This is a genomic window from Streptomyces sp. NPDC001941, assembly GCF_040296945.1.
GTDB lineage: Bacteria > Actinomycetota > Actinomycetes > Streptomycetales > Streptomycetaceae > Streptomyces.
The window spans coordinates 57672-114306 of record NZ_JBEOYE010000011.1 but is presented as its reverse complement, the minus strand read 5'-3'; the positions used below and the strand labels follow the sequence as shown (position 1 = coordinate 114306).

General features: G+C 73.8%; 55 protein-coding genes (2 of these 55 only partly in view). 35 read left to right on the top strand and 20 right to left on the bottom strand.

The features are described from left to right. Positions 1-224: the beginning of a hypothetical protein gene (locus ABT160_RS11625; protein ID WP_351646459.1), read on the bottom strand. The gene continues 457 nt to the left of window position 1, outside the view; only the first 224 of its 681 coding nucleotides appear in the window; it begins with the start codon at positions 222-224; the stop codon falls past the left edge of the window. Between the two features lie 66 nt (positions 225-290). After that, positions 291-1616: a DUF2252 domain-containing protein gene (locus tag ABT160_RS11620; RefSeq protein ID WP_351646458.1), complete on the bottom strand. Its 1326-nt coding sequence runs from the start codon at positions 1614-1616 to the stop codon at positions 291-293. A 180-nt stretch (positions 1617-1796) separates the two neighbouring features. Between ABT160_RS11620 and dnaE the strand changes: the two genes are divergently transcribed. After that, entirely contained in the window at positions 1797-5339 is a 3543-nt protein-coding gene (gene dnaE, locus ABT160_RS11615; RefSeq protein ID WP_351646456.1) for a DNA polymerase III subunit alpha, read from the top strand. An 87-nt stretch (positions 5340-5426) separates the two neighbouring features. Here the strand turns inward: dnaE and ABT160_RS11610 are convergent, their stop codons facing one another. After that, positions 5427-5594: a hypothetical protein gene (locus ABT160_RS11610; protein ID WP_351646454.1), complete on the bottom strand. Its 168-nt coding sequence runs from the start codon at positions 5592-5594 to the stop codon at positions 5427-5429. 225 nt (positions 5595-5819) lie between these two features. Here ABT160_RS11610 and ABT160_RS11605 point away from each other — a divergent pair, with 225 nt between their 5' ends. The 4 genes from ABT160_RS11605 to ABT160_RS11590 are packed head-to-tail and all read left to right on the top strand — an operon-like array spanning position 5820 to position 9600. Continuing rightward, positions 5820-7094 carry an NYN domain-containing protein gene (locus ABT160_RS11605; protein WP_351646452.1) on the top strand — a complete coding sequence of 425 codons (1275 nt, stop codon included), beginning with the start codon at positions 5820-5822 and terminating at the stop codon, positions 7092-7094. Between the two features lie 37 nt (positions 7095-7131). Then, positions 7132-8106: an ABC transporter ATP-binding protein gene (locus tag ABT160_RS11600; protein WP_351646516.1), complete on the top strand. Its 975-nt coding sequence runs from the start codon at positions 7132-7134 to the stop codon at positions 8104-8106. Beyond that, positions 8103-8924, top strand: a complete 822-nt coding sequence (locus ABT160_RS11595; RefSeq protein ID WP_502984202.1) for an ABC transporter permease — start codon at positions 8103-8105, stop codon at positions 8922-8924. Before ABT160_RS11600 ends, ABT160_RS11595 begins: the two co-directional genes overlap by 4 nt. A gap of 34 nt (positions 8925-8958) precedes the next feature. Beyond that, a complete protein-coding gene (locus tag ABT160_RS11590) occupies positions 8959-9600 on the top strand; it encodes a DUF2567 domain-containing protein (protein WP_351646451.1) in 642 nt (213 codons plus the stop codon). A gap of 231 nt (positions 9601-9831) precedes the next feature. Here the strand turns inward: ABT160_RS11590 and ABT160_RS47135 are convergent, their stop codons facing one another. The 5 genes from ABT160_RS47135 to ABT160_RS11570 form a co-directional block, all read right to left on the bottom strand. Next, positions 9832-9906: a 50S ribosomal protein bL37 gene (locus ABT160_RS47135; protein WP_420895160.1), complete on the bottom strand. Its 75-nt coding sequence runs from the start codon at positions 9904-9906 to the stop codon at positions 9832-9834. A 74-nt stretch (positions 9907-9980) separates the two neighbouring features. Next, positions 9981-10478, bottom strand: coding sequence for a Cys-tRNA(Pro) deacylase (ybaK, locus tag ABT160_RS11585; RefSeq protein ID WP_351646449.1), 498 nt, complete (start codon positions 10476-10478; stop codon positions 9981-9983). 29 nt (positions 10479-10507) lie between these two features. Beyond that, positions 10508-11248 carry an LON peptidase substrate-binding domain-containing protein gene (locus ABT160_RS11580; protein WP_351646447.1) on the bottom strand — a complete coding sequence of 247 codons (741 nt, stop codon included), beginning with the start codon at positions 11246-11248 and terminating at the stop codon, positions 10508-10510. Positions 11249-11253: 5 nt separating this feature from the next. Beyond that, complete coding sequence (locus ABT160_RS11575) at positions 11254-12282, bottom strand: hypothetical protein (protein ID WP_351646445.1); 1029 nt, start codon at positions 12280-12282, stop codon at positions 11254-11256. Positions 12283-12394: 112 nt separating this feature from the next. Continuing rightward, the gene (locus ABT160_RS11570; RefSeq protein ID WP_351646443.1) at positions 12395-13996 is read right to left on the bottom strand and encodes an oxidoreductase; all 1602 of its coding nucleotides are present in this window, start codon (positions 13994-13996) and stop codon (positions 12395-12397) included. A 227-nt stretch (positions 13997-14223) separates the two neighbouring features. Between ABT160_RS11570 and hisD the strand changes: the two genes are divergently transcribed. The 9 genes from hisD to ABT160_RS11525 all read left to right on the top strand — a co-directional run bounded on the left by hisD (position 14224) and on the right by ABT160_RS11525 (position 21287). Then, the gene (gene hisD / locus ABT160_RS11565; RefSeq protein WP_351646442.1) at positions 14224-15546 is read left to right on the top strand and encodes a histidinol dehydrogenase; all 1323 of its coding nucleotides are present in this window, start codon (positions 14224-14226) and stop codon (positions 15544-15546) included. Then, positions 15543-16652 carry a histidinol-phosphate transaminase gene (locus tag ABT160_RS11560; protein WP_351646440.1) on the top strand — a complete coding sequence of 370 codons (1110 nt, stop codon included), beginning with the start codon at positions 15543-15545 and terminating at the stop codon, positions 16650-16652. The genes hisD and ABT160_RS11560 overlap by 4 nt, the downstream gene beginning before the upstream one ends. Continuing rightward, complete coding sequence (gene hisB, locus ABT160_RS11555) at positions 16649-17242, top strand: imidazoleglycerol-phosphate dehydratase HisB (RefSeq protein WP_351646438.1); 594 nt, start codon at positions 16649-16651, stop codon at positions 17240-17242. Before ABT160_RS11560 ends, hisB begins: the two co-directional genes overlap by 4 nt. Next, positions 17239-17403 (top strand): CG2302 family histidine operon protein, encoded by a 165-nt coding sequence (locus ABT160_RS11550; RefSeq protein WP_351646436.1) that lies wholly within the window; start codon positions 17239-17241, stop codon positions 17401-17403. The genes hisB and ABT160_RS11550 overlap by 4 nt, the downstream gene beginning before the upstream one ends. Then, entirely contained in the window at positions 17400-18038 is a 639-nt protein-coding gene (gene hisH / locus ABT160_RS11545) for an imidazole glycerol phosphate synthase subunit HisH (protein WP_351646435.1), read from the top strand. Before ABT160_RS11550 ends, hisH begins: the two co-directional genes overlap by 4 nt. Then, a complete protein-coding gene (gene priA, locus ABT160_RS11540) occupies positions 18038-18769 on the top strand; it encodes a bifunctional 1-(5-phosphoribosyl)-5-((5-phosphoribosylamino)methylideneamino)imidazole-4-carboxamide isomerase/phosphoribosylanthranilate isomerase PriA (RefSeq protein ID WP_351646433.1) in 732 nt (243 codons plus the stop codon). Before hisH ends, priA begins: the two co-directional genes overlap by 1 nt. Continuing rightward, positions 18766-19155: a RidA family protein gene (locus ABT160_RS11535; RefSeq protein ID WP_351646431.1), complete on the top strand. Its 390-nt coding sequence runs from the start codon at positions 18766-18768 to the stop codon at positions 19153-19155. The genes priA and ABT160_RS11535 overlap by 4 nt, the downstream gene beginning before the upstream one ends. Further along, positions 19152-19907 carry an imidazole glycerol phosphate synthase subunit HisF gene (hisF, locus tag ABT160_RS11530; protein ID WP_351646430.1) on the top strand — a complete coding sequence of 252 codons (756 nt, stop codon included), beginning with the start codon at positions 19152-19154 and terminating at the stop codon, positions 19905-19907. The genes ABT160_RS11535 and hisF overlap by 4 nt, the downstream gene beginning before the upstream one ends. Before the next feature lie 165 nt (positions 19908-20072). Then, entirely contained in the window at positions 20073-21287 is a 1215-nt protein-coding gene (locus ABT160_RS11525) for a cytochrome P450 family protein (RefSeq protein WP_351646428.1), read from the top strand. A gap of 148 nt (positions 21288-21435) precedes the next feature. Here ABT160_RS11525 and ABT160_RS11520 read toward each other — a convergent pair whose 3' ends face one another. Next, positions 21436-22068, bottom strand: a complete 633-nt coding sequence (locus ABT160_RS11520; protein WP_351646426.1) for a TIGR03085 family metal-binding protein — start codon at positions 22066-22068, stop codon at positions 21436-21438. 84 nt (positions 22069-22152) lie between these two features. Here ABT160_RS11520 and hisI point away from each other — a divergent pair, with 84 nt between their 5' ends. The 11 genes from hisI (at position 22153) to lgt (ending at position 30998) form a co-directional block, all read left to right on the top strand. Continuing rightward, a complete protein-coding gene (gene hisI, locus ABT160_RS11515) occupies positions 22153-22524 on the top strand; it encodes a phosphoribosyl-AMP cyclohydrolase (RefSeq protein WP_351646424.1) in 372 nt (123 codons plus the stop codon). 11 nt (positions 22525-22535) lie between these two features. Then, positions 22536-24020 carry an anthranilate synthase component I gene (locus ABT160_RS11510; protein WP_351646423.1) on the top strand — a complete coding sequence of 495 codons (1485 nt, stop codon included), beginning with the start codon at positions 22536-22538 and terminating at the stop codon, positions 24018-24020. A gap of 17 nt (positions 24021-24037) precedes the next feature. Next, positions 24038-24694, top strand: coding sequence for a TIGR02234 family membrane protein (locus ABT160_RS11505; protein WP_351646422.1), 657 nt, complete (start codon positions 24038-24040; stop codon positions 24692-24694). A 191-nt stretch (positions 24695-24885) separates the two neighbouring features. Next, positions 24886-25140 carry an HGxxPAAW family protein gene (locus ABT160_RS11500; RefSeq protein ID WP_351646420.1) on the top strand — a complete coding sequence of 85 codons (255 nt, stop codon included), beginning with the start codon at positions 24886-24888 and terminating at the stop codon, positions 25138-25140. An 84-nt stretch (positions 25141-25224) separates the two neighbouring features. Beyond that, the gene (locus ABT160_RS11495) at positions 25225-25674 is read left to right on the top strand and encodes a DUF2752 domain-containing protein (protein ID WP_351646419.1); all 450 of its coding nucleotides are present in this window, start codon (positions 25225-25227) and stop codon (positions 25672-25674) included. 130 nt (positions 25675-25804) lie between these two features. Beyond that, on the top strand, positions 25805-26614 hold the full coding sequence (gene trpC, locus ABT160_RS11490) for an indole-3-glycerol phosphate synthase TrpC (RefSeq protein ID WP_351646418.1): 810 nt from the start codon (positions 25805-25807) through the stop codon (positions 26612-26614). Positions 26615-26623: 9 nt separating this feature from the next. After that, entirely contained in the window at positions 26624-26863 is a 240-nt protein-coding gene (gene trpM, locus ABT160_RS11485) for a tryptophan biosynthesis modulator TrpM (protein WP_351646417.1), read from the top strand. 105 nt (positions 26864-26968) lie between these two features. After that, positions 26969-28213: a tryptophan synthase subunit beta gene (gene trpB / locus ABT160_RS11480; RefSeq protein ID WP_351646416.1), complete on the top strand. Its 1245-nt coding sequence runs from the start codon at positions 26969-26971 to the stop codon at positions 28211-28213. After that, entirely contained in the window at positions 28210-29025 is an 816-nt protein-coding gene (gene trpA / locus ABT160_RS11475; RefSeq protein ID WP_351646414.1) for a tryptophan synthase subunit alpha, read from the top strand. The genes trpB and trpA overlap by 4 nt, the downstream gene beginning before the upstream one ends. Positions 29026-29108: 83 nt before the next feature. After that, positions 29109-29930 carry a DsbA family protein gene (locus ABT160_RS11470; protein WP_351646412.1) on the top strand — a complete coding sequence of 274 codons (822 nt, stop codon included), beginning with the start codon at positions 29109-29111 and terminating at the stop codon, positions 29928-29930. Positions 29931-30005: 75 nt separating this feature from the next. Then, on the top strand, positions 30006-30998 hold the full coding sequence (gene lgt / locus ABT160_RS11465; RefSeq protein WP_351646410.1) for a prolipoprotein diacylglyceryl transferase: 993 nt from the start codon (positions 30006-30008) through the stop codon (positions 30996-30998). 131 nt (positions 30999-31129) lie between these two features. On the opposite strand, the gene ABT160_RS11460 is transcribed toward lgt, so the two are convergent. From ABT160_RS11460 to ABT160_RS11430, 7 genes are read right to left on the bottom strand one after another with little or no spacing between them, the layout of a single operon-like run. Then, entirely contained in the window at positions 31130-31933 is an 804-nt protein-coding gene (locus ABT160_RS11460) for an HpcH/HpaI aldolase/citrate lyase family protein (protein ID WP_351646409.1), read from the bottom strand. Continuing rightward, the gene (locus ABT160_RS11455; RefSeq protein WP_351646407.1) at positions 31930-33159 is read right to left on the bottom strand and encodes a CaiB/BaiF CoA transferase family protein; all 1230 of its coding nucleotides are present in this window, start codon (positions 33157-33159) and stop codon (positions 31930-31932) included. The genes ABT160_RS11460 and ABT160_RS11455 overlap by 4 nt, the downstream gene beginning before the upstream one ends. After that, a complete protein-coding gene (gene rbsK, locus ABT160_RS11450) occupies positions 33156-34055 on the bottom strand; it encodes a ribokinase (protein WP_351646405.1) in 900 nt (299 codons plus the stop codon). The genes ABT160_RS11455 and rbsK overlap by 4 nt, the downstream gene beginning before the upstream one ends. Further along, positions 34052-35419: an ADP-ribosylglycohydrolase family protein gene (locus ABT160_RS11445; RefSeq protein WP_502984205.1), complete on the bottom strand. Its 1368-nt coding sequence runs from the start codon at positions 35417-35419 to the stop codon at positions 34052-34054. The genes rbsK and ABT160_RS11445 overlap by 4 nt, the downstream gene beginning before the upstream one ends. Then, a complete protein-coding gene (locus tag ABT160_RS11440) occupies positions 35416-36564 on the bottom strand; it encodes an ADP-ribosylglycohydrolase family protein (RefSeq protein WP_351646401.1) in 1149 nt (382 codons plus the stop codon). Before ABT160_RS11440 ends, ABT160_RS11445 begins: the two co-directional genes overlap by 4 nt. Then, entirely contained in the window at positions 36503-37858 is a 1356-nt protein-coding gene (locus tag ABT160_RS11435; RefSeq protein WP_502984204.1) for an ADP-ribosylglycohydrolase family protein, read from the bottom strand. Before ABT160_RS11435 ends, ABT160_RS11440 begins: the two co-directional genes overlap by 62 nt. Before the next feature lie 20 nt (positions 37859-37878). Next, positions 37879-38937, bottom strand: a complete 1059-nt coding sequence (locus ABT160_RS11430; protein WP_351646399.1) for an ADP-ribosylglycohydrolase family protein — start codon at positions 38935-38937, stop codon at positions 37879-37881. A 278-nt stretch (positions 38938-39215) separates the two neighbouring features. Here ABT160_RS11430 and ABT160_RS11425 point away from each other — a divergent pair, with 278 nt between their 5' ends. The 7 genes from ABT160_RS11425 to ABT160_RS11395 all read left to right on the top strand — a co-directional run bounded on the left by ABT160_RS11425 (position 39216) and on the right by ABT160_RS11395 (position 50020). Then, entirely contained in the window at positions 39216-39944 is a 729-nt protein-coding gene (locus ABT160_RS11425; protein ID WP_351646397.1) for a VIT1/CCC1 transporter family protein, read from the top strand. 384 nt (positions 39945-40328) lie between these two features. Continuing rightward, a complete protein-coding gene (gene gltB, locus ABT160_RS11420; RefSeq protein WP_351646396.1) occupies positions 40329-44894 on the top strand; it encodes a glutamate synthase large subunit in 4566 nt (1521 codons plus the stop codon). Then, positions 44887-46347 carry a glutamate synthase subunit beta gene (locus ABT160_RS11415; RefSeq protein WP_351646394.1) on the top strand — a complete coding sequence of 487 codons (1461 nt, stop codon included), beginning with the start codon at positions 44887-44889 and terminating at the stop codon, positions 46345-46347. Before gltB ends, ABT160_RS11415 begins: the two co-directional genes overlap by 8 nt. Before the next feature lie 185 nt (positions 46348-46532). After that, on the top strand, positions 46533-46784 hold the full coding sequence (locus ABT160_RS11410; protein ID WP_351646392.1) for a hypothetical protein: 252 nt from the start codon (positions 46533-46535) through the stop codon (positions 46782-46784). Next, positions 46781-47890, top strand: coding sequence for a hypothetical protein (locus ABT160_RS11405; RefSeq protein ID WP_351646390.1), 1110 nt, complete (start codon positions 46781-46783; stop codon positions 47888-47890). Before ABT160_RS11410 ends, ABT160_RS11405 begins: the two co-directional genes overlap by 4 nt. 70 nt (positions 47891-47960) lie before the next feature. Then, a complete protein-coding gene (locus ABT160_RS11400; RefSeq protein WP_351646388.1) occupies positions 47961-48680 on the top strand; it encodes a vWA domain-containing protein in 720 nt (239 codons plus the stop codon). Positions 48681-48811: 131 nt separating this feature from the next. Continuing rightward, a complete protein-coding gene (locus tag ABT160_RS11395; protein ID WP_351646386.1) occupies positions 48812-50020 on the top strand; it encodes a hypothetical protein in 1209 nt (402 codons plus the stop codon). Here ABT160_RS11395 and ABT160_RS11390 read toward each other — a convergent pair. Together ABT160_RS11390 and ABT160_RS11385 are read right to left on the bottom strand one after the other, a co-directional pair. Further along, positions 50010-50972 carry an acyl-CoA dehydrogenase family protein gene (locus ABT160_RS11390; protein WP_351646384.1) on the bottom strand — a complete coding sequence of 321 codons (963 nt, stop codon included), beginning with the start codon at positions 50970-50972 and terminating at the stop codon, positions 50010-50012. The two genes, ABT160_RS11395 and ABT160_RS11390, sit on opposite strands and share 11 nt — an antisense overlap. Continuing rightward, positions 50972-52111, bottom strand: coding sequence for an acyl-CoA dehydrogenase family protein (locus tag ABT160_RS11385; RefSeq protein WP_351646382.1), 1140 nt, complete (start codon positions 52109-52111; stop codon positions 50972-50974). The genes ABT160_RS11390 and ABT160_RS11385 overlap by 1 nt, the downstream gene beginning before the upstream one ends. Before the next feature lie 93 nt (positions 52112-52204). Between ABT160_RS11385 and ABT160_RS11380 the strand changes: the two genes are divergently transcribed. Genes ABT160_RS11380 through ABT160_RS11370 form a run of 3 tightly spaced genes read left to right on the top strand, consistent with a single transcriptional unit; the run spans position 52205 to position 54840 of the window. Further along, positions 52205-52993, top strand: coding sequence for an SDR family oxidoreductase (locus ABT160_RS11380; protein WP_351646381.1), 789 nt, complete (start codon positions 52205-52207; stop codon positions 52991-52993). A 36-nt stretch (positions 52994-53029) separates the two neighbouring features. After that, positions 53030-53656: a TetR/AcrR family transcriptional regulator gene (locus tag ABT160_RS11375; protein WP_351646379.1), complete on the top strand. Its 627-nt coding sequence runs from the start codon at positions 53030-53032 to the stop codon at positions 53654-53656. A 26-nt stretch (positions 53657-53682) separates the two neighbouring features. Next, the gene (locus tag ABT160_RS11370) at positions 53683-54840 is read left to right on the top strand and encodes an acetyl-CoA C-acetyltransferase (protein ID WP_351646377.1); all 1158 of its coding nucleotides are present in this window, start codon (positions 53683-53685) and stop codon (positions 54838-54840) included. Between the two features lie 58 nt (positions 54841-54898). Here the strand turns inward: ABT160_RS11370 and ABT160_RS11365 are convergent, their stop codons facing one another. Next, on the bottom strand, positions 54899-55786 hold the full coding sequence (locus ABT160_RS11365) for a tyrosine-protein phosphatase (protein ID WP_351646375.1): 888 nt from the start codon (positions 55784-55786) through the stop codon (positions 54899-54901). A 42-nt stretch (positions 55787-55828) separates the two neighbouring features. After that, a protein-coding gene (locus tag ABT160_RS11360) for an NAD(P)H-dependent flavin oxidoreductase (protein ID WP_351646373.1) crosses the window boundary here: on the bottom strand, positions 55829-56635 show its 3' portion. The gene runs 243 nt beyond the window's last position; 807 of the gene's 1050 nt are visible here — the last part of the coding sequence; its start codon lies beyond the right edge, outside the window — the gene reads right to left on this strand; it ends in the stop codon at positions 55829-55831.

The window sequence follows — 56635 nt, the reverse complement described above, 5'->3', positions numbered from 1 at the left end:
GCCAGCTCCAGCGGGACCAGCAGCCCCGCCACGCCCCAGAAGCCGCGCTCGCGGCCCGCCAGCGCGTACGCCACGGCGAAGACGCCCGCCGAGACGGCGGCCAGCGTGAGGAAGGGGAGCGGGACGCGCGAGAGCAGCACGTGGGAGGCGGCGGACAGCGTCACGACGAGAGCCGTGAAGACCGCTGCCCGCAGCCCCCTCAGCTGCGCCCCTGATATGTCCATCGTCGAAGGAGTGTGCCATGCCGCGATGTAGGCGGCCCCTAAGGATCCGGCCTTTGCGGCACAGGGCTACAGACCTGGAATCCGACCGTTACGGAACAGGTCCACGAAGATCTGGTGATCGGCGCGCGCACGGGCCCCGTACGCGTGCGCGAAGTCCACCAGCAGCCGGGCGAAGCCCTCCTCGTCCGCCGCGATCGCCGCGTCGATGGCCCGCTCGGTGGAGAACGGCACCAGGGAGTGCCCGCTCTCGTCGTCCGCCGCCGCGTGCATGGTCGCGGTCGCCCGGCCCAGGTCCGCCACGGTCGCCGCGATCTCCGCCGGGTCGTCGATGTCCGACCAGTCCAGGTCCACCGCGTACGGCGACACCTCGGCCACCAGCTGCCCCGCGCCGTCCAGCTCGGTCCAGCCCAGCCACGGGTCCGCGTGCGCCTGCAGCGCCCGCTGCGAGATCACCGTGCGGTGCCCCTCGTGCTGGAAGTAGCCGCGCACCTCCGGGTCCGTGACGTGCCGGGAGACCGCCGGGGTCTGCGCCTGCTTCATGTAGATCACGACGTCGTTCTCCAGCGCGTCGCTGTTGCCCTCCAGCAGGATGTTGTACGAGGGCAGGCCCGCCGAGCCTATGCCGATGCCGCGCCGCCCCACCACGTCCTTGACCCGGTAGGAGTCCGGGCGCGCCAGGCTCGACTCGGGCAGCGTCTCCAGGTAGCCGTCGAAGGCCGCCAGGACCTTGTAGCGGGTGGCCGCGTCCAGCTCCACCGCGCCGCCGCCGGAGGCGAACCGGCGCTCGAAGTCGCGTATCTCCGTCATCGAGTCCAGCAGGCCGAAGCGGGTCAGCGAGCGGGCGTCGCGCAGGGCGTCGAGCAGCGGGCCGTCGGCGGTGTCCAGGGTGAAGGGCGGCGTCTCGTCGTTCTTGGCGCCGGTGGCCAGCGCGTGGATGCGCTCGCGGTAGGCGGTCGCGTAGGTGCGCACCAGGTCGGTGATCTGGTCGTCGCCGAGCGCCTTGGTGTAGCCGATCAGGGCGAGCGAGGCGGACAGCCGCTTGAGGTCCCAGGTGAAGGGGCCGACGTACGCCTCGTCGAAGTCGTTGACGTTGAAGATCAGCCGCCCGTTGGCGTCCATGTACGTGCCGAAGTTCTCGGCGTGCAGGTCGCCGTGCATCCAGACCCGGCCGGTCCGCTCGTCCAGGTAAGGCCCGCCGCGCTTCTCCTCGTCCAGGTCGGCGTAGAACAGGCACGCCGTGCCCCGGTAGAAGGCGAAGGCGGACGCCGCCATCTTGCGGAACTTCACGCGGAAGGCCGCCGGGTCGGCGGCCAGCAGCTCGCCGAAGGCGGTCTCGAAGACGGCGAGTATCTGCTCACCGCGCTCTTCGGCGGTGGGCTCGGGTACCGGCATCCGGGGTGCCTCCTGCTGCGGGCGTGCGTGACAAATGGGACGGGTGTCCCGTCCCCCTTCCAACGCACGACCGTACCGGCGAGTGCCCGACGGCTGTCAGTGAGGAGACGTAGACTTCCACGCTGTCCCCCCAGACCGCCCGGTGCCCGTCGCCGCCCGTTCCCGTTGGAGGCCCCCGCCGTGACCAAGCCGCCCTTCACGCACCTTCACGTCCACACCCAGTACTCGCTGCTGGACGGTGCCGCGCGGCTCAAGGACATGTTCGACGCGTGCAACGAGATGGGCATGACCCACATCGCCATGTCGGACCACGGCAACCTGCACGGGGCGTACGACTTCTTCCACTCCGCGAAGAAGGCCGGGATCACGCCGATCATCGGCATCGAGGCGTACGTGGCGCCGGAGTCCCGGCGCAACAAGCGCAAGGTCCAGTGGGGCCAGCCGCACCAGAAGCGGGACGACGTCTCCGGTTCCGGCGGCTACACCCACAAGACCATCTGGGCGGCGAACGCGACGGGCCTGCACAACCTCTTCCGGCTGTCCTCCGACGCGTACGCCGAGGGCTGGCTGACGAAGTGGCCCCGGATGGACAAGGAGACCATCTCCCAGTGGTCGGAGGGCCTGATCGCCTCCACCGGCTGCCCCTCCGGCGAGCTGCAGACCCGGCTGCGCCTGGGCCAGTTCGACGAGGCCCTCAAGGCCGCGTCCGAGTACCAGGACATCTTCGGCAAGGACCGGTACTTCCTGGAGCTGATGGACCACGGCATCGAGATCGAGCGCCGGGTCCGCGACGGCCTGCTGGAGATCGGCAAGAAGCTCGGCATCCCGCCGCTGGTGACCAACGACTCGCACTACACCTACTCCCACGAGGCCGGCGCGCACGACGCCCTGCTCTGCATCCAGACCGGCAAGAACCTCTCCGACCCGGACCGGTTCCGCTTCGACGGCACGGGCTACTACCTGAAGTCCACCGACGAGATGTACGCGATCGACTCCTCCGACGCCTGGCAGGAGGGGTGCCGCAACACCCTGCTGGTCGCGGAGCAGATCGACACCGAGGGCATGTTCGTCGAGCGCAACCTGATGCCGAAGTTCGACATCCCCGACGGCTACACCGAGGTCACCTGGTTCCGCGAGGAGACCATGCGGGGCATGGAGCGCCGCTTCCCCGGCGGCATCCCCGAGGACCGCCTCAAGCAGGTCGAGTACGAGATGGACACCATCATCTCGATGGGCTTCCCCGGCTACTTCCTCGTGGTCGCCGACTTCATCATGTGGGCCAAGAACCAGGGCATCGCCGTCGGCCCCGGCCGCGGCTCGGCGGCCGGCTCGATCGTCGCGTACGCCATGGGCATCACCGACCTCGACCCGATCCCGCACGGCCTGATCTTCGAGCGCTTCCTCAACCCCGAGCGCATCTCCATGCCCGACGTCGACATCGACTTCGACGAGCGCAGGCGCGTCGAGGTGATCAGGTACGTGACGGAGAAGTACGGCGCCGACAAGGTCGCCATGATCGGCACGTACGGCACCATCAAGGCCAAGAACGCGATCAAGGACTCCGCGCGCGTCCTCGGCTACCCCTACGCGATGGGCGACCGGCTCACCAAGGCCATGCCCGCCGACGTCCTGGGCAAGGGCATCCCGCTCTCCGGCATCCTCGACCCCGCCCACCCGCGCTACTCCGAGGCGGGCGAGATCCGGGGGATGTACGAGAACGAGCCGGACGTGAAGAAGGTCATCGACACCGCGCGCGGCGTGGAGGGCCTGGTGCGGCAGATGGGCGTGCACGCGGCCGGCGTGATCATGTCCAGCGAGACCATCACCGACCACGTCCCGGTCTGGGTGCGGCACACCGACGGCGTGACCATCACGCAGTGGGACTACCCGAGCTGCGAGTCGCTCGGCCTGCTGAAGATGGACTTCCTCGGCCTGCGCAACCTCACGATCATGGACGACGCCGTCAAGATGGTGAAGGCCAACAAGGGGATCGACATCGACCTCCTGAGCCTGCCGCTCGACGACCCCAAGACCTTCGAGCTGCTCCAGCGCGGCGACACCCTGGGCGTCTTCCAGTTCGACGGCGGGCCCATGCGCTCCCTGCTGCGGCTGATGAAGCCCGACAACTTCGAAGACATCTCCGCCGTGTCCGCGCTCTACCGCCCGGGCCCGATGGGCATGAACTCGCACACGAACTACGCGCTGCGCAAGAACAAGCAGCAGGAGATCACGCCGATCCACCCGGAGCTCGAAGAGCCGCTGCGGGAGGTCCTGGACGTCACCCACGGCCTGATCGTGTACCAGGAGCAGGTGCAGAAGGCCGCCCAGATCATCGCGGGCTACTCGCTCGGCGAGGCCGACATCCTGCGCCGCGTGATGGGCAAGAAGAAGCCCGAGGAACTGGCCAAGAACTTCGTGATCTTCGAGGCCGGAGCCAAGAAGAAGGGCTTCAGCGACGAGGCGATCAAGGCGCTCTGGGACGTGCTGGTCCCGTTCGCCGGCTACGCCTTCAACAAGGCCCACTCCGCCGCGTACGGACTGGTCTCGTACTGGACGGCCTACCTCAAGGCCAACCACCCGGCCGAGTACATGGCCGGCCTGCTCACCTCGGTCAAGGACGACAAGGACAAGTCCGCGATCTACCTCAACGAGTGCCGGCGCATGGGCATCAAGGTCCTCCCGCCGAACGTGAACGAGTCGCTGTCCAACTTCGCGGCCCAGGGCGACGACGTGATCCTGTTCGGCCTGACCGCCGTGCGCAACGTCGGGCAGAACGTGGTCGAGTCGATCATCAAGACCCGCAGGGCGAAGGGGAAGTACAGCAGCTTCCCCGACTTCCTGGACAAGGTCGAGGCGGTCGTCTGCAACAAGCGGACCGTCGAGTCGCTGATCAAGGCCGGCGCCTTCGACGAGATGGGCCACACCCGCAAGGGCCTGGTCGCCCACCACGAGCCGATGATCGACAACGTGGTGGCGGTCAAGCGCAAGGAGGCCGAGGGGCAGTTCGACCTGTTCGGCGGCATGGGCGACGACGGCGCCTCGGACGAGCCCGGCTTCGGCCTCGACGTGGAGTTCTCCGACCTGGAGTGGGAGAAGTCCTACCTGCTCGCGCAGGAGCGCGAGATGCTCGGACTGTACGTCTCCGACCACCCGCTCTTCGGCCTGGAGCACGTCCTGTCCGACAAGACGGACGCGGGCATCTCCCAGCTCACCGGCGGCGAGCACGGCGACGGCGCGGTCGTCACCATCGGCGGCATCATCTCCGGCCTCCAGCGCAAGATGACCAAGCAGGGCAACGCCTGGGCGATCGCCACGGTGGAGGACCTGGCCGGCTCCATCGAGTGCATGTTCTTCCCGGCGACGTACCAGCTCGTCTCCACCCAGCTGGTCGAGGACACGGTCGTCTTCGTCAAGGGCCGCCTCGACAAGCGCGAGGACGTGCCCCGGCTGGTCGCCATGGAGCTCCAGGTCCCCGACCTGTCCTCGGCGGGCACCAATGCGCCCGTGGTCGTCACCATCCCCACCGTCAAGGTCACCCCGCCGATGATCAGCCGCCTCGGCGAGATCCTCAGCCACCACAAGGGCAACACCGAGGTGCGGATCAAGCTCCAGGGCCCCCGCAAGACCACCGTGCTGCGCCTGGACCGGCACCGGGTGCAGCCCGACCCGGCCCTGTTCGGCGACCTGAAGGTGCTGCTCGGCCCGTCCTGCCTGGCCGGCTGACCCCCGCCGGCCCCCGCGCGACCCACGAGAGGGGCGCACCCGTCGTCACGGGTGCGCCCCTCTCGGCGTGCTTCAGGCGGCCGCGGCTCAGTTGTGGCCGAAACGCCGCTGGTGCTTACGGGCGACATCCGCAGGGCTTCCCTGGGCCATCGACTGGGCCGGCGACTGCGCTTCCATCGAGGACTTCTGCGCGTCCTGGGCGCCGCGCTCGGCCTGGGAGGAGCGTTCCTGCTTGCGGTTCTTGTTCTTGGCCATGGTGGTGCCTCCTGCGGGTATCTAGGGGCCAGGGCCGCCACCACAGTCACACAAGGGGTGAACCGCCGCATTTTGGATCATTGCGGTGGGTAATCGGCACTCATCGGAGGCGTGCACGCGCGATCCGCCACGCCGATGATCCAGTTCCGGCCGTTTACCCCCGCGCGGTCGGGCAGACTCGAAGCAACCCGAAGCACCCCCCGATCCCGCCGTTCCCGAAAGAGGGTGGAACACGTGGACCGCTGCGTCGTCCTGGTGGACGCCGGCTACCTGCTCGGTGCCGCCGCGAGCCTCCTCGCCGGGGAACCGGCGCGCTCCCGGATCACCGTCGACCACACCGCCCTCATCCAGGGACTGCGCGAGCTCGCCGAGGCGGACACCGCGCGCCCCCTGCTGCGGATCTACTGGTTCGACGGCGCCCCCGACCGCGTCCCCCAGCCCGAGCACCGCAGGCTGCGCGTGATGCCCCGGGTGACCGTCCGGCTGGGCGCCCTGACCCGCAGCGACGGCCGCTGGGCGCAGAAGGGCGTGGACGCCGCCATGCACGCCGAGCTCACCGAGCTGGCCCGCAACCGCGCCTGCTCCGACGTGGTCCTGGTGACCGGCGACGGCGACCTGCTGCCCGGCCTGATGTCCGCCAAGGAGCACGGCGTCGCCGTCCACCTGTGGGCCGTGCAGGCCGCCGACGGCGACTACAACCAGTCCGAGGACCTGGTCGCCGAGGCCGACGAGCGCCGGGTCCTCGACCGGACCTGGATCACCCGCGCCGTCCGCGCCAAGGAGTTCGGCGGCATCTGCGCGCCGCCGCCCGCGCCGCGCCCCGAGATCGCCGCCATCCTCTCCGCCCCGCTGCCCGAGTCCGCGCTCGCCGCCTCCGCCGAGCGGGCCGCCGAGGCGGCCGCCGCCGCTGCCGCCGTACGGGGCGCGGGCCCGGCCGCCGCGGAGAACGGCGCCGCGCCCGTGGCCGAGCGCGGCGGCGTCCCCGCGCCCGCCACCGCCAAGGGCGTGCCCACCCCCAAGGACCTGGCGGGCCTGCGCGGCCCCGGCACCGTCCAGCCCCCGGCGCACCCGGGCGGCGCCACCCTGCGCTGGTCCTCCGACAAGGGCTGGGTCGAGCGCCCCGGCGGGCCCCTCGGCGAGCCGCCCGAGACCGCCTCGCTGCCCACCCTCGCCCAGCTCACCAGCGCCGAGCAGCGCTGGGCCGACCGGGAGGAGGACATCACCACCGTCGGCGGCGACCCCTTCGAGGTCGGCCAGGTCTTCGCCCGCCGCTGGATGGAGCGGCTGCCCGAGCAGGTCCACGTGCACAAGCTGTCCACCATGTACCCGCGCATCCCGCACCGCATCGACGGCGAGCTGCTGCGCTACGCCGCCCGGTTCGGCCTGCTCGCCCACAAGGACGACCAGATCGACGAGCACGACCGCTATGCCATCCGGGCCGGTTTCTGGCGGGAGATCGACGTCCGCGCCGCCGCCGAACACGCCCCCGCGGGGGAGTAGCCCCGGCGACCCCGTAGGCTCATCCCTCGTGAGTACGGTGTGCGTGGTGCGGGACCTGGTCAAGACGTACCCGGCCGCGCGCGGCAGGCGCGGGGCCCCCGCGAGCCCCGAGGTCCGGGCGACCGACGGGATCAGCCTGGACGTCCGCGGCGGCGAGATCTTCGGCCTGCTCGGCCCCAACGGCGCCGGCAAGTCCACCCTCGTGCGCCAGCTGACCGGCCTGATGCGCCCCGACTCCGGCTCCGTCCACCTGCTCGGCCACGACCTGGTGCGCCACCCCGAGCGGGCCGCCCGGCTGGTCGGCTACCTGGGCCAGGAGTCCACCGCCCTGGACGAGCTGACCGTCGCGCTGGCCGCCGAGACCACCGGCCGGCTGCGCGGCCTCGGCCTGCGCGAGGCGCGCGCCGAGCGCGACGCGGTGCTGGACGAGCTGGGCCTGACCGAGCTGGCCGGGCGCCCCCTGAAGAAGCTCTCCGGCGGCCAGCGCAGGCTCGCCTGCTTCGCCGCGACCCTGGTCGGCACGCGGCCCGTGCTCGTCCTGGACGAGCCGACCACCGGCATGGACCCGGTCGCCCGGCGTGCCGTCTGGGCCGCCGTGGACCGCCGCCGCGCCGAGCACGGCGCGACCGTGCTGCTGGTCACCCACAACGTCATCGAGGCCGAGACCGTCCTGGACCGGGTCGCGGTCCTGGACCGCGGCAAGGTCATCGCCTGCGACACCCCGGCCGGTCTGAAGGACCGGGTCGCCGGGGAGGTCCGGGTGGAGCTGGTCTGGCGGGAGCGGGCGCCCCTGGAGGTGCCCGAGGTCGCCGCGCTGCGCGGCTCGGCCCAGGAGTCGGGGCGCCGCTGGGTGCTGCGGCTGGCCCCGGACGAGGCGCGGGCCGCGGTCGCGGCCGTCACGGGCGGCGCGGCGTTCGCGGCCCTGGACGACTTCACGCTGGCGACGCCCAGCCTGGAGGACGTCTACCTGGCACTCGGGGGGAGCACGGAGAAGGGGTTGGTGAAGGCGTGAGCGTGGTACCCGCGGAGGCGGTGACCGGGACCGGGAGCCGTACCGGTCGGGCCGGGGCGCAGGAGGCGCCGCTCGCCCCGGCGGCCCGGCTGCTGCCCGCGCTCGCCGCGGTCTACCGGGCCCAGCTCTCGCGCGCCCGGGTGGCCCGCATCCCGCTGCTGTTCGTGGCGACCTTCCAGTCCGTCGGGATCATGGTCCTGATGCGCGGGGTGGTGGACGGCGGCGCCGAGGCGCGGGCCGTCGTCGCGGGCTCCTCGGTGCTCGTGGTGGCCTTCGTCGCGCTGAACCTGCTCGCCCAGTACTTCGGCCAGCTGCGCGCCAGCGGCGGCCTCGACCACTACGCCACCCTGCCGGTGCCGCCCGCGGCCGTGGTGCTCGGCGCGGCGGGCGCGTACGCCTCCTTCACCGTGCCCGGCACCGTCGTCACCGCCGTCACCGGGTCCCTGCTCTTCCAGCTGCCGCTGACCCACCTGTGGATCCTGGTCGCGGTCGTCCCGCTGAGCGGTGCCGCGCTCGCCGGTCTTGGCGCCGCCCTCGGGCTGCTCGCCCCCCGGCCCGAGCTGGCCACGCTCCTGGGCCAGCTCGGCATGTCGGCCGCGCTGCTGCTCGGCGTGCTGCCGGGCGAGCGGCTGCCCGGGCCGATCTCCTGGGCGCGCGACCTGCTGCCCTCCACCTACGGCGTGGAGGCGCTGGCCCGCACCTTCGACTCCGGCCCGGACTGGGCCGTCGTCGCCCTCGACCTCGCCGTCTGCGGGGCCGTCGGCGTGGTCTCGCTGGCCGTGGCGACCTGGGCGTACCGGCGGGCGGCGGTCCGGTGAGGCGGCCGCTCCGCACGCCTGGCACGATGGCGGGGTGACCGCACCCCTGACGCCGCCGCACCAGCCCTCGCCGCACGACAACCCCTGGGCCCTGCCCCACACCGGCACGCCCGGTGAGAAGGACGGTCCCGGCCTGGCGGCTGAGCTGCGCCAGTCCGTGCTGGTCCTGGTGCTCGTGGCCCTGGCCGGGGCCCTGCTGGGCCTGCTCTGGCTGTGGCTGGCGCCGCGCGTGCCGCTGGTCTCGGACGCCCGGGCGGTCTTCCTCAAGGACACCGAGGGCGAGGAGGCGATCGGCGCCGACGGCGTGTTCGCGCTCCTGGCGCTTGGCTTCGGCGCGGTGAGCGCGGGCGTGGTGTTCCTGCTGCGCCGCGCGGGCGGGGTGCCGCTGGTGGTGGCCCTGGCGCTGGGCGGGCTGCTCGGCTCGATGCTCGGCTGGGGCCTGGGCACCTGGCTCGGCCCGACCCACGACGTGGCCGCGCACGCGGTCTCCGTCGGCCAGGGCGTGACCTTCGACGCGCCCCTCGACCTGAACGCCAAGGGGGCGCTGCTCGCCTGGCCGGTGGCCGCCATGGTGGTGCACCTGGGCCTGACCGCGCTGTTCGGGCCCAGGGACCCGGAGCCGGTGTGGGACGCGCCGTACCTTCCGCCGCCGGCCCCGCACCAGTCCGGGTCCTGAGGTCACGCTAGGACCTGTCCGGTCGATCACGCCTGGGCCGCGGCGCCTGGCACGCACGCTCGCGGCGTTGTCGTCGGTCGACAACGCTCCTTCCCCAAGCTCTCGGCTTCGCTCGAGCAGGGGAGACCCCACCGCCTCCCTCCTCCGCCTTGCGATCGCACGCACCAGCCACCGCTCACCAGGACCAGAAGCCACCCGGCACCGATGCCAGCATGATCGACCGGACAGGTCCTAGGCGGGCCGCCTGCCGTGGTTGGCGCGGTTCTTCTTCAGCCGCCACTTGCGCTTGCGGGTGCGTTTGGACATCGCTGCCCCTCCCGGTTCGACGCACGGGTGTTCCCCGTACGTACGTAACCGAGACGAGCGGCCGCGTGAAGGGGTCAGACGCGCCCGATCGGGGCCACCACGGCGGAGGTGAGCGCCGCCAGGTCCGCGGGCGCCAGCTCGACCTCCAGGCCCCGGCGGCCCGCCGAGACGCAGATCGTGGGGTGCCCGGACGCCGAGGCGTCCAGCACCGTGCGCAGCCGCTTGCGCTGGCCCAGCGGGGAGATCCCGCCCCGGACGTACCCGGTGGTGCGCTCGGCGAGCACCGGGTCGGCCATCGCGGCCCGCTTGCCGCCGACCGCCGAGGCCAGCGCCTTCAGGTCGAGCTGCCCGGCCACCGGGACCACCGCGACGGTCAGCTCGCCGTCCACGTCGGCCACCAGCGTCTTGAAGACCCGGTCGGGGGAGACGCCGAGGGCCTCGGCGGCCTCCTCGCCGTAGGACGGCGCGGCCGGGTCGTGCTCGTAGGCGTGCACGGCGTGCTCCACGCCCGCGCCCGCCAGCGCCACGGTCGCCGGGGTGCCGCCCGACTGCTTCTTCTGCTTCTTGGCCACCGGGGCTCCTAGGACATTGCGGACACGAGCTAGTTGGGGCTGGTCGGCGTGCGGGTGAGGTCCACGGCGGGCAGCGAGGGCAGGTGCCGCAGCACCGCCGTCTCGGCCCGCAGCAGGGTCAGTTCCTCGCGCAGCCGGGTCGCGGTGTCCGGTGCCTGGAGCAGCCGTTGCTTGGACGGGATGTCGAGCACGGCGGCCGCGGCGACCAGGTAGGACACCACGGACGGGTCGTCGGGCAGCTCCGCGCCGGTGGTCAGGGTCCGCTCGCGTGCTCCGGCCAGGCGCTTCTGGTACGAGCGGAACGCGCGCAGCACGCCCTCGGCGAGCGCCCCCGCGCCGTCGCCCTCCCGCTCGTCCAGCTCCTCGAGCTCGGCGGTCAGGAAGGGGCCGCTCGCGTCCACGGACAGCAGCTTCACCCGGGTGGTGCCGGTCACCATCACCTCGAAGCTGCCGTCGGAGCGCTCCCGGACGGAGGCGGCGTCGGCGACGCAGCCCACCCGGTGGAAGGCCTGGATCGGGTCGGGGCCGAAGCCGGCCGCCGGGCCCTTGTCGGGCAGCGCCGTGCGGTCGGGCATCCCGGGTGCCGTGGCGGCGACCTCGCGGCCGTCGCGGATGGCGACGACGGCGAAGCGGCGCGGTTCGTCCTCGTCGGTCTTGAGCAGCTCGCGCATCATGGCGCGATAACGCTCCTCGAAGACGTTCAGCGGCAGCACGAGGCCCGGGAACAGGACCGCGTTCAGCGGGAACAGAGGGAGGTGTGCGGTGGTCACAGCGGTCAAGCGTAATGGCCGCCGCCACCCCCGCGACCGGCCCTCGACCGCAAAGGCGTCACGGCCGCCAGTTCGCGGCGCGCCGAATCGCGCGCGGCCAGGAAGCCGCCGAGCGGATCCGCGCCGCCCGCGCCCCACGGGAACGACGTCGCGTACGGTCCGGTCAGCCGGAACTGCTCCAGCGCCGGGGCCCATCGCGCCCGCCCGACCAGCACGTACGCCAGCAGGTTGCGCAGCTCGGCCGGCCAGGGGTCGCCCGGCGGGTACCCGGCGCAGAGCGCGGCCGCCAGGTCCGCCGCCGCGTCGATCCGCTCGCCGCGCACGGCCACCGGGTCGCCGCTGCTGAGCTGGGCGTAGGCGGCGCGCGCCGGGAGGGCCTTGACCAGCGAGCCGGGCAGCGCGTCCTGGGCGGCCTGCTCGGCGAAGTCGAAGCACTCGCGGTGCGAGCCGTACCACTGGGCGGAGAGGTACTTCAGGGCGGAGACGTGGCAGCCGTAGTGGTGCGGGGAGCGTCGCACGGCCTGCTCCCAGAGGCCCTCGAACGCCGTGTGGGGGGCCCGGGTGCCGCGCGCGTGGTCCAGGGCGAGCCGCCAGGGCACCGGGTCGCCGGGCCCCGCCTCGACCGCCGCGTCCACCAGGGGGCGCACCTCGCGCAGCCGCTCGGCGCGGGCGGGCGACTCCCAGGCCCGGCGCACGGCGAGCTCGGCGCGCACCAGCAGGGCGTCGGGGTCGCCCGGGGCGGAGGCGAGCCAGCCGGCCAGCCAGTCGCCGCGGCTGTGGGCGAATCCGGCGAGCCGGGCCACGTAGCGGTCGCGGTTCTCCCAGTCGGCCGCGTCCCGGGTCGTGGCGAGCAGTTTGGCGGCCGGGTCGTGGTCGCCCACGGCGGCCGCCACCAGGGCCGGCCCGAGGCGGTCGTCCGGCGCGTCGAGGAGCACCGCGTCGTCCGGCGGCAGGCCGTCGGCGAGCCGCGGCGCGTGCCGGACCATGCGTGCGGTGCTGAGCAGGGCGCGGAGCAATGACATGGTGCCGACCATTCAAAACCGCAGGTGGGAGCGGCGCCAGTGGCTGGCTGTGAAGCTTTGGTAGCGGCGTGAAGGTTGTCCCCGGGAAAGCCAAGACCCCGTAAAGAAACCTGATGAGGGTGTGTCAGCCGCGGCTGAGGAGACGGGAGGCACCGGCTGCGACGGTTGTGGCGAGGATCCAGCCGAGCACGATCAGTACGGTCGACAGCCACTGCCAGCCGCCCTGGAGCCGCCAGTAGCCGTCCTGCCCGAGGTTGATCACCGGCAGCAGCAGGTCCAGCGCGTACAGCGTCGCGTTCCAGTCGGGGTGCTCGTCCGGCTTGAGCGGCGCGGGGACGTGGCGGGAGAACGCCAGCGCGCCCGCCGCCCACAGGACCGCCATCCACCACAGCGCCCGGCCCGGCCGGTAGCCGTACGCCACCGTCCAGTCCTGGAGGTAGCCCCACAGCTTCCCGGCCAGCGGGAGCGTCTCGCGCCGCCGCCGCTGCTTGGCGAGCAGCACCTCGCGCGCGTCCGCGTCCTCCCCGCTGGCCCGCAGCACCGCCGCCAGGCGCTCGTACGGCTCCGGCGCGTACTCCGGGGTCGCCGCGTCCACCCACTCCAGCCGGCGCGACAGCGGGAAGTGCCCGTACGGCACCAGGTTGTCGTAGGCGAAGCCGCCCATCTTCAGGCCGCCGGGGCCGGGCCAGCTGGTCGACAGGTCGATCAGCGTCACCACCTTCGCGCCGTTCAGCACGACCGTGCCCTCCTGCGGGCGCTCGGCGTTGAAGCGCAGCTCCGGTACGACGATCCGGCGCAGCGACAGCTCCTCGCGGCGGGCCGTGGACATCACGAACCGGGCCAGGTGCAGGTCCACCGCGTCGCCGAACCGCCCGTCGTCGAGGCGCACCGCGCCGTGGCACTCCAGCGGCTTGCGGCGGGTGCCGCGCACCTGCCCGGAGCGGGTGCCGAACGGCGGCGTCGCGCCCGCGTTGCCCGTGACGTCGTTCACCCACGCGTACGACATGTAGAGCGTGCGCTCCACCGACAGCTGCGGGGCGTTCAGCGCGCGGCGCTCCTCCGTGCCGCGCAGCGTGCTGCCCCGCAGGCTCAGCGAGCCGCCCACCTTCGCCCCGCGCAGGCTCAGCTCGCCGTGCGTCTCGATCAGCTCCGCCTGGAGGTCCTGGGCCACCGACAGGCCGTCGGCCGTGATCGCCCGGCCGCGCACGTCCGGGTGGACCACGATCTGGTTGATCAGCAGGTCGGTGCCGATCTGCGCGTCGCTCAGCCGCACGCCCCTGGCCACCCGGCAGCGCGGCAGGTGCAGATCGCCCTCGGTGTGCAGCCGGGCCGCCTCGATCCGGGGTATCGCGCAGCCGACGAGGCGCAGCGTCCCGAACCGCGACTCCGGCAGCACCACCTCCTGCTCGAAGCGGCAGCCCGTCAGCTCCACGTACGGCCCGATCGTCCCGCCCGCCAGCGTCAGCGTCCCGGTGATCCGCAGCCCGCGCAGCTTCAGTGCCGAGACCCGGCCCGCCAGCGCCGGCGGCCCGGCCAGCAGCAGCAGCGCCACCACGCGCGCCCGCACGCTGCGCTCCTCGGGCCAGGGCCGGTCCGAGAAGGGGTCGTCGAGGAGCGGGTTCCCGGTCGTCAGGTCGTACGTCGCGCCGATCCGGAACGCCTGCCACATGCCCAGCTCGGCCGGTGTCAGGTCGTTCGGAAGGTCGCCGTCGTGCGGTTCGGTCAAGGCCGCTCCCCCTCGGTCGCCCCTGTGTTCCCCGTTGTTCCCCGTGCGTGCCGCCCGGGCCCGCGCCCGTGCGGTCCCGCGCGTTCCCCGTCGTCAGCGGGGTGCCTCCCGCTGTGTGACGTCGTGAACGCTATCGGTCAGGTGTGACAACCGGAGGCTGCCGTGGCGTGTATCAGCCAGTGATACGGACGTCCGGTGCCCTCGGGCCGTCTGAGAGAATTGGCCCCGTGATCTCTCGAATCGATCTGCGCGGCGACGCCCTCCCCGAGGGTGGCGCGCTGCGCGACCTGCTGCCCCGTGCCGAATTCGACGTGGAAGCCGCCCTGGAGAAGGTGCGGCCCATCTGCGAGGACGTACGGCATCATGGCGCGGCGGCGGTGATCGACTACGGCGAGAAGTTCGACGGCGTACGCGTGCGTGACCTGCGGGTGCCCGTCCAGGAGCTGGCGAAGGCCCTCGACGCGCTCGACCCGGCCGTGCGCGCCGCCCTGGAAGAGTCCATCCGCCGGGCCCGCGTGGTCCACCGCGAGCAGCGCCGCACCGACGTGACCACCCAGGTCGTGCCGGGCGGCACGGTCAGCGAGAAGTGGGTCCCCGTCGAGCGCGTCGGCCTGTACGTGCCGGGCGGCCTGTCGGTCTACCCCTCCTCCGTCGTGATGAACGTCGTCCCCGCCCAGGAGGCCGGCGTCGAGGCCATCGCGGTGTCCTCCCCGCCCCAGAAGGAGTTCGGCGGCCTGCCGCACCCCACGATCCTGGCCGCCTGCGCGCTGCTCGGCGTCGACGAGGTGTACGCGGCCGGCGGCGCCCAGGCCGTCGCGATGTTCGCCTACGGCGCGGGGGAGTGCCTGCCCGTCAACCTGGTCACCGGACCCGGCAACATCTACGTGGCCGCCGCCAAGCGCCTGCTCAAGGGCCGCATCGGCATCGACGCCGAGGCCGGCCCCACCGAGATCGCGGTCCTCGCGGACGCCACCGCCGACCCGGTGCACGTCGCCGCCGACCTGATCAGCCAGGCCGAGCACGACCCGATGGCCGCGGCCGTCCTGGTCACCGACTCGCCCGCACTGGCCGACGCCGTCGAGAAGGAGCTGGCCCCCCAGGTCGCCGCCTCCAAGCACGTCCAGGACCGCATCGTGCCCGCCCTGTCGGGCCGCCAGTCCGCGATCGTGCTGGTCGACGGGCTCGACGAGGGCCTGCGGGTGGTCGACGCGTACGGCGCGGAGCACCTGGAGATCCAGACCGCGGACGCCGCGGCCGTCGCCCAGCGGGTGCGCAACGCGGGCGCGATCTTCGTCGGCCCCTGGTCCCCGGTCTCGCTCGGCGACTACTGCGCGGGCTCCAACCACGTGCTGCCCACCGGCGGCTGCGCCTGCCACTCCTCGGGCCTGTCCGTGCAGTCCTTCCTGCGCGGCATCCACATCGTCGACTACACGCGCGAGGCGCTCGCCGACGTCACCCACCACGTGGTCACCCTCGCCGAGGCCGAGGACCTGCCCGCGCACGGGGCCGCGCTGAAGGCCCGCTTCGACTGGCAGGTGCCCGGACAGTGACCTTCGGCATCGACGACCTCCCCATCCGGGACGAACTGCGCGGCAAGTCCCCGTACGGCGCCCCGCAGCTTGACGTCCCCGTCCAGCTCAACACCAACGAGAACCCCTACCCGCTGCCCGAGCCCCTGGTGGCCCGGATCGCCGAGCGGGTCGCCGAGGCGGCGCGCGGGCTCAACCGCTACCCCGACCGGGACGCGGTCGAGCTGCGCACCGGCCTGGCCGCGTACCTCACCCGGACCGGCAAGCACCCCGTCGCCGTGGAGAACGTCTGGGCCGCCAACGGCTCCAACGAGGTCCTGCAGCAGCTGCTCCAGGCCTTCGGCGGCCCCGGCCGCACCGCGATCGGCTTCGAGCCCTCGTACTCGATGCACGCCCTGATCGCCCGCGGCACCGGCACCGGCTGGATCTCCGGGCCGCGCCGGGACGACTTCCGCATCGACACCGCCGCCGCCGTGGCGGTCATCGCCGAGCACCGCCCGGACGTCGTGTTCATCACCTCGCCCAACAACCCCACGGGCACCGCCGTCGAGGCGGAGACCGTCCTCGCGCTGTACGAGGCCGCCCAGGCCGCGAAGCCGTCCCTGGTGGTGGTGGACGAGGCGTACGTGGAGTTCAGCCACCGCGACTCGCTGCTGCCGCTGATCGAGGGCCGCCCCAACCTGGTGGTCTCGCGCACCATGTCCAAGGCCTTCGGCGCGGCCGGGCTGCGCCTGGGCTACCTGGCGGCGCACCCCGCGGTGGTCGACGCCGTGCAGCTCGTACGGCTGCCCTACCACCTGTCCGCCGTCACCCAGGCCACCGCGCTGGCCGCCCTGGAGCACACCGATACGCTCCTGGGGTACGTCGAGCAGCTCAAGGCCGAGCGGGACCGCCTGGTCACCGAGCTGCGCGCGGCCGGGTACGAGGTCACCGAGTCGGACGCCAACTTCGTCCAGTTCGGCCGCTTCGAGGACACCCGGGCCGCCTGGCAGGCGATCCTCGACCGGGGCGTCCTGGTCCGTGACAACGGCGTACCGGGCCGGCTGCGGGTCACCGCCGGCACGCCCGCAGAGAACGACGCGTTCCTCGATGCGGTTCGCGCACTGAAGAAGGAGCAGAGCTCATGAGCCGCGTAGGACGGGTCGAGCGCACCACCAAGGAGACGTCCGTCGTCGTCGAGATCGACCTCGACGGCACCGGCAAGGTCGACGTGACGACCGGGGTCGGCTTCTACGACCACATGCTCGACCAGCTCGGCCGCCACGGCCTGTTCGACCTCACGGTCAAGACCGACGGCGACCTGCACATCGACACGCACCACACCATCGAGGACACCGCCCTCGCGCTGGGCGCCGCCTTCAAGCAGGCCCTCGGCGACAAGGTCGGCATCTACCGCTTCGGCAACTGCACCGTCCCGCTGGACGAGTCGCTCGCCCAGGTCACCGTCGACCTCTCCGGCCGCCCCTACCTGGTGCACACCGAGCCCGAGAACATGGCGCCGATGATCGGCACGTACGACACCACGATGACCCGGCACATCCTGGAGTCCTTCGTCGCCCAGGCGCAGATCGCCCTGCACGTCCACGTCCCGTACGGCCGCAACGCGCACCACATCGTGGAGTGCCAGTTCAAGGCGCTCGCGCGCGCCCTGCGCTACGCCAGCGAGCGCGACCCGCGCGCCGCCGGGATCCTCCCCTCCACGAAGGGCGCACTGTGACCAGCCTGTCGACCATCCTGATCGTCGTCGGGCTCTTCCTCCTCGGCGGCGTCTACTCCTTCGTCAAGCAGAAGCAGTCGCGGAGCCTGATCGTGCTGCTCTCCATCGGCTCGGCCATGTGCCTGGTCGCCGGGATCATGCGGCTGGACGTGTGGTCATGACGGCCAAGAAGGTCGTCGTCTTCGACTACGGCTTCGGCAACGTCCGCTCGGCCGAACGCGCGCTCGCGCGCGCGGGCGCCGACGTCGAGATCACCCGCGACTACGACACCGCGATGAACGCCGACGGCCTCCTGGTGCCCGGCGTGGGCGCCTTCTCGGCCTGCATGCGCGGACTGCGCGAGGCCCGCGGCGACTGGATCGTCGGACGCCGGCTCGCCGGCGGGCGCCCGGTCATGGGCATCTGCGTCGGCATGCAGATCCTCTTCGAGCGCGGCATCGAGCACGGCGTGGAGAGCGAGGGCCTGGACGAGTGGCCCGGCACGGTCGAGCCGCTGAAGGCCCCCGTCGTCCCGCACATGGGGTGGAACACGGTGGCCGCGCCCGAGGGCTCGGCCCAGTTCGCCGGCCTCGACGCCGACGCCCGCTTCTACTTCGTGCACTCCTACGCGGTGCGCGACTGGACGCTGGAGGTCGGCAACCCGCGCATCGCCGCCCCGAAGGTCGCCTGGACCACCCACGGAGAGCCCTTCGTGGCCGCGGTGGAGAACGGCGCCCTGTGGGCCACGCAGTTCCACCCCGAGAAGTCGGGCGACGCCGGCGCACAGCTCCTCACCAACTGGATGGGCACCCTCTGATGGCCGTCAGCACACTTGAACTCCTCCCCGCCGTGGACGTCCGCGACGGCCAGGCCGTGCGCCTGGTGCACGGCGAGTCCGGCAGCGAGACCTCCTACGGCTCGCCGCTGCAGGCCGCCCTCGCCTGGCAGTCCGCCGGCGCCGAGTGGCTGCACCTGGTCGACCTGGACGCCGCCTTCGGCACCGGTGACAACCGCGCGCTGGTCGCCGAGATCACCGGCGCCATGGACATCAGGGTCGAACTGTCCGGCGGCATCCGCGACGACGCCACGCTGGCCGCCGCGCTCGCCACCGGCTGCACCCGGGTCAACCTGGGCACCGCCGCCCTGGAGACCCCCGAGTGGGTCGCCAAGGTCATCGCCGAGCACGGCGACCGGATCGCCGTCGGCCTGGACGTGCGCGGCACCACCCTCAAGGGCCGCGGCTGGACCAGCGAGGGCGGTGACCTGTACGAGACGCTGGCCCGCCTGGACTCCGAGGGCTGCGCCCGCTACGTGGTCACCGACATCGGCAAGGACGGCACGCTCACCGGCCCCAACCTGGAGCTCCTGGCGAACGTCTGCGAGGCCACCGACAAGCCCGTGGTGGCCTCCGGCGGCGTCTCCTCGCTGGACGACCTGCGCGCGCTGGCCGGGCTCGTCCCGCAGGGCGTGGAGGGCGCGATCGTCGGCAAGGCGCTGTACGCCAAGGCGTTCACCCTGGAAGAGGCGCTCGCGGCGGTGGCGTCATGAGCGCCCGCCGCGTGACCACCGGGGCCCCCTGGGAGGAGCAGTTCGGCTACTCGCGCGCGGTGGAGCTCCCCAACGGCACCGTGCTGGTGTCCGGCTGCACCTCCGTGGTCGACGGCGAGATCGCCGACGGCGGGCCCTACGACCAGGCCGTGAACTCCTTCAAGGTGGCCCTGGACGCGCTCGGACAGCTCGGCCTGGGCGCCGCCGACGTGGTGCGCACCCGGATGTACCTCACCCACGCGCGCGACGTGGAGGAGGTGGGCCGCGCCCACAAGGAGCTGTTCGACGCCGTCCGCCCGGCGGCCTCGATGATCATCGTCTCCGGCTTCGTCGACCCCCGGCTGATCGTCGAGGTCGAGGTCGAGGCGTACCGGGGGGCGTCATGACCCTGGCCGTACGCGTGATCCCGTGCCTGGACGTCGACAACGGCCGGGTCGTCAAGGGCGTCAACTTCCAGAACCTGCGGGACGCGGGCGACCCCGTGGAGATGGCCAAGCTGTACGACGCCGAGGGCGCCGACGAGCTGACCTTCCTGGACATCACCGCCTCCTCGGGCAACCGCGAGACGACCTACGACGTGGTGCGCCGCACCGCCGAGCAGGTCTTCATCCCGCTCACCGTCGGCGGCGGCGTGCGCTCCGCCGACGACGTGGACCGGCTGCTGCGCGCGGGCGCCGACAAGGTTGGCGTCAACACCGCGGCGATCGCCCGCCCCGAGCTGATCCAGGAGATCGCCGAGCGGTTCGGCCGCCAGGTGCTCGTGCTCTCGGTGGACGCCCGGCGTACCGCCACCGGCTCGTTCGAGGTCACCACGCACGGCGGCCGCACCGGCACCGGCATCGACGCCGTCGAGTGGGCCCACCGGGCCGCCGAGCTGGGCGCCGGGGAGATCCTGCTCAACTCCATGGACGCCGACGGCACCAAGGACGGCTACGACACCGAGATGATCGCGGCCGTCCGCAAGCACGTGACCGTGCCGGTCATCGCCAGCGGCGGCGCGGGACGCCTCGCGGACTTCCCGCCGGCCGTGGCGGCGGGCGCGGACGCGGTCCTGGCCGCCTCGGTGTTCCACTTCGGCGACCTGCGGATCGGCGACGTCAAGCAGACGCTGCGGGAGGCGGGCCACCCGGTCCGCTGACACCCCGCGACAGCGCCCGGGCCCCCGCGGTCCGGGCGCTGTCGCGCGTCCGGGCACGACCGCCCGCACGGCATGTCGGTGAAACGAACAAGTGGCCGAAAAGCGCTGCGTGTGGTGTGTCACGGCGGGTTAGCGTGCCGTGACACGTTCGAACAGGGGGAACACATGCCGTCTCGGCACACCGACATCGTTGACCTGCTGGAACTCAGCCCGGACTTCGTCCGCGACCCGTACCCCGTCTACGCCAAGCTCCGCGAACAGGGCCCCGCCCACCACGTCCGCACCCCGGACGGCGACGAACTCTGGCTGATCGTCGGCCACGACGCCTGTCGCACCGCCTTCACCGACCCCCGGCTGAGCCGCGACTGGCTGCGCCAGGGCGACATCGGGCAGATCATCAACAGCGGCGACAACGATGCCGCGCTCGCCCACATGCTGATGGCCGACCCGCCGCACCACACCCGGCTGCGCAGGCTGGTGGCCCGCGAGTTCACCCCGCGCCGCATCGAGGCGCTCGCCCCGCGGGTGCGGGAGATCACCGACGCGCTGCTCGACGCCCTGGCGGCCACCGAGGGCCGCCGGGCCGACCTGGTCGACGCGTTCGCCTTCCCGCTGCCGATGACCGTCATCTGCGAGCTCCTCGGCGTGCCCGACATGGACCGCGACGCCTTCCGCGGCTGGTCCAACGAGGTCGTGGCGCGCACCAGCGAGGAGGCCGAGGCGCGCGCCTACCAGGCGATGGTGGGCTACCTGGTCGAGCTGATCGGGGCCAAGCGGGCCGCGCCCGGCGAGGACCTGCTCAGCGCCATGATCCACGCCGTCGACGAGGGCGGCGACCGCCTCTCGCCCGACGAGCTGATCGGCATGTGCGTACTGATCCTGATCGCCGGGCACGAGACCACGGTCAACCTGCTCGGCAACGGCCTGCGCGCGCTGTTCGCCCACCCCGACCAGCTGGCCGACCTGCGCGCGGACCCCGACGGACTGCTCGACGGGGCGATCGAGGAGATGCTGCGCTACGACGGGCCGGTGGAGACCTGCACCCAGCGCCTGGCCCTGGAGGACGTGGACTACGACGGCACGGTGATCCCGGCCGGCTCCACCGTCCTGATCACCATGGCCGACGCCGACCGCGACCCGGCCCGCTTCGCCGACCCGCACCGCTTCGACATCCGGCGCGACGCCCGCGGCCACATCGCCTTCGGCCACGGCCTGCACTACTGCCTGGGCGCCCCGCTGGCCCGCCTGGAGGCCCGCATCGCGCTGCGCGCGCTGCTCGACCGCTTCCCCGGCCTGGCCCCCGACGCCTCCGACACGGACCTCGCCTGGGTGCCGGGCATGCTCATCAGGGGCGTGCGGACCCTGCCCGTACGCTGGTGAACCGCGGGGCGGCGCGCGGGGCCTCCCGGCTCCGCGCGCCGTACCCGGGGCAAGGACCCCTCGGGAGCCGCCGGAGCCCCGCACGAGCCCGCTCAGGGCCCGCATGGGGGGCTCCGGACCCCTGAGGGCTTGGCCCCCCGCCGGGGCGTCAGATCCCGAGCTTCGCGTCCTGCAGCCGGGCCGCCGCGTCCTTGTCGCCCTCCACCCGGACGTCCGCCGAGCCCTGGCGGCCGAAGACGAACAGCAGCAGCTCGCCCGGCTCACCGGTCACCGTCACCACCGGCGTCCCGCGCCGGGCCACCGCCGTCTGCCCGTCCGGGCGGCGCAGCACCAGGCCCACCGGAGACTTGCGCCCCGCCACGCGCGCGATCTTCTCCAGCCGGGTCCACAGGGCGTCCTGGAAGACCGGGTCCAGCTCGCGCGGCGTCCAGCCGGGCTGGGCCCGCCGCACGTCCTCGGAGTGCACGTAGAACTCCACGGTGTTCGCGCCCTCGTCGACCTGCTTGATCGTGAAGGGGGACATCCGCGGCGGTCCGGTGCGCACCAGCTGGACCAGTTCCTCGTACGGCTTGGCGGCGAACTCGGCCTGGACCCGTTCGAGGCGGCCGCTGAGCGCGTTCACCAGGGCCCCCGCGGCCGCGTCGGGCCGCCGTTCGCGCACCACCGTGTGGGCCGCCAGGTCACGGGTCAGCCAGCCCTCGCACAGCGTCGGTGCGTCGGGCCCGGCCGCCTCCAACAGGTCGGCGAGCAGGAGTCGTTCACGCTTGGCATGGGTCGACATGACGGCCAGCCTACGACCGAGGGGTGCCGTCCGCCCAGTGGACGCACCGCCCGCCCACGCGCGCGGTGGCGGCACAATGGCCCCATGACCAGCGAGACCGGCGCGCCCGCCAGCAACCTCGACCCGGCCCTCGCGGCCCGCCTCAAGCGCGGCCCCGACGGCCTCGTCCCCGCCATCGCCCAGCAGTACGACACCGGCGAGGTCCTGATGCTGGGGTGGATGGACGACGAGGCGCTGCACCGCACCCTCACCACGGGCCGCTGCACCTACTGGTCGCGCAGCCGCCAGGAGTACTGGGTCAAGGGCGGCACCTCGGGCCACGTCCAGCACGTGAAGTCCGTCGCCCTGGACTGCGACGCCGACACCGTGCTCGTCAAGGTCGACCAGGTCGGCGCCGCCTGCCACACCGGGGACCGCACCTGCTTCGACGCCGACGTCCTCCCGCTCGCCCAGTAAGGTCGGGCGCCATGGACCTCGAGACCTTCCGCAAGCTGGCGGCCGACCGCCGCGTCATCCCCGTCAGCCGCCGCCTCCTCGCGGACGGCGACACCCCGGTCGGCCTCTACCGCAAGCTCGCCGCCGAGCGCCCCGGCACCTTCCTGCTGGAGTCCGCGGAGAACGGCCGCTCCTGGTCGCGCTACTCGTTCGTCGGGGTGCGCTCCGCGGCCACCCTCACCGTGCGCGACGGACAGGCCCACTGGCTCGGCACCCCGCCGGTCGGCGTCCCCGTCGACGGCGACCCCCTCGCCGCCCTGCGCGCCACCGTCGAGGCCCTGCACACCCCCCGCGACCTGTCCTCCGGGATGCCGCCCTTCACCGGCGGCATGGTCGGCTACCTCGGCTACGACATCGTGCGCCGCCTGGAGGACATCGGCGAGCACGGCGGCGACGACCTCCGGCTGCCCGAGCTCACCATGCTCCTCACCTCCGACCTGGCGGTCCTCGACCACTGGGACGGCTCGGTCCTGCTGATCGCCAACGCGATCAACCACAACGACCTCGCCACCGGCGTCGACGAGGCGTACGCGGACGCGGTCGCCCGGCTCGACGCCATGGAGGCCGACCTCTCCACCCCGCTCGCCCAGAGCCCGGTGGCGCTGCCCGAGTCCGAGCTGCCCGACTACACCGCGCTGTGGGGCGGCCCGGCCTACCAGGACGCCGTCGAGGACATCAAGGAGCGCATCCGCGCGGGCGAGGCCTTCCAGGTGGTGCCCTCGCAGCGGTTCGAGACGCCCTGCGCCGCGAGCGCCCTGGACGTCTACCGGGTGCTGCGGGCCACCAACCCCTCGCCGTACATGTACCTCCTGCGCTTCGACGGCTTCGACGTCGTCGGGTCCTCCCCGGAGGCCCTGGTCAAGGTCGAGGACGGGCACGCGATGGTGCACCCGATCGCCGGGACCCGCCCGCGCGGCGCGACCCCGCAGGAGGACCAGGCGCTCGCCGAGGAGCTGCTCGCCGACCCCAAGGAGCGCGCCGAGCACCTGATGCTCGTCGACCTCGGCCGCAACGACCTGGGCCGGGTCTGCGAGCCGGGCTCCGTCGAGGTGGTCGACTTCATGTCCGTCGAGCGGTACTCGCACGTCATGCACATCGTCTCCACGGTCACCGGCCGGGTCGCCGAGGGCCGCACCGCCTTCGACGTGCTCACCGCCTGCTTCCCCGCGGGCACCCTGTCCGGCGCCCCCAAGCCCCGCGCCATGCAGATCATCGAGGAGCTCGAACCCTCCCGCCGCGGCCTGTACGGCGGCTGCGTCGGCTACCTCGACTTCGCGGGCGACTCCGACACCGCCATCGCCATCCGCACCGCGCTGCTGCGCGGCGGCACGGCGTACGTGCAGGCCGGAGCGGGTGTCGTCGCCGACTCCGACCCGGTCGCCGAGGACACCGAGTGCCGCAACAAGGCCGCCGCGGTGCTCCGCGCGGTGCACACGGCCAACCGGCTGAACGGATGAACGCGGCGTAGGGGATAGTGGGGTACGTGAGTGCTGCATCCGTACCCCAGCCCCGAGCCGCCCGCGCGGACGGCGCGGCGTCGCCCTCCGGCGGGCGCCGCACCCTCGCCTCGGCTCTCCTCCTCGGAGCCCTCGGCGCGACCGTGGTGCTCCTCGCCTCCGGCCAGATCTGGGCCCGTGGCACCGCCGCCGTCGGCGGCGGCACCGTGGACCTGGACGCCACCGGAGGCAACGTCACCGGAGTGCCCACCGCGCTCGCCATCGTGGGCCTGGCCGCCCTGGTGGCCGTCTTCGCGGTCCGCGGCACCGGCCGCCTCGTCGTCTCCGGGCTGCTCGCCCTGAGCGGCGCCGGAGCGGCCGCGGCGGCCTTCCTGGGCGCCTCCGACAGCGCCGCCCTCGACGAGAAGGCCGCCACCACCACCGGCGACACCGCGGCCACCGTCGCCGGGCTCAGCCACACCGTCTGGCCCTACGTCGCCGGCGCGGGGGCCCTGCTGATCCTGATCGCCGGGCTGCTCGCCCTGCGCTACGGCAAGGCCTGGCCCGCGATGTCCGGTCGCTACGAGCGCGACGGCGGCCCGCGCCGCAAGGCCGCCCCCGTCGTCGACCCCGAGCGCCCCGAGGACCTGTGGAAGGCCCTGGACCGCGGCGAGGACCCGACCCGCGGGGAGTAGCGGGGGAGGAGCACCCGTACGCGTGCGCGCGCACCCGCGTGGTGTACGCGTCCCGGGTGACCCGGGGCGCGCCCCGACGCGCGAAGGGTGACCCCCAACTCACTCCCGCACGCGCGCGTGCGGGACAATGGCCGCGAGCGTCCGCACTCGGCGGCACCTCACCACAGCGCAACAGCATCGAGGAGCAACTCATGGCGGGCAGCGCCCACGGACACACCCCGGCCGCCTGGACCGGTGTCATCATCGCCTTCATCGGCTTCTGCGTCTCCGGGGTCTTCATGGTCGCGGCCAACCCGCTCGGCGTCTGGGCCGGCCTGGCCGTCGTCGTCATCGGCGGTGTCGTCGGCCTCGCGATGAAGGCCGCGGGCCTCGGCAAGGGCAAGCAGTCGCAGGCCGAGGCCGCGGCGCACGCCCGCGCCACCCAGGCCGCCCAGGCGCGCGCCTGACCCACGCGTACCCGCGAAGGCGCGGTCCGGCTGCGCCGGGCTGCGCCTTCGCGCGTACTTGGCGACAATCACCGGGTGGACGCCATGCCTACTCCCGCACACCCCGCACCCCCGCATGCCGGGCCGCCCCGGCCCGCCCCGCTGTCCCGGCGGCTGACGGCGCCCCTGGGCACGCTCGCGGGCGTCGTGGCGGCCTTCGCGTACGTCGGTACGGTCGACCCCAACGAGCCCGGCCACTACCCCGTCTGCCCGCTGCTGCGGTTCACCGGGCTCTACTGCCCCGGCTGCGGCGGCCTGCGCAGTGCCCACGCGGTCGCCCACGGGGACCTCGCCGCCGCCCTGGGCGCCAACGCCCTGGCCGTCGTCGGGTACGCGGCCTTCGCCGTGCTGATGGCCGTCTGGCTGGTACGCGCCGTCCGCGGGCGGCCCCTGCGGATCGAGGTGGCACCCGTCTGGTGGTGGGGCCTGGGGGCGGTTCTGCTGGCCTTCACCGTGGTCCGGAACCTCGCGTTCGGCTCGTTCCTGGCTCCATAGGAGTCCCAGGGAGTGGGACGGACGTCAACCGGATGCGAGGTGAGCGCCCGGCTACGGATACCATCGAGGTGGCTGATCCACGACGGCCGAAGCTGTTCCGACACCCCAGTCCCGGAAGGGGGCCGCTCGCGTGAGTGTGCTCGACGAGATCATCGAAGGCGTCCGCGCCGACCTCGCAGAGCGGCAGGCGCGGGTCTCCCTCGACGAGCTGAAGGAGCGCGCCGCCAAGGCGCCGCAGGCCCGTGACGGGGTCGCCGCACTGCGCGGCGACGGCGTCACCGTGATCTGCGAGGTCAAGCGCTCCAGCCCGTCCAAGGGCGCCCTCGCCGCCATCGCCGACCCGGCCGGCCTCGCCGCCGACTACGAGGCGGGCGGCGCCGCCGTCATCTCCGTACTGACCGAGCAGCGCCGGTTCGGCGGGTCCCTCGCGGACCTGGAGGCCGTGCGCGCCAAGGTCGACATCCCGGTCCTGCGCAAGGACTTCATCGTCACGGCCTACCAGCTGTGGGAGGCCCGTGCCTACGGCGCGGACCTGGCCCTGCTGATCGTCGCCGCGCTGGAGCAGGAGGCCCTGGTCTCCCTGATCGAGCGGGCCGAGTCCATCGGCCTGACCCCGCTGGTCGAGGTGCACGACGAGGACGAGGTGGAGCGCGCGGTCGACGCCGGCGCCCGCATCATCGGCGTCAACGCGCGCGACCTGAAGACCCTCAAGGTCGACCGCTCCACCTTCGAGCGCGTCGCCCCGGAGATCCCGGACCGCATCGTCAAGATCGCCGAGTCCGGTGTGCGCGGCCCGCACGACCTGATCGCGTACGCCAACGCCGGCGCCGACGCCGTCCTGGTCGGCGAGTCCCTGGTCACCGGCCGCGACCCCAAGGCCGCCGTCGCCGACCTGGTCGCCGCGGGCGCCCACCCGGCCCTGCGGCACGGGCGGGGCTGAGCCGACGCCGTGACCGCCGCCCGCGCCCTCGCCACCTGCCGGACGCTGCCGCGTCCGGTGGGCACGCGCGCGTGCGCGGGCACGGACGCGGCCTCCCGCGACCGGTACGCCCGGCTGGCCCGCGGCTGCCGTCCGCGCGGCTGCCGCGCCCCGGCCCGCCGGGTGCACGGACGACGGGTGCGGTACGTGATCGGGGACGAGCCCGGCCAGGTCAACGGGATGCGATGGCAGGGGCGCTCGCGCGCCTGAGCCGCCGACGGGCTCCGTGGGACGAGGTTTTCCACAGGCCGCCCGGCCGTGGCCGCGTGCGCGTACCGTGACCACCGTCAGCTGACGTCCCAGGAGCAATCCGTCATGACCAGCGAATTCTTCGTTCCCGACCCCGAAGGCCAGGTGCCGAGCCCCGAAGGCTACTTCGGCGCGTTCGGCGGCAAGTTCATCCCCGAGGCGCTCGTCGCCGCGGTCGACGAGGTGGCCGTCGAGTACGACAAGGCCAAGTCCGACCCCGAGTTCGCGGCCGAGCTCAACGACCTGATGGTCAACTACACCGGCCGCCCCAGCGCCCTGACCGAGGTGCCCCGCTTCGCCGAGCACGCGGGCGGCGCACGGGTCTTCCTCAAGCGCGAGGACCTCAACCACACCGGCTCGCACAAGATCAACAACGTGCTCGGCCAGGCCCTGCTCACCAAGCGCATGGGCAAGACCCGCGTCATCGCCGAGACCGGTGCCGGACAGCACGGCGTCGCCACCGCGACCGCCTGCGCCCTGTTCGGCCTCGAGTGCACCGTCTACATGGGCGAGATCGACACCGAGCGCCAGGCGCTGAACGTGGCGCGCATGCGGATGCTCGGCGCCGAGGTCGTCCCCGTGAAGTCCGGCAGCCGCACCCTCAAGGACGCCATCAACGAGGCGTTCCGCGACTGGGTCGCCAACGTCGACCGCACGCACTACCTGTTCGGCACCGTCGCCGGTCCGCACCCCTTCCCGGCCATGGTCCGCGACTTCCACCGCGTCATCGGCGTCGAGACCCGTCGCCAGATCCTGGAGCGCGCCGGACGGCTGCCCGACGCCGCCGTCGCCTGCGTCGGCGGCGGCTCCAACGCCATCGGCCTGTTCCACGCGTTCATCCCCGACGCCGGGGTCCGCCTGATCGGCTGCGAGCCCGCCGGGCACGGCGTGGAGACCGGCGAGCACGCCGCCACGCTCACCGCCGGCGAGCCCGGCATCCTGCACGGCTCCCGCTCCTACGTCCTGCAGGACGAGGAGGGCCAGATCACCGAGCCGTACTCCATCTCGGCCGGCCTGGACTACCCCGGCATCGGCCCGGAGCACTCCTACCTCAAGGACACCGGCCGCGGCGAGTACCGCGCGGTCACCGACGACGGCGCGATGCAGGCCCTGCGCCTGCTGTCGCGCACCGAGGGCATCATCCCGGCCATCGAGAGCGCCCACGCGCTCGCGGGCGCGCTGGAGGTCGGCCGCGAGCTCGGGAAGGACGGCCTGGTCGTCGTCAACCTCTCCGGGCGCGGCGACAAGGACATGGACACGGCGGCCCGCTACTTCGGGCTGTACGACTCGGCCGAGGGGGACGCCAAGTGAGCGGCAACATCCAGCTGTTGAGCGACACCCTCGCGCAGGCCCGGGCCGAGGACCGGGCCGCGCTCATCGCGTACCTGCCCGCCGGGTTCCCGACCGTCGACGGCGGCATCGAGGCGGTCAAGGCGGCCTTCGACGGCGGCGCCGACGTCGTCGAGGTGGGCCTGCCGCACAGCGACCCCGTCCTGGACGGACCGGTCATCCAGACCGCCGACGACATCGCGCTGCGCGGCGGCGTGAAGATCGCCGACGTGATGCGCACGGTGCGCGAGGCGCACGCGGCCACCGGCAAGCCGGTGCTCGTCATGACGTACTGGAACCCCATCGACCGCTACGGCATCGCCCGCTTCACCGAGGAGCTCGCGGCGGCGGGCGGCGCCGGCTGCATCCTGCCCGACCTGCCGGTCCAGGAGTCCGCGGTGTGGCGCGAGCACGCCGAGAAGCACGGCCTGGCCACCGTCTTCGTGGTCGCCCCCAGCAGCCGCGACGAGCGCCTGGCCACCATCACCGCGGCCGGCTCCGGCTTCGTCTACGCCGCGTCCCTGATGGGCGTCACCGGCACCCGCGCCTCGGTCGGCGCGTCCGCCGCCGACCTGGTGCGCCGCACCCGCGCCACCTCCGACCTGCCGGTCTGCGTCGGCCTCGGCGTCTCCAACGCCGAACAGGCCGCCGAGGTCGCCGGCTTCGCCGACGGCGTCATCGTGGGCTCCGCCTTCGTCAAGCGGATGCTCGACGCCGACGGCCACGAGGCGGGGCTCGCCGCCGTCCGCCACCTGGCCGCCGACCTCGCCAAGGGCGTGCGCTCAGGCCGCTAGCCCGGCCGGGGGTTTCGTAGCCCGATCGGGTGGACCTGGGACCGGGGAGGCACGCACGTGCCTCCCCGGTTCGTTTGCCGGGCGTGAGCGAGAAGAACCGTGACGGAAAGCGGACCGCCCGAGAGCGGCTCCAACAGCAGCGCGAGCAGGACAAGTCCCGCGACAGGCGCAGGCGCGTCCTCGTCGTGAGCGCCGCCGTGGTCGGCGTCCTGGCCCTGGCGGCGGTCGCCGGGGTCCTGGCGGCCAACGCCGGGGACGACAAGAAGAGCGACGCGGCCGGCCCCGTGGTCGCCCCCGCCGGAGCCACCGGCAAGGACGAGCTGGCCATCCCCGTGGGCGCCGCCGACGCCCCCTCGACGCTGACGGTGTGGGAGGACTTCCGCTGCCCGGCCTGCGCCCAGTTCGAGAACGCGTTCCGGGACACCATCCACGAACTGGAGGCGTCCGGAGCCCTCAAGGCCGAGTACCACCTCGCCACGATCATCGACGGGAACATGCGCGGCAGCGGCTCGCTGCGCGCCGCCAACGCCGCCGCGTGCGCGCAGGGGGCCGGCAAGTTCCCCGCGTACCACGACGTGCTCTACCAGAACCAGCCCGAGGAGACGAAGGACACCTTCGCCGACAACGGCAAGCTGCTCGAACTCGCGGGCAAGGTGCCCGGCCTCGACGCCCCCGCCTTCACCTCCTGCGTCAACGACGGCACCCACGACGGCTGGGTGCGCAAGTCCAACGACGCCTTCCAGAAGGGCGGCTTCAGCGGGACCCCGACCGTCCTGCTGAACGGGGAGCCGATCTTCCCGAAGAAGGGCGACGAGCAGATCTCCCCGGAGAACCTGAAGAAGTGGGTCGCCGAGGCCAACAAGGGCAAGCGGCCCGGCAAGGCGAGCCCCTCCGCCGCCGGCTGAGCACCGGCTCGTTACTCAGACGTTGCCGGGCGGGTTGCGACTGCGCCCGCCCGGCAGGGTAGCGTCGGGTCTGCCATGGACCTTGCCTACATTCCCAGCCCGTCGACCGGAGTGGTCCACCTCGGACCCGTCCCGCTGCGCGGCTACGCCTTCTGCATCATCATCGGTGTCTTCGTCGCCGTCTGGCTCGGCAACAAGCGCTGGATCGCCCGGGGCGGCAAAGCCGGCACGGTGGCCGACATCGCCGTCTGGGCGGTGCCGTTCGGCCTCGTCGGCGGCCGTCTCTACCACGTGATCACCGACTACCAGCTGTACTTCAGCGACGGTGAGAACTGGGTCGACGCCTTCAAGATCTGGGAGGGCGGCCTCGGCATCTGGGGCGCCATCGCCCTCGGCGCCGTCGGCGCCTGGATCGGCTGCCGGCGCCGCGGCATCCCGCTGCCCGCCTGGGCCGACGCGCTCGCCCCCGGCATCGCCTTCGCGCAGGCGATCGGCCGCTGGGGCAACTGGTTCAACCAGGAGCTGTACGGAAAGCCGACCGACCTGCCCTGGGCGCTGAAGATCACGGCGGGCCCCAACCGCGACGCGGGCTTCTACCACCCGACGTTCCTGTACGAGTCGCTGTGGTGCGTCGGCGTCGGCCTGCTGGTCATCTGGGCCGACCGCAGGTTCAAGCTGGGCCACGGCCGGGCGTTCGCGCTGTACGTCGCCGCGTACTGCTCGGGCCGCGCGTGGATCGAGTACATGCGCGTCGACGAGGCGCACCACGTGCTCGGCTTGCGGCTGAACGTGTGGACCGCACTGGTCGTGTTCGTGCTCGCGGTCACCTACATCGTGGTCTCGTCGCGGGTGCGGCCGGGCCGCGAGGAGGTCGTGGAGCCGGGCGCTGTGTCGCCGGCCAAGGACGGCTCCGGGGACGGTGCCGAGGGCGCGGCTTCCGGGGACGCCGCCGAGAAGGACGCTGCGGACGCCGAGGGCAAGACGGCGGACACGGACGCCGACGCGGCCGGAGGCGAGCAGCCGGAGGACGGCGTGAAGGACGACGCGGAGTCGGCCAAGAAGGGCTGACGCCCGCTCGTGTAGCTGTGAAGGGCCGTCGGAACCCCAGGGTTCCGGCGGCCCTTCGGCGTGTGCGGACGCATCGCCGGTCCGCCGTACGGGGCCGGGGCGCGGCGCTCCGGCCCGTGGCGGCGGGGCGCTCAGGCCCGTCGGGCCAGGGCCAGGACGCGTCGGGCGCCCTCGACCACGGCGGCGTCCACGAAGCGGCCGTCGGGGAGCGCGAGGGCCCCGGAGTCGGTGGCCGCGGCCTCGGCGACCTCCTCGGCCTCGCTGACCTCCTGCGGGGTGGGCAGGTAGGACCGCTCGATGACCGGGAGCTGGCGCGGGTGGATCGCCGCCCGGCCCAGGAAGCCCAGGGCGCGGCCCCGGGCGCAGGAGGCGGCGAGCCCGTCCGGGTCGCCGGTGTGCGGGAACACCGACTGGGCCGGGGGCGCGAGTCCGGCGGCGCGGGCGGCGACCACCAGCCGGGAGCGCGGCCAGTCCAGCGCGGCGTCCTCCCGCGCCCCCAGGTCGGCGCGGAGGTCGGCCTCGCCGAGGGCCACTCCGGCGACCGCCGGGTGGGCCCGGGCCAGGGAGTAGGCGTGCTCGACGGCCAGGGCCGACTCCAGGAGCGGGTAGAGCGGGACGCCGGGGGCGAGGTCGGCGGCCCGGGCGATGTCAGTGGCGTGTGTCACTTTGGGAAGACGCAAGCCGCCGAGGCCGGGGAGAGGGGCCAGGGATGGGATGTCGTGGTGTGCGTGGACGCGGACGTGTACGGGGACGGGCTGGGGGGAGGACAGGAGCTCGGTGGTGGCCGCCAGGGCGTAGGCCTTGCGGTCCGGGGCCACCGCGTCCTCCAGGTCGACGATGACCACGTCGGCGCCGGAGGCCAGGGCCTTGGCCACGACCGCCGGGCGGTCGCCGGGGGCGTAGAGCCAGGTGAGCCAGGGGAGGGGGGTGCTCATACGGCGCCTTCGGTGCGCAGGGCGGTGATCTCGGGGCGGGTCAGGCCCAGTTCGGCCAGGACGGCGTCGGTGTCGGCGCCGTGCGGGCGGCCGGTCCAGCGGATGGAGCCGGGCGTCTCGGACAGCCGGAAGAGCACGTTCTGCATGCGGACGGTGCCCAGTTCGGGGTCGGGGACGGCGGTGACCGTGTCCAGGGCGCGGTACTGCGGGTCGGTCATCACGTCGCGCACGTCGTAGACGGGGGCGACGGCGGCCTCCGCCTCCTCGAACGCGGCGAGGACCTCGTCCCGGTCGCGGGCGGCGATCCAGGAGCCGACCGCCTCGTCCAGGACGTCCGCGTGCTCGGCGCGGGTCGCGCCCTGGGCGAACCACGGCTCGTCGACCAGCTCCGGGCGGCCGACCAGCCGCAGCACGCGCTCGGCGACGGACTGGGCGGAGGTGGAGACCGCCACCCAACTGCCGTCGGCGGTGCGGTAGGTGTTGCGCGGGGCGTTGTTGCGGGAGCGGTTGCCGGTGCGCGGCTGGACGTAGCCGAGCTGGTCGTACCAGAGCGGGTGCGGGCCGAGCACGGTCAGGATCGGCTCGATGATCGCCATGTCGACGACCTGGCCGTGCCCGGTGGCGGCGCGGGCGGCGAGGGCGGTCATCACGGCGTACGAGGTGGCGAGCGCGGCGATCGAGTCGGCGAGGCCGAACGGGGGGAGCGTGGGCGGTCCGCCGGGTTCGCCGGTGAGGGCGGCGAAGCCGCACATGGCCTCGGCGAGGGTGCCGAAGCCGGGGCGGTGCGCGTAGGGGCCGTACTGGCCGAAGGCGGTGACGCGGGTGAGGATCAACTTCGGATTGGAGGCGGACAGTTCGGGCCAGCCCAGGCCCCACTTCTCCAGGGTGCCCGGGCGGAAGTTCTCGATGACCACGTCGGCGTCGGCGGCCAGCCGCAGCAGGGTGTCCCGGCCGCCGGGGGTGGACAGGTCCAGGGTGATGGTCCGCTTGTTGCGGCCCAGCAGCTTCCACCACAGGCCCACCCCGTCCTTGGCCGGGCCGTGGCCGCGCGACGGGTCGGGCTTGCGGGGGTGCTCGACCTTGATCACGTCGGCGCCGAAGTCGCCGAGCAGGGTGGCGGCGAGCGGGCCCGCGAAGAGGGTGGCCAGGTCGAGCACGCGCAGCCCCCGCAGCGGGGCCGGGGGCTGCTCCGGGGCCGCGTCGCCCCCGGCCTCGGGGGGCGTCATGAGGCGGCGCCGGCCCGGGCGTCGATCTCCGAGCGGTAGGGCATGGAGGACGAGGCGCCCTCGCGCTGCACGGAGAGCGAGGCGGCCGCGGCGGCCCAGTGGAGCGCCGAGGGCACCGGGGAGCCCTCGGCGAGGGCGACGGCCAGCGCCCCGACGAAGGTGTCGCCCGCCGCGGTGGTGTCCACGGCCTTGACGGCGGGGGCCGGGACGAGCAGCGGGGCGGCGCCGCGGGCGGCGTGCAGGCAGCCCTCGGCACCGAGGGTGATCACCACCTCGGGGACCCGGCGCAGCAGGGCCTCGGCGGCGGCGCCCGGGTCGGCGATCCCGCACAGGGCGGCGGCCTCGTGCTGGTTGGGGACGAGCAGGTCGGTGGCGTCGAGGAGTTCGGCGGGCAGGTCGACGACGGGGGAGGGGGTGAGGATCGTACGGACACCGGCGCGGCGGGCCGAGACGGCGCCCGCGACGACGACGGGGAGGGGGAGTTCCAGCTGGAGGAGCAGGGCGTCGGCGGTGGCGATGAGGGCTTCGTCGCCGGGGGTGAGGGAGGTCAGCGAGGCGTTGGCGCCGGGGATGACGACGATCGCGTTGCCGCCGCCGTCGTCGACCACGATGTGGGCGGTGCCGGAGGGGCCCTCGGCGGTGCGCAGCAGGTCGGTGATGACCCCGGCGCCCTCCAGCGAGGCGCGCAGCCGGGCGCCGTGCTCGTCGGAGCCGACGGCCCCGATCATCGAGGTCTCGGCCCCGGCGCGGGCGGCGGCGACAGCCTGGTTGGCGCCCTTGCCGCCGGGGACGGTGCGGAACTCGCGGCCGGTCACGGTCTCGCCGCGCTCGGGGGCCCGTGTCACGTAGGCGACGAGGTCCATGTTGGTGCTGCCGAGCACCACGATGTCGGTCATGGGCGGGTGGCCTCCCTGTGGGTGAGTGCGGCGAGGGTGTCGAAGCCGATGCCGTCGAAGGTGGGGACGGAGGTGGACAGGCGGTTCTTCAGCGGGGCCGTCCAGCGGTCGGGCAGCCGGTCGGGGGCGCCCGCGAGCAGTCCGGCCAGCGAGCCGGCGGTGGCGCCGTTGGAGTCGGTGTCGAGGCCCGCGGCGACGGCGTTGCCGAGGGAGCGGGTGAAGTCGCCGTCGGCGTGGGTGAGGGCGGCGGCGAGCAGCGCGGCGTTGGGGACGGCGTGGACCCAGTGGTAGCCGGCGTGGGCGCGGTGCAGCCGGTCGACGGCGGTGTCGAAGTCCGGCTCGGCGCGGGCGGTGTCGATGCCGAGCCGGACCGCCGCGGCCAGCCGGGAGCGCGCGGGCACCACGCGCAGTCCGGTGGCCAGGGCGGTGTGCACGTCGGCGCCCGTGGTGGCGGTGGCGAGCGCGGCGGCCAGGAACATCGCGCTGTGCACGCCGCTCGCGGTGTGGGTCAGCACGGCGTCGCGGTGGGCCTGTTCGGCGGCGGCGGCCGGGTCGCCGGGGTGGGTCCAGCCGTGTACGTCGGCGCGGATGGCGGCGCCGATCCACTCGCGGAACGGGTTGTGGTGGGTGGCGGTGAGCGGGGGTTCGAGGCCGCTGAGGAGGTTGCGGTAGGCGACGCGCTCGGCGGTGAAGGTGCGGGCGGCGGGGAGTTCGTCGAGCCAGAGGGCGGCCACGTCCTCGGTGCGGAACCCCTTTCCGTACCGCTGGAGCAGGAGGAGGTTGAGCAGGGGGTAGTTGAGGTCGTCGTCCTCGGGCATGCCGTCGATGTTCTCGGCGAGCGAGGTGGGCGCCGAGCGGCGGTTCCAGGGGTGTGCGCGCAGCAGCTCGTCCGGGACGCCGCGGGCGGTGAACCAGGTGGTCAGCGGCCAGTTGCCGGTGGCGCGGGCCAGGGCGCGGATCGCGGGCAGGGGCAGCTTCTCGACGGGCTTGCCGAGCAGGCACCCTGCCGCGCGGCCCAGCCAGGCCGCGTGCAGCCGGGGGAGCAGGTCCGCCGGTGCGGCCCGGTGCGCGGGCGGGGCGGGCCAGTCGGGGCAGGCGGCGCGGATCGCGTCCAGGGCGGTCGGCTCGTCGGCGGCCAGCGGGCTGGGCAGGGCGGCCAGTTCGTCGAGCAGCCGCAGGGCCAGGGCGCGCAGGTCCGGGGGCGCGGGCGGGGTGGACGCGCCCGCGGCGTGCGGTGCCGGGTGGCCGCCCGCGTCGGCCCAGGCCCGGGCGACGAGCCCGGCGTCGCGGCCGTCCTCGGCGGCCTGGCGCAGCTCGTGGCCCAGCAGGTCCTCCGGCTGGACCCAGGTCAGCCGCAGCATCAGGCCCCCGTCAGCCGGGCGAACGCCGCCTCGTGGGCCCGGCGGCGCGCGGTGTCGCGGGCGAAGACCTCGCGGGCCACCCCGGCGAGCACGTCCGCCGGGGCGTGCAGGTCCAGGCGGCTGGCCTCGGCGATCTGCTTGGCCCAGCCCGCCGGGACGGCCGACTCGCCGTGCAGGGCGCCCGCGATCGCCCCGGCCATGGTGGCGATGGAGTCGCAGTCGCGGCCGTAGTTGACCGCGCCCAGCACGCTGCGGCGGAAGTCGCCCCGGCCGACCAGGAGCATGCCCAGGGCGACGGGCAGTTCCTCGATGGAGTGCAGGCGGGAGGGGCGGCGGGCGCCCAGGGAGGGGGCGCGGTAGTCGGGTCCCACGGTGTCGAAGGGGGCGACGGCCGCGCGCAGCGGGCGCAGCGCGGACTCGAAGTCGGTGTGCCCGTCGGCCGCTTCGGCGACCGCCTCGATCGCGGCGCGGGTGCCGTCCTTGGCGAGGGCGAGCGCCGCGTCGACGACGGAGGCCGCGGTGGCGCCGGGGACGCAGGCCGCGGCGACGGCCGCCGCGAAGACGCCCGCGGCCTCGCGTCCGTAACTGGACTGGTGGGCGCCGGCGAGGTCGACGGCCTCGGCGTACGCGGCGGCCGGGTGGGCGGCGTTGACCAGGCCGACCGGGGCCATGTACATCGCGGCGCCGCAGTTGACGATGTTGCCCGTGCCCGCCTCGCGCGGGTCGACGTGACCGTAGTGCAGCCGGGCCACCAGCCACTTCTCGGCCAGGAAGATCCGCTGGAGGGGGAGTGCCTCGGCCTCCAGCTCGGGGATCCAGACGGGCCTGGCGATGAGTTCGGGGACCAGGTGGTCGGCGGCGGCGTACGCGTCGAGGTGGTCGCGCACGGTCGCGTACACGCGCACCAGGGCGTGCGTCATCAGGGTGTCGTCGGTGACGTGCCCGTCGCCCTTGTGGTACGGGGCGATGGGCCGTGCCGTGCGCCAGTCGTCGGCGTGCCACGGGCCGACGATGCCGGTGACCCGGCCGCCGTGCCGCTCGGTGATCTGCTCGGGGGTGTAGCCCTCGACCGGGCCGCCCAGGGCGTCACCGACCGCCGCGCCGACCAGGCTCCCCGTGATCCGGTCCTCCAGAGTGAGCGTCGTCATGGGCGAATTGTCCACCCCCGGACGCCGGTTCCGTGGGTGCCAGGCGCCCGGCGAGTTCCACCAGGTCGGTGCCCGCGAGCCGGGGAAGCGCGCAGCCCGCCAGGGTGCGGCAGGCGTCGCGCCAGGTGCCCGGGATCGCGTCCGCGCCGCCGAGCGCCCCGGTCAGCGCCCCGGCCAGGGCGGGCGCCGAGTCGGCGACCCGGGACAGGCAGGCCGCCGCGGGGACGGCCTCGGCGGTACGGCCCCGGGCGGCGACGGCCAGCGCCAGCGCCACCGGGACGGTCTCGGCGGCGGCGATGCCGTAGCTGTAGACGTGGTCCACGATCTGGTGCTCCAGGAGCGGGACCAGCTCGAAGGCGCTCGACGCGCCCCGGGCGAGCTTGACGGCGTGGGCGGCGTTGCGGCCGATCTCGGTGGACTCCGGCAGTTCGGCGAGCGCGGCGGCCACGGCGTCGTCGGTGTCCGCGCCGCCGAGCGCGGCGGCGACCGCGGCGGCCATGGCGCGGGCGCCGTGCACCCCGTCGCCGTCCTGGGTGTAGCGGGCGTCCAGTTCGGCGAGCCCGGCCGCCGCGCCGGGGTCGCCGGGGTGGGCGACGGCGAGGACCGCGGCCCGTACGCAGGCGGCGTCGTCGAAGTAGTGCGGGTTGTCGTGGCCGGTGGCGGGCGGGCGCAGCCCGGTGGCCAGGTTGCCCAGGCCCGCGCGCACGGAGATGCGGGCGCGCAGCGGCAGCACCGCCGACTCCACCTCGGGGGCGCGCGCGGAGGCGGCGGCGACCTCGCCCGCCAGCGCGTTCCAGGCCTGGGCGAGGGCGGTGGGGACGGTGGTGCCGGTGGTGCGGGCGGTGACCAGGGTGAGGGCGGTGAAGGTGGCCCACTCGGCGTCGTCGGAGGGGCCGAGGCGGAGGGGTTCGGGGGGCTGGTTGAGGGCGATGGGGACGGGGAGGGTGGTGGTGGCGTTCTGCTCGGCGAAGGTGTCCAGTTCGCGGGTGAGGCGTCGGGTCCACTCCGGCATGCGGGCCGCGCGGTGCCGGGCGGCGGGCCAGCCCGCGGCGTCGCCCGCGGCGAGGGCGAGGAGGAGGCCCTCGATGCGGGAGTGCAGGGTCGGGGTCGGGGGGAGGGCCTCCGAGCGGTGCGGGGCCTCCGGGTGCGGGTGGTGGAGAGCCGGTCGCCCGGAGCGTTCCGCTGTGCCCACCCGTTCCGCGTCAGCGGAACGGTTGCCCACAGCGGGGGGTGAGGTGCCCACCCGTTCCGCCTCAGCGGAACGATTGCCCACAGCGGGGGGCGAGGTGCCCACGGCCGGGTGGGAGGTGCCGGTCATCGGGTGGTCTCCTCGTCGGGGGTCAGGAGGTCGGCGATGTCCAGGATGTGGTGGCCCTCCATCGACGGGAGGCAGGTGCCGCGGACCGGGCCGATGGCCGTGGACCACTCCTCCGGGATCGCCGTCGCCCCCACCCGGGCGCCCGCCAGGGCCCCGGCGACCGCGGCCGTGGTGTCCGCGTCGCGGCCCATGTTGACCGCGGTGAGCACCGACGTACGGAAGTCCCCGCGGGCCGCCGCGAAGGCGCCGAAGGCCAGCCCGACCGCCTCCGGTGCCAGGTCCGTCCACGGGTAGCCGCCGATCACCACCGCCGAGCGCACCGTCCGCTCGCGCACCAGCGGGTCCGGCTCGACGCGCTGCGCCGCCACCACCGCGCGGCGCAGCGAGCGGGCGGTCCAGGAGTCCATCGGGACCGCCGACAGGGCCGCCGCGATCACCGAGGTGACGCTCGCGCCGCTCATCGCGGCCGCCACGCCCGCGGCCACCGCCTGGCCGCCGTAGATGCCCTCGCCCTCGTGGCTGACGCAGCCGTCGATGGCCACCAGCCGGGCCGCCTCGGCAGGGCGGCCCGCGGCGAACACCCCGAACGGGGCCGCGCGCATCGCGAGGCCGTCGCTCCAGGCGTGCCGGTGCTGGGCGGAGATGGGGGCGGCGAGGCCGCGCCGCAGGTTCTCCAGGGTGCCCCGCTCGCTGAACCCGGCGCCCCGGAAGGGACCCTCGTCCAGGTCCGCGATCCAGGTGTGCCAGGCCTTCTCCACGTGGGCGACGGTCAGCGCGGAGCCGTGCCGGGCGAGCAGCAGCCCGGAGAAGATGGCGTACTCGGTGTCGTCCGTCCCGGCCGGGTTCTCGCTGACGAAGCCCTCGATGCGGCCCCAGCGGCGGCGGATCTCGGAGGGCCGCAGGTTCTCGGCGGGCGCGCCGAGCGCGTCGCCGACGGCGAGGCCGAGCAGGGCGCCGCGTGCGCGGTCGCGGAGGACCGCGGGGTCCGGGGGCGGGGCGGTGTGCGCCGGGCCCCCCGTTTCCGGGGGCGCCGGATCGTATGCAATCGACTCCATCGCGTGGCCCTTTCGTGGACGCGTCCCGCGCGCCGGTGGTGTTGCTCGGAGATCTGCCACACGCGGAGCCCGCGACGGGAGAGAAACGCCGCAGTGTCACCCGGGCAGCCACTCGGGCAGCCGCCCGGGCGCTCGCGGGGGAGGTAGGTGAGGCCAGCCTTCGTAAGTAAGGCCTTACTTGCTGGCGCGCCCCTTACGTTCGGGCGTATTTTCGAGGCCTGAGGGGGAGGCGGGGCGCACGGCCCGGCCCTGCCGCGAGCAAGATCAAGGGGAGAGCCGTGTCCATCATCGAGACCGAGGCGTCGCTGCACGAGGCGCACCGCGACAACCACACCCACCGGGACGTCAACGGCGGCTGGCTGCGGCCCGCCGTGTTCGGCGCGATGGACGGGCTCGTCTCCAACCTGGCCCTGATGACCGGCGTCGCGGGCGGCGCCGTCTCGCACCAGACCATCGTCATCACCGGGCTCGCCGGACTGGCCGCCGGTGCCTTCTCCATGGCGGCCGGCGAGTACACCTCCGTCGCCTCCCAGCGCGAGCTGGTCGAGGCCGAGCTGGACGTCGAGCGGCGCGAGCTGCGCAAGCACCCGGTCGACGAGATGGAGGAGCTGGCCGCGCTGTACGTGGCGCGCGGCGTCGAGCCCGCGCTGGCCCGCGAGGTCGCGATGCAGCTGTCGAAGGACCCCGAGCAGGCGCTGGAGATCCACGCCCGCGAGGAGCTGGGCATCGACCCCGACGACCTGCCGTCGCCGATGGTGGCCGCCGTGTCGTCCTTCGGCTCCTTCGCGCTGGGCGCCCTGCTGCCGCTGCTGCCGTACCTGCTCGGCGCCACCCAGCTGTGGCCTGCGGTGCTCCTCGCGCTGGTCGGCCTGTTCGGCTGCGGCGCGGTGGTGGCGCGGGTGACCGCGCGCAGCTGGTGGTTCAGCGGACTGCGGCAGCTGGCGCTCGGCGGGGCCGCGGCGGCCGTCACGTACGGCCTGGGCATCCTCTTCGGGGCCGCGCTGTAGGGGTGCGGGGCCGTGCCGCGCGAGGCGGGGCGCGTGCCCCGCGCGGAGCGGGGGCGCGGTGGGGGAGCACGTGTTGTGACGAACGTCCCTGGCCTGGATTCCTCTTGAGGTGAGACACTATGCGGAGCGCCGAATAAGTAGCCGTTACCTGCCGGTTTCGATTACTTGACCACCGGGCATGAGCCGTAGGCGCTGCCGTGGGACTCGCCGAGGGCAACGAAGCCCCGCTCCCCACTCACTCCACCGCTACCCGCGGTGTCCGCATGCTGGAATGAAGTATCCGCTTTTCGAGAAGCATTCCATCATGTAACCTGCACGAAATTTCGCGGAGGGCCAACGTCGTCCCTCGGCACTGCACATGCCACGACGACGACGGGAGAGCCGATGCGTTCCGACGCCTGGTCGCCCATGGACGGTCGCCCCGCACCGCAGGGGATGTACGACCCCCGTAACGAGCACGACGCCTGTGGCGTCGGGTTCGTGGCCACCCTCACCGGTGTTGCCAGCCACGCGCTGGTCGAGCAGGCGCTGACCGTACTGCGCAACCTGGAACACCGCGGCGCCACCGGCTCCGAGCCGGACTCCGGCGACGGTGCGGGCATCCTGCTCCAGGTCCCGGACGCGTTCCTGCGCGAGGTCGCCGGGTTCGAGCTGCCCGAGGCCGGCGCGTACGCCGTCGGCATCGCCTTCCTCCCCGAGGACGGCGCGGACGCCGCCGTCTCGAGGATCGAGACGATCGCCGCCGAAGAGGGCCTCGACGTCCTCGGCTGGCGCGAGGTCCCGGTCGCGCCGAACCTGCTCGGCGCCTCCGCCCGCTCCACCATGCCCGTCTTCCGCCAGCTCTTCGTCGCCGACGGCACCAGCACCGGCCTCGCGCTGGACCGCAAGGCGTTCGTGCTGCGCAAGCGCTCCGAGCGCGAGGCCGCGACCTACTTCCCGTCGCTCTCCGCCCGGACCATCGTCTACAAGGGCATGCTCACCACCGGTCAGCTGGAGCCCTTCTTCCCGGACCTGTCCGACCGGCGCTGCGCCACCGCCGTCGCGCTCGTGCACTCCCGGTTCTCCACGAACACCTTCCCGAGCTGGCCGCTGGCCCACCCGTACCGCTTCGTCGCGCACAACGGCGAGATCAACACGGTCAAGGGCAACCGGAACTGGATGCGGGCCCGCGAGTCCCAGCTCGTCTCCGACCTGTTCGGCGGCGCCGACAAGGACATCGAGCGCATCTTCCCGGTCTGCACCCCGGACGCCTCCGACTCCGCCTCCTTCGACGAGGTCCTGGAGCTGCTGCACCTGGGCGGCCGCTCGCTGCCGCACTCGGTGCTGATGATGGTCCCCGAGGCGTGGGAGAACCACGACTCGATGGACCCGGCCCGGCGCGCCTTCTACCAGTACCACTCCACGCTGATGGAGCCCTGGGACGGCCCGGCCTGCGTCACCTTCACCGACGGCGTCCAGGTCGGCGCGGTGCTCGACCGCAACGGCCTGCGCCCCGGCCGCTACTGGGTCACCGACGAGGGCCTCGTCGTGCTCTCCTCCGAGGTCGGCGTCCTGGACATCGACCCCGCCAAGGTGGTCCGCAAGGGCCGGCTGCAGCCGGGCCGGATGTTCCTCGTCGACACCGCCGAGCACCGCATCATCGAGGACGACGAGATCAAGGCCGGCCTCGCCGCCGAGCAGCCCTACCAGGACTGGCTGGAAGCCGGGATCATCGAGCTGGAGGACCTGCCCGAGCGCGAGCACATCGTGCACACGCACGCCTCGGTCACCCGCCGCCAGCAGACCTTCGGCTACACCGAGGAGGAGCTGCGCGTCCTGGTCGCGCCGATGGCCCGCACCGGCGCCGAGCCGATCGGCTCCATGGGCACCGACTCGCCGATCGCCGCGCTCTCCGCCCGCCCCCGGCTGCTCTTCGACTACTTCACCCAGCTCTTCGCGCAGGTCACCAACCCGCCGCTGGACGCCATCCGCGAGGAGCTCGTCACCTCGCTGCACTCCTCGCTCGGCCCGGGCAGCAACCTGCTCGACCCGAACGCCGCGTCCTGCCGCTCGGTCACCCTGCCCTTCCCGGTGATCGACAACGACGAGTTGGCCAAGCTCATCCACATCAACGCCGACGGCGACATGCCCGGCCTCAAGGCCGCGACCCTGTCCGGCCTGTACCGGGTCAGCGGCGGCGGCGACGCCCTCGCCGCCCGGATCGACACGGTGTGCGCCGAGGCCGACGCCGCCATCGAGGCCGGCGCCCGGCTGATCGTGCTCTCCGACCGGCACTCCGACGCCGAGCACGCGCCGATCCCGTCGCTGCTGCTCACCGCCGCCGTGCACCACCACCTCATCCGCACCAAGCAGCGCACCCAGGTGGGCCTGCTGGTCGAGGCCGGTGACGTGCGCGAGGTCCACCACGTCGCGCTGCTGATCGGCTTCGGCGCCGCCGCCGTCAACCCCTACCTCGCCATGGAGTCCGTCGAGGACCTGGTCGCGGCCGGTACGTTCATCGAGGGCGTCGAGCCCGAGCAGGCCATCCGCAACCTGATCTACGCGCTGGGCAAGGGCGTGCTCAAGGTGATGTCCAAGATGGGCATCTCCACCGTCGCCTCCTACCGCGGCGCCCAGGTCTTCGAGGCCGTCGGCCTGGACGACGCGTTCGTCGAGAAGTACTTCGTGGGCACCGCCACCAAGATCGGTGGCGCCGGCCTCGACGTCGTCGCCAAGGAGGTCGCCGCCCGGCACGCCAAGGCGTACCCGGCCAGCGGCATCGCCTCGGCGCACCGCGCGCTGGAGATCGGCGGCGAGTACCAGTGGCGCCGCGAGGGCGAGCCGCACCTGTTCGACCCGGACACGGTCTTCCGGCTGCAGCACGCGACCCGCTCGCGCCGCTACGACATCTTCAAGAAGTACACGGACCGCGTGAACGAGCAGTCCGAGCGGCTGATGACGCTGCGCGGCCTGTTCGGCTTCGCGTCCGGCCGCGAGTCGATCCCGCTGGACGAGGTCGAGCCCGTGAGCGAGATCGTCAAGCGCTTCTCCACCGGCGCCATGTCGTACGGCTCGATCTCCCGCGAGGCCCACGAGACGCTCGCCATCGCGATGAACCAGCTGGGCGGCAAGTCCAACACCGGTGAGGGCGGCGAGGACCCGGACCGCCTGTACGACCCGGCGCGCCGCTCGTCGATCAAGCAGGTCGCCTCCGGCCGCTTCGGCGTCACCTCCGAGTACCTGGTCAACGCCGACGACATCCAGATCAAGATGGCCCAGGGCGCCAAGCCCGGCGAGGGCGGCCAGCTGCCCGGCCACAAGGTCTACCCGTGGGTGGCCAGGACCCGGCACTCCACCCCGGGCGTCGGCCTGATCTCCCCGCCGCCGCACCACGACATCTACTCCATCGAGGACCTCGCCCAGCTCATCCACGACCTGAAGAACGCCAACCCGGCGGCCCGCATCCACGTGAAGCTGGTCTCCGAGGTCGGCGTGGGCACGGTCGCGGCGGGCGTCTCCAAGGCCCACGCGGACGTCGTGCTGATCTCCGGCCACGACGGCGGCACCGGCGCCTCCCCGCTCACCTCGCTGAAGCACGCGGGCGGCCCCTGGGAGCTCGGCCTGGCCGAGACCCAGCAGACGCTGCTGCTCAACGGGTTGCGCGACCGGATCGTGGTGCAGACCGACGGCCAGCTCAAGACCGGCCGCGACGTCGTCATCGCCGCCCTGCTGGGCGCCGAGGAGTTCGGCTTCGCGACCGCCCCGCTGGTGGTGTCCGGCTGCGTCATGATGCGCGTCTGCCACCTGGACACCTGCCCGGTCGGCATCGCCACCCAGAACCCGGTGCTGCGCGAGCGCTTCTCCGGCAAGCCGGAGTTCGTGGTCAACTTCTTCGAGTTCATCGCCGAGGAGGTCCGCGAGCTCCTCGCCGAACTGGGCTTCCGTACGCTGGAGGAGGCCGTCGGCCACGCCGAACTCCTGGACACCGCGCGCGCGGTGGACCACTGGAAGGCCCAGGGCCTGAACCTGGAGCCGCTGTTCCACGTGCCCGAGCTGGCCGAGGGCGCGGTGCGCCACCAGCTGGTCGAGCAGGACCACGGCCTGGAGAAGGCGCTCGACAACGAGCTGATCAGGCTCGCCGCCGACGCCCTGCACGCCGACACCGCCGAGGCCGCCCAGCCGGTGCGCGCCCAGGTGTCGATCCGCAACATCAACCGCACGGTCGGCACCATGCTGGGCCACGAGGTGACGAAGAAGTTCGGCGGCGCGGGCCTGCCCGACGACACCGTCGACATCACCTTCACCGGCTCGGCCGGCCAGTCCTTCGGCGCGTTCCTGCCCCGCGGCGTCACGCTGCGGCTCGAGGGCGACGCCAACGACTACGTGGGCAAGGGCCTGTCCGGCGGCCGGGTCGTGGTCCGCCCGGACCGCGGCGCCGACCACCTGGCCGAGTACTCGACCATCGCGGGCAACACCATCGCCTACGGCGCCACCGGCGGCGAGCTGTTCCTGCGCGGCCGCACCGGCGAGCGCTTCTGCGTCCGCAACTCCGGTGCGCTGGTGGTCTCCGAGGGCGTCGGCGACCACGGCTGCGAGTACATGACCGGCGGCCACGCGGTCGTCCTGGGCGAGACCGGCCGCAACTTCGCGGCGGGCATGTCCGGCGGTGTCGCGTACGTCATCGACCTGGACCGGGACAACGTCAACTCCGGGAACCTGGGCGCGGTCGAGGCCCCGTCCGACGCCGACCGGCAGTGGCTGCACGAGGTCGTGCGCCGCCACTTCGAGGAGACGGGCTCCACCGTCGCCGAGAAGCTGCTGGCCGACTGGTCCGTGAGCGCGGACCGGTTCAGCAAGATCATCCCCACCACGTACAAGGCCGTGCTCGCCGCCAAGGAAGCCGCTGAGCTCGCCGGTCTCTCCGAGCAGGAGACCACCGAGAAGATGATGGAGGCGGCGACCCATGGCTGACCCGAAGGGCTTCCTCACCACCGGGCGCGAGACCGCCACGTCCCGCCCGGTCGCCGAGCGCGTCAAGGACTGGAACGAGGTCTACGTCCCCGGCTCCCTGCTGCCGATCATCAGCAAGCAGGCCGGCCGCTGCATGGACTGCGGCATCCCGTTCTGCCACAACGGCTGTCCGCTGGGGAACCTGATCCCCGAGTGGAACGACTTCGCCTACCGCGACGACTGGACGGCCGCCTCCGAGCGGCTGCACGCCACGAACAACTTCCCGGAGTTCACCGGACGCCTGTGCCCGGCCCCGTGCGAGGCGGCGTGCGTGCTCGGCATCAACCAGCCGGCCGTCACCATCAAGAACGTCGAGGTCTCGATCATCGACAAGGCGTGGGACGCCGGTGACGTCAAGGCGCAGGCGCCCGAGCGGCTGTCCGGCAAGACCGTCGCGGTGATCGGCTCGGGCCCGGCGGGCCTGGCCGCCGCCCAGCAGCTGACCCGGGCCGGCCACACCGTGGTCGTGTACGAGCGCGCCGACCGCATCGGCGGCCTGCTGCGCTACGGCATCCCCGAGTTCAAGATGGAGAAGCGGCACATCAACCGCCGCATCGAGCAGATGCGCGCGGAGGGCACCAAGTTCCGCACCGGCATCGAGATCGGCCGCGACCTGACGGCGACCGGCCTGCGCAAGCGGTTCGACGCGGTCGTCATCGCGGCCGGCGCCACCACCGCCCGCGACCTCCCGGTCCCCGGCCGCGAGCTGAACGGCATCCACCAGGCGATGGAGTACCTGCCGCTGGCCAACAAGGTGCAGGAGGGCGACTTCGTGGCGCCGCCCCTGACGGCCGAGGGCAAGCACGTGGTGGTCATCGGCGGCGGCGACACCGGCGCGGACTGCGTGGGCACCGCCCACCGCCAGGGCGCCGCCTCGGTCACCCAGCTGGAGATCATGCCCCGCCCGGGCGAGGAGCGCGCGGCGGGCCAGCCCTGGCCGACGTTCCCGATGCTGTACAAGGTCACCTCGGCGCACGAGGAGGGCGGCGAGCGGGTCTACTCCGTCTCCACCACCCACTTCGAGGGCGACGAGGACGGCAACGTGCAGTTCCTGCACCTCATCGAGGTCGAGTTCGTGGACGGCAAGCTCAGCCAGAAGCTCGGCACCGAGCGGAGGATCCCCGCGCAGCTGGTCACCCTGGCGATGGGCTTCACCGGCACGGACACCGAGAACGGCCTGGTGACCCAGTTCGGCCTCGACCTGGACGAGCGGGGTAACATCGCCCGCGACGCGGAGTTCGCGACCAACGTCGACGGCGTGTACGTCGCCGGTGACGCGGGCCGCGGCCAGTCCCTCATCGTGTGGGCCATCGCGGAGGGCCGCTCGGCCGCCCGCGGCGTGGACCGCTACCTCACGGGCGCCAGCGCACTGCCGGCCCCGATCCGCCCGACGGACCGTTCACTGACGGTCTGATCAGGCCCCCGCACGTCCCGTACAACGGAGTACGGAACTGAGCGCGGCGCTCACCCGACCTGTCCCCGACCGGACGACTGGGTGGGCGCCGCGGTGCGTCCGGGTCCGTACGGCGCGGCCGACGGGGTGCGGCGGACCCTACCCGGCGGTATTGACTTAAATTCAAAAACGCTCCAGTCTCCTCGGTGAGCCGCTCCGACGTCCCCCTGGAGGACCTGTTGAGCACCCCGGCCCTGGATCGACTGACCACCGAGCTCGGCGGGCAACCGCCGCAGTCCGTCAGCGAACTGACGGACGATCAGCTCAATCTGCTGTCCGACGCGCTGGAGCGCGGACGGACCTCCCGCGCCTCCGGCCTGGAAGAGGCCGCCGAAGAGGCCCTCAAGCTCGTGCCCGCCCTGGCGCGGGGTCCCGTACGCCGCATCCTCTTCAAGTGAGCGGAGCCGTCGCCATGGACAAGCTGCGCAACCGGGCCGAGACCCGGAAGATCGCCGCCCTCCTCGACGAGGAGCCCGAACGCCTCGCCTTCCTCGCCGCCCTGCCCGCCGAGGACGTGCGGCGGCTGCGCGAACAGGCCGTCGCCGCGCTCCACGACGGCCAGCCCGAGATGCTCGACCGGATCGCCGGGGCCACCAAGCTGGTGCCCGCCGGAGTGGCCGCCGCCATCTCCCAGAAGGCCCTCGGTCCCCGCCTCGCCGCGGCCGTCGCCGGACGCCTGGACGCCGGGCGGGCCGCCGACATCATCGAGAAGCTGCCCGTCGCCTTCACCGCCGAGTCCTGCGCCCACCTCGACCCGCGCGCCATCGGGGGCATCGTCGACAAGCTCGACGAGGGCCTGGTCGTACGGATCTCGGTGGCCCTCGCCGAGCGCGGCGACCACCTCACCATGGGCCGCTTCGTCGGCCATCTGCGCGACCACGCCCTGGAGCGGATCCTGCCGCAGGTCGCCGACGACGTGGTGCTGCGCACCGGGTTCGCCGTCGACCGGCCCGAACGCCTCGGCCGGATCGTGGAGCTGATGGGCGAGGAGCGGCTGGCCCGGGTGGTCGCCTCGGCCGCCGACGGACTGTGGCCCGAGGCGCTCGCGGTCGCCGGGATGGTCGAGGGCGGGCAGCGGGCCGCGATCGCCGCGCTGGCCGCCGCCCAGCCGTCCGAGGTGCTGGACGGCCTGGTCGCGGTGGTGGCGGAGCAGGACCTGTGGGAGTCGCTGCTGCCGCTGGTGGCGCTGCTGGGCGAGGAGGAGCGGCGCCGGGTGGCGGGCCTGCCGTCCCTGAGCGCGCCGGGGGTCCTGGAGGGGATCGTCCGCGCGGTGGTGGACACCGGGCTGTGGGCGGAGTTCCTGCCGCTGGTCGAGCTGCTGCCGCCCGCCTCCCGCACGGTCGTCGCGGGGGCCGCCGCGCGGCTGAGCGACGAGGAGCTGGACGCGCTCGCCCGCGAGGTCGACAAGCGGGACCTGTGGGAACTGGTGCTGCCGCTGGTGGAGTTGATGGACGACGCGGGCAAGGAACGGGTGTTCGCGCTGCCCGCCTTCCAGGAGCGCTGAACCGGACGCGGCGGGGCGGCACGTGGCGTAACCTCGGCAGCCGTCCCGCCGCCGCACGGAGGAGCCGCCCGTGGCCATCAGCCTCAGCAAGATCGAGGAGACCGCCCCCGCCCTGGTCAGCCTGTACAAGAGCGCCGGGGCGAGCGTCGAGCGGCTGGGGCTCGGCGACGAGTGCGCGGCGGTCTACCTGGTGCTCGACTACTCCGGTTCGATGCGGCCGTACTACCAGGACGGCACCGTGCAGGCGCTGGCCGACCGGGTCCTCGGCCTCGCCGGGCACTTCGACGACGACGGGCGGGTGCCGGTGGTGTTCTTCTCGACGGACGTGGACGCCGAGACGGAGATCGAGATCGGCGACCACCAGGGGCGCATCGGCCGGATCGTGTCCGGGCTCGGGCACATGGGCCGGACCAACTACCACCTGGCGATGGACGCGGTGATCGACCACTACCTCGACAGCGGGGCCGACGACCCCGCGCTGGTGATCTTCCAGACGGACGGCGGGCCGTCCAGCCGCCAGGCCGCCGAGCGGTACCTGTGCAAGGCGGCCGGTCTCCCGATGTTCTGGCAGTTCGTGGGATTCGGCGATCCCCACAGCAAGCAGTTCGACTTCCTGCGCAAGCTCGACGAGCTCCCGGTGCCCCAGAAGCGGCCGGTGGACAACGCGGGCTTCTTCCCCGCCGGGCGCGACCCCCGAAGGGTGCCGGACATGACGCTGTACGACCGCCTGCTGGGCGAGTTCCCGCTCTGGCTCACAGCCGCCCGGGCCCGTGGGATCGTACGGAGCTAGGCTGTCCCGGGAGCCCCGCGCGGGCAGGGGGCCGGTCCCGGCGGTGATCGTGAGGAATGCCGTGAAGGGTGCGAACCGTGCACTAGGCTTCAGGCTTTGCCCCGTCGCCCCTCTGCCTCCAGGAGAGCCCCGTGACCTCTGAGACCGCGCCCCAGGACGGCGTCCCCGCCGCCGCCACGGACGCCCCCGCCACGGACGGCCCCGTCGCCCGCGACGCCCGTGACTTCGGGATCTACGCGCGCACCGGGGGCTGGGCCTTCGCGCTGAAGGTGGCCCGCAGCGTGCGGCCCGGCGGCCAGCCGGCCGAGGGGAGCGAGAAGGTGTCGGCCAAGGAGTTCGCCGAGCTCGCCGACTGCTCCCCGGACCGGGTCATGCGCTACTACAAGGCCTGGGACATGGCGGCCGACGACGGCCTGGTCCCGCAGTTCGAGGCGCTGGCCCCCGGCCAGGACGTCGAGCTGCCCGAGGCCGACCTCTGGCTCTCCTACTACTCCTCCCGCAACAGCGCCACCTCCGTGCGCGGCACCGCCATCACCGCCGCCGCCGAGGCCGAGGGCATCCGCCCCACCAAGGCCCTGGAGGTCGCCGAGAACCCGACCGCCCTGCGCGCCGCGATCCTCGCCGACCCCTCCACCGCCCAGGCCGCCCGCCAGGCGCTGCTCGACCGGGTCAAGGAGGACCCGGCGCTGCAGACGGAGATCGCCCGCGACATCGCCCGCACCGACGAGCTGAAGAAGGCCGTCGCCACCGAGGCCAAGGTCGCCGACCGGATCGGCTACGTCCGCCAGATCGTGGAGAAGGGCGAGGTCAAGACCCCGGCCGGGCAGAAGATCGAGGCGCCCGCCGAGCTGCGCGCCGAGGCCGAGCGCCACCTGTCGCTGATCGACGAGCTGGACGAGGGCGAGCAGGCCGGCGAGTGGGCCGCCGAGGCGTACGACACGGTCAGGCAGCTGGTCGTGGAGGCGGTCGAGGCCGACCCGCAGCTGCGGGTGCAGGAGCGGCGGACCAAGTTCTACAGCAGCCTGCAGAAGGCCACCAAGGTCTTCGAGGAGCTCACCCTGGACGACGCGCTCGACCTCGACGACATCTACGAGGACGACATGGTGCGCCAGCTGGAGTCGCTCCAGTCCGCGCTGGACACCTGCATCGCCGCCCTGCGGCGCTCCGCCAAGGCCGCCCCGGCCGGCCCGGCCGCCGTGCCCGCGCCCGCCGCCCCCGCCGTCGTCTTCGACGACGACCCGGCGAGCGTCGAGCGGGCCCTGGCCGGGGAGGACCCGGAGCCGGTGCCGGCGGGCGAGGAGCGGGAAGCGCGCGAGCCCGAGCCGGCCGCTACGGCCTGAGCACCCGCTCCCGGCAGCGCGCGGGCGTGCCCCAGGCGTCCCTGAGCGGGCGCGCCTTGCGCAGCCACAGGGACAGGTCCAGCTCCTCGGTGTAGCCGATGGCGCCGTGCAGTTGCAGGGCCGCGCGCGCGGCGAGGCAGGCCGCCTCGCCCGCCGCGGCCTTCGCCGCCGCCACGTCCGCGCCGCGCCCGGTGACCGCCGCGCCGAACACCAGCGGCCGGGCGAACTCCAGGGCCACCAGGGTGTCCGCGAGCCGGTGCTTGACCGCCTGGAACGAGCCGACGGCCACCCCGAACTGCCGCCGCTCCTTCACGTACGCCACGGTCCGGTCGAGCAGCGCGAGCCCGACGCCCAGCGACTGCGCGGCCGTCACCAGGGCCGCCACGTCGAGTGCCCGCCCGACCGCCCCGGCCCCCGCCCCCAGCACCTCGCCGCCCGCCAGCGGCCGGGCCAGCCTGCGGGCCGGGTCGGCGGACGCCCGCGGCTCCTCGTGCCCCGGCGCCGCCCGCACCGCGTTCCCCTCCACCACCAGCAGCAGCCCCGCCGCGTCCGGGTCCAGGGCGTAGGGCCCGGTCGCCGGGTGCGCCAGGGCGGCCCGCAGCGCGCCCGAGGCCAGCGACGGCAGCAGCCGCTTGGCCGGCCCCGGGTCGTCGAGCGCGCCGAGCAGCGCGGCGGCGGCCACCGTCTCCACCAGCGGGCCCGGCGCCGCGTGCCGCCCCAACTCCACGAAGGCGGCGCACAGTTCGACGGGGAGCGGGCCGACGCCCTCGTACTCCTCGGGCACCGCGAGGGCGAACAGGCCCGCGTCGGCCAGCCGCCCCCACAGCGCGAGCCCGGGCCCGTGCTCGCCGTCGCCCCAGGCCCGTACCACCGCCGGGGTGTCGGCCGCGGTGAGCATCGCGTCCAGCGAGCGGGCGAAGGCCCGCTGCTCCTCGGTGAGCAGGAAGCGCATCAGCGGCGGCCCTTCGGCAGGCCGAGCAGCCGCTCGGCGATGATGTCGCGCTGGATCTCGTTGGTCCCCGCGTAGACCGGCCCGGCGAGTGAGAACACGTACCCCTCGGCCCACGGCGAGTCCGCCAGCTCGGCGTCCGGCCCCAGCAGGTCCAGGGCCGTCTCGTGCAGCGCGATGTCGTACTCGGACCAGAAGACCTTGTTGAGGCTGGACTCCGGACCGATCGCCTCGCCCGCCGCGAACCGGGAGGCGCCCGCCAGGGTGAACAGCTGGTAGGCGCGCGCCCCGATCACCGCGTCCGCCACCCGCCCGCGCAGCGCCGGGTCCTCGCCGCCCTCGCGCCACAGCCGCACCAGGCGGTCGGCGGAGGCCAGGAAGCGGCCGGGGGAGCGCAGGGTCAGGCCGCGCTCGCTGCCGGTCGCGGACATGGCGATGCGCCAGCCCCCGCCGGGCTCGCCGATCACGTCCTCGTCGGGCACGAACACGCCGTCCAGGGCGAGTTCGGCGAAGGCGGGCTTCCCGTCGAGCCGCCCGATGGGCCGTACGGTGACGCCGGGCGCGCGCAGGTCGAACATCAGGTACGTCAGGCCCCGGTGCGGCCGGTCCGCGTCCGGGTCGCTGCGGAACAGGCCGAACGCCCGGTCCGCGAAGGCCGCCCGCGAGGACCAGGTCTTCAGGCCGTGCAGCAGCCAGCCGCCGTCGGTGCGCTCGGCCCGCGAGACCAGGGACGCCAGGTCGGAGCCCGCGCCCGGCTCGGACCAGGCCTGCGCCCAGATCTGCGTGCCGTCGGCCATCGGCGGCAGCACCCGGGCCCGCTGGGCCTCGGTGCCGAAGTCGAACAGGGTCGGGGCGAGCAGGTTGACGCCGTTCTGCGCGACGCGGCCGGGCGCCCCCGCCGCGTAGTACTCCTCCTCGAAGACCAGCCAGCGCAGCAGGTCCGCGCCCCGGCCGCCGTACTCCCGCGGCCAGTCGACCACCGACCAGCGGTCCGCGGCCAGCTCCGCCTCCCAGGCGCGGTGCGCGGCGAAGCCCTCCGCCGTCTCCAGGGAGGGCAGCGGTGCGCGCGGCACGTGGGCGGTGAGCCAGGCCCGCGCCTCCTCGCGGAAGGCCTGCTCCCCGGCGCCGTACTCCAGGTCCATCGGACACCGCTCCCTCCGGCCCCCGCCGCGCACCCCTCGCGCGACGGGCGGCAGACCTTCCCTAACAAGTGTTTGGTAGGTTAGCGTGCCCCTGTGACGGACAACAAGGTTCGGTACGTTCCCGGGCACGGGCTCCTCGACGGCCGCACCGCGGTCGTCACCGCCGCCGCCGGAGCGGGCATCGGCGGGGCCACCGCCCGCAAGTTCCTCGAGGAGGGCGCCCGCGTCCTCGTCTCCGACGCCCACGCGCGCCGGCTGAAGGAGACCCACGAGGCCCTCGCCGCCGAGTTCGGCGCCGATGCGGTCGCCGCGCTGCCCTGCGACGTCACCGACGAGGCCCAGGTCGGCGCGCTGTTCGCGGAGGCGGTACGGCTGCACGGCCGGCTCGACGTCGTCGTCAACAACGCCGGGCTCGGCGGCACCGCCACCCTCGCCGACATGACCGACGAGCAGTGGACCCGCGTCCTGGACGTCACCCTGGGCGGCACCTTTCGCTGCACCCGCGCCGCCCTGCGCCACTTCCGCGACGCCCCCGGCGGCGGGGTGATCGTCAACAACGCCTCCGTCGTCGGCTGGCGCGCCCAGGCCGGACAGGCCCATTACGCCGCCGCCAAGGCCGGGGTCATGGCCCTGACCCGCTGCGCCGCCCTGGAGGCCGCCGAGCACGGCGTGCGGGTCAACGCCGTCGCGCCGTCCCTGGCGATGCACCCGCACCTGGTGAAGGTCACCTCCGCGGAACTCCTCGAAGAACTCACCGACCGCGAGGCGTTCGGGCGCTACGCCGAGCCCTGGGAGGTCGCCAACGTCATCGTCTTCCTGGCCTGCGACTACTCCTCGTACATGACCGGCGAGGTCGTCGCCGTCAGCAGCCAGCGGGCCTGAGGCGGCGCGGGTGGGCGGGCCCGGGACAATGGGCGGGTGCCAACGAACAAGCCGACCGGCCGGAAGAAGCCGCAGGTGACCGCCGCACCCGAGCGGCGCAGTGAACTCCTCGCCACGGCGGCCGAGGTGTTCGCCGCCCAGGGGTACAACGCCACCACCGTCCGCAAGATCGCCGACGCCGCCGGGATGCTCGCCGGCAGCCTCTACTACCACTTCGACTCCAAGGAGTCGATGGTCGACGAGATCCTCTCGACGTTCCTCGACGAGCTCTGGGCGGGGTACGACACCGTGCTCGCTGCCGGGCTCGGGCCCCGGGCGACCATCGAGGCCCTCGTCACCGAGTCCTTCCGGGAGATCGACCGGCACCGCGCCGCCGTCGCCATCTACCAGAAGGAGTCCCGCCACCTCGCCGCCCAGCCGCGCTTCGGCTACCTCTCCGACTCGCAGGTGAAGTTCGAGAAGGCCTGGCTGGGCACGCTGGAGCGCGGGGTCGCCGACGGCGTCTTCCGCGCCGACCTGGACGTCCGCCTCACCTACCGCTTCGTGCGCGACACGGTGTGGGTGGCCGCCTCCTGGTACCGGCCCGGCGGACGGCACAGCCCGGAGGAGATCGCCCGCCAGTACCTCTCGATGGTGCTGGACGGCATCGCCGTACGCGAGTAAACCACCACGGGAACAGGGGAGTTCTGATGGCCGAGGCCTACATCGTCGAAGCGGTGCGCACCCCGGTGGGCCGGCGCAGGGGCGGGCTCGGGGCGGTCCACCCGGCCGACCTGGGCGCCCACGTGCTCACCGCCCTCATGGAGCGCAGCGGGGTCGACCCGGCCGCCGTCGAGGACGTCGTCTTCGGCTGCCTGGACGCGGTCGGCCCGCAGGCCGGGGACGTCGCCCGGACCTCCTGGCTGGCCGCCGGGCTGCCCGAGGAGGTGCCCGGCGTCACCGTCGACCGCCAGTGCGGCTCCTCCCAGCAGGCCCTGCACTTCGCCGCGCAGGGCGTGCTCTCCGGCACCCAGGACCTGGTCGTCGCGGGCGGCACCCAGAACATGACCATGATCCCGATCGCGTTCGCCTCCCGGCAGGCCGCCGAGCCGCTCGGCCTCACCGAGGGCCCCTTCCTGGGCTCCGAGGGCTGGCGCGCCCGCTACGGGGACGCGCCGGTCAACCAGTTCCACGGCGCCGAGCTGATCGCCGCCAAGTGGGGCATCACCCGCCGCGACCAGGAGGAGTTCGCGCTCCGCTCCCACCAGCGGGCCGTGCGCGCCGCCGACGAGGGCCGCTTCGACCGCGAGACCGTCCCGTACGGGGAGGTCACCGCCGACGAGGGCCCGCGCCGCGACACCACCCTGGAGAAGATGGCCGCCCTCAAGCCGGTCGTGGACGGCGGCACCATCACCGCGGCCTGCTCCTCCCAGGTCTCCGACGGCGCCGCCGCCCTGCTGCTGGCCAGCGAGCGGGCGGTGCGCGAGCACGGGCTGACCCCCCGGGCCCGGGTCCACCACCTGTCGGTGCGCGGCGAGGACCCCATCCGGATGCTGTCCGCGCCGATCCCGGCCACCGCGCACGCCCTGAAGAAGACCGGCCTGACCATCGACGACATCGACCTGGTCGAGATCAACGAGGCGTTCGCGCCGGTCGTCCTGGCCTGGCTGAAGGAGACCGGCGCCGACCCGGAGCGGGTCAACGTCAACGGCGGCGCCATCGCGCTCGGCCACCCGCTCGGCGCCACCGGCGCCCGGCTGATGACCACGCTGCTGCACGAACTGGAGCGCACCGGCGGCCGGTTCGGGCTCCAGACGATGTGCGAGGGCGGCGGCCAGGCCAACGTGACGATCGTCGAACGGCTGTAGGCCGCGCACCCCGGGGCGGGGTCCGGGGCGCGGCCTCCCGCGCCCCGGACGCGCCGCCTCAGCCCACCAGCCGCTCCCGCAGCGCCACCAGGGTGCGCAGGTCCACGCCCAGGCCCGAGGTCACGTACCGGTACAGGCTCCCGTAGTCCGCCTCCGCCTGGTCCAGGGCGGTGCGCAGGTACTCGGTGCGCACCTCCTGGAGCGGGACCAGCAGGTCCGGGTCCTGCATCAGGCCCTGCTGCTTCAGGCCCGCGCGCACCTGCGCGTCGTAGGCGGCCCGGTAGGCGTTGGACGCCAGGAAGTCGTCCGTCGCGGTCCGCTCGGGCACCCCCACCAGCGTCAGGACCAGGTAACTCGTCCAGCCCGTGCGGTCCTTGCCCGCCGTGCAGTGGTACAGCAGCGGCAGCGGGCCGCCCGCCGCGTCCCGCAGCGTCGCCCCGAACGCGGCCCGGTTGGCGGCGCTGGTGACGAACGAGCGGTAGGTCTCCCGCATGAACGCGGCCGCCCGCCCGCCGCCGAACACCCGCTCCTGGAGCACCGGGTCGCGCGAGCCGATCGTGGTGAGCAGCGTGCTGAACAGGCCGTTGTCGGTGACCGGCCGGGCGGTCGGGGCGAGCCCCGGCGGCAGCCGGTCGGGGCCGTCGTAGCCGACCTCCGCCGCGATCCTGAAGTCCACCACCCGGCGCAGGCCCAGCGCGCCCAGGACGCCCAGGTCGGCGTCGGTGAGCTTGTTGAGCGCGTCCGCCCGGTACAGCAGGCCGGTGCGCACCGCCTTGCCGTCGTACGTGCGGTGGCCGCCCAGGTCGCGTGCGTTGACCGCGCCCTGGAGCGCGAGGGGGCGGCCCGCCGCGCGGGCGGGCCTGACGAATCCGGTGGTGGCCACCGCGGCGGCGGTGGCGCAGGCGGTGCCCAGCAGTGCGCGTCGCGTCAATGCCCTGCGTGCCATGACGACGCCTCCTGACGTGACTCCCGTGCGGGGAGAGGGGGTTCACCCTGGTGATGGCAGGGTGTCGAGCACGTGCCGTGCCTCGGACATCACGCGCCGGACGAGTTCCTCGCAGCTGGGGAGGTCCTCGATGACCCCGGCGACCTGCCCGGACGCCATCACGCCGAGGTCGGTGCGGCCCTCGACCATGGACGCCCTCAGCAGCATGGGGGTGTTCGCGGCCAGCAGGACCTGGCTCCACGTCAGGTCCTTGCCGTGCTTCATGGCGAGCCCGTCGCGGACCATCGCCCGCCAGGACAGGCCCGAGACCCGGCGGAACGCCGCGGCGTGCCGTACCGCCCGCAGCAGCCGGCGCGCACCGCCGCTGGACTCCAGGGAGTCCACGAAGGCGGTGCGCAGCATCCGGTGCGGCAGCCCGTCCACCGCCGTCGTCACCGTCACGTCCTTCACCCCGGCCGCCAGGTAGCGGGCCTTGACCGCGTCCGGCACCGTCGAGTCCGAGGTCAGCAGGAACCGGGTGCCCATCGCGACGCCCGCCGCCCCGTACGCCAGCGCCGCCACCAGGCCCCGCCCGTCGTGGAAGCCGCCCGCCGCCACCACCGGGATGTCCACCGCGTCCACCACCTGCGGCAGCAGCACGGTCGTCGCCACGTCCCCGGTGTGCCCGCCGCCCTCGCCGCCCTGCACCACCACCGCGTCGGCGCCCCAGGCCGCGACCTTCTCGGCGTGCCGGCGCGCCCCGATCGAGGGGATCACCACCAGGCCCGCGTCCTTCAGCTCGGCGATCAGCTCCCGGGACGGGGCGAGCGCGAAGGAGGCGACCCGTACGCCCTCCTCGACCAGGATCCG

Coding starts and splice junctions, on each gene's coding strand:
- ABT160_RS11620 (WP_351646458.1), bottom strand. CDS start 1,616: ATGCCGGTACCCGAGCCCACCGCCGAAGAGCGCGGTGAGCAGATACTC.
- ABT160_RS11610 (WP_351646454.1), bottom strand. CDS start 5,594: ATGGCCAAGAACAAGAACCGCAAGCAGGAACGCTCCTCCCAGGCCGAG.
- ABT160_RS11575 (WP_351646445.1), bottom strand. CDS start 12,282: ATGGTCGGCACCATGTCATTGCTCCGCGCCCTGCTCAGCACCGCACGC.
- hisB (WP_351646438.1), top strand. CDS start 16,649: ATGAGCCGCGTAGGACGGGTCGAGCGCACCACCAAGGAGACGTCCGTC.
- hisH (WP_351646435.1), top strand. CDS start 17,400: ATGACGGCCAAGAAGGTCGTCGTCTTCGACTACGGCTTCGGCAACGTC.
- priA (WP_351646433.1), top strand. CDS start 18,038: ATGGCCGTCAGCACACTTGAACTCCTCCCCGCCGTGGACGTCCGCGAC.
- ABT160_RS11535 (WP_351646431.1), top strand. CDS start 18,766: ATGAGCGCCCGCCGCGTGACCACCGGGGCCCCCTGGGAGGAGCAGTTC.
- hisF (WP_351646430.1), top strand. CDS start 19,152: ATGACCCTGGCCGTACGCGTGATCCCGTGCCTGGACGTCGACAACGGC.
- ABT160_RS11525 (WP_351646428.1), top strand. CDS start 20,073: ATGCCGTCTCGGCACACCGACATCGTTGACCTGCTGGAACTCAGCCCG.
- ABT160_RS11520 (WP_351646426.1), bottom strand. CDS start 22,068: ATGTCGACCCATGCCAAGCGTGAACGACTCCTGCTCGCCGACCTGTTG.
- hisI (WP_351646424.1), top strand. CDS start 22,153: ATGACCAGCGAGACCGGCGCGCCCGCCAGCAACCTCGACCCGGCCCTC.
- ABT160_RS11510 (WP_351646423.1), top strand. CDS start 22,536: ATGGACCTCGAGACCTTCCGCAAGCTGGCGGCCGACCGCCGCGTCATC.
- ABT160_RS11500 (WP_351646420.1), top strand. CDS start 24,886: ATGGCGGGCAGCGCCCACGGACACACCCCGGCCGCCTGGACCGGTGTC.
- ABT160_RS11495 (WP_351646419.1), top strand. CDS start 25,225: ATGCCTACTCCCGCACACCCCGCACCCCCGCATGCCGGGCCGCCCCGG.
- trpB (WP_351646416.1), top strand. CDS start 26,969: ATGACCAGCGAATTCTTCGTTCCCGACCCCGAAGGCCAGGTGCCGAGC.
- lgt (WP_351646410.1), top strand. CDS start 30,006: ATGGACCTTGCCTACATTCCCAGCCCGTCGACCGGAGTGGTCCACCTC.
- ABT160_RS11460 (WP_351646409.1), bottom strand. CDS start 31,933: ATGAGCACCCCCCTCCCCTGGCTCACCTGGCTCTACGCCCCCGGCGAC.
- ABT160_RS11455 (WP_351646407.1), bottom strand. CDS start 33,159: ATGACGCCCCCCGAGGCCGGGGGCGACGCGGCCCCGGAGCAGCCCCCG.
- rbsK (WP_351646405.1), bottom strand. CDS start 34,055: ATGACCGACATCGTGGTGCTCGGCAGCACCAACATGGACCTCGTCGCC.
- ABT160_RS11440 (WP_351646401.1), bottom strand. CDS start 36,564: ATGACGACGCTCACTCTGGAGGACCGGATCACGGGGAGCCTGGTCGGC.
- ABT160_RS11430 (WP_351646399.1), bottom strand. CDS start 38,937: ATGGAGTCGATTGCATACGATCCGGCGCCCCCGGAAACGGGGGGCCCG.
- gltB (WP_351646396.1), top strand. CDS start 40,329: ATGCGTTCCGACGCCTGGTCGCCCATGGACGGTCGCCCCGCACCGCAG.
- ABT160_RS11415 (WP_351646394.1), top strand. CDS start 44,887: ATGGCTGACCCGAAGGGCTTCCTCACCACCGGGCGCGAGACCGCCACG.
- ABT160_RS11390 (WP_351646384.1), bottom strand. CDS start 50,972: ATGCGCTTCCTGCTCACCGAGGAGCAGCGGGCCTTCGCCCGCTCGCTG.
- ABT160_RS11385 (WP_351646382.1), bottom strand. CDS start 52,111: ATGGACCTGGAGTACGGCGCCGGGGAGCAGGCCTTCCGCGAGGAGGCG.
- ABT160_RS11370 (WP_351646377.1), top strand. CDS start 53,683: ATGGCCGAGGCCTACATCGTCGAAGCGGTGCGCACCCCGGTGGGCCGG.
- ABT160_RS11365 (WP_351646375.1), bottom strand. CDS start 55,786: ATGGCACGCAGGGCATTGACGCGACGCGCACTGCTGGGCACCGCCTGC.